This window comes from Amycolatopsis sp. NPDC102522, from assembly GCF_055584485.1.
Genome location: NZ_JBVJLY010000012.1, coordinates 112,897 through 169,637 on the forward strand (window position 1 = coordinate 112,897; position 56,741 = coordinate 169,637).

At 68.6% G+C, this 56,741-nt stretch carries 56 protein-coding genes and 1 tRNA gene (2 of these 57 only partly in view); 43 read left to right on the forward strand and 14 right to left on the reverse strand.

Translation table 11 applies throughout. The features are described from left to right. The 15 genes from ACZ6YV_RS26565 to ACZ6YV_RS26635 all read left to right on the forward strand — a co-directional run. Positions 1-988, forward strand: the 3' portion of a protein-coding gene (locus ACZ6YV_RS26565) for a hemolysin family protein (protein WP_465512189.1). It extends 365 nt beyond the left edge of the window; the window shows 988 of its 1,353 coding nt (coding positions 366-1,353); its start codon lies off the left edge, out of view; its stop codon occupies positions 986-988. Continuing rightward, positions 981-1,307 (forward strand): cytidine deaminase, encoded by a 327-nt coding sequence (locus ACZ6YV_RS26570; protein WP_465512190.1) that lies wholly within the window; start codon positions 981-983, stop codon positions 1,305-1,307. Before ACZ6YV_RS26565 ends, ACZ6YV_RS26570 begins: the two co-directional genes overlap by 8 nt. Then, on the forward strand, positions 1,307-2,206 hold the full coding sequence (gene era, locus ACZ6YV_RS26575; protein WP_378241868.1) for a GTPase Era: 900 nt from the start codon (positions 1,307-1,309) through the stop codon (positions 2,204-2,206). Before ACZ6YV_RS26570 ends, era begins: the two co-directional genes overlap by 1 nt. A 156-nt stretch (positions 2,207-2,362) precedes the next feature. After that, positions 2,363-2,704 (forward strand): CD225/dispanin family protein, encoded by a 342-nt coding sequence (locus ACZ6YV_RS26580; protein ID WP_465512191.1) that lies wholly within the window; start codon positions 2,363-2,365, stop codon positions 2,702-2,704. 25 nt (positions 2,705-2,729) lie between these two features. Further along, complete coding sequence (locus ACZ6YV_RS26585; protein ID WP_378241866.1) at positions 2,730-3,080, forward strand: CD225/dispanin family protein; 351 nt, start codon at positions 2,730-2,732, stop codon at positions 3,078-3,080. Continuing rightward, entirely contained in the window at positions 3,077-3,529 is a 453-nt protein-coding gene (locus tag ACZ6YV_RS26590) for a DUF2752 domain-containing protein (protein ID WP_465512192.1), read from the forward strand. Before ACZ6YV_RS26585 ends, ACZ6YV_RS26590 begins: the two co-directional genes overlap by 4 nt. Positions 3,530-3,677: 148 nt before the next feature. Continuing rightward, positions 3,678-5,042: an RDD family protein gene (locus ACZ6YV_RS26595; RefSeq protein WP_465512193.1), complete on the forward strand. Its 1,365-nt coding sequence runs from the start codon at positions 3,678-3,680 to the stop codon at positions 5,040-5,042. Positions 5,043-5,096: 54 nt separating this feature from the next. Next, positions 5,097-5,603, forward strand: coding sequence for a CD225/dispanin family protein (locus ACZ6YV_RS26600; protein ID WP_465512194.1), 507 nt, complete (start codon positions 5,097-5,099; stop codon positions 5,601-5,603). A gap of 33 nt (positions 5,604-5,636) precedes the next feature. Continuing rightward, entirely contained in the window at positions 5,637-6,071 is a 435-nt protein-coding gene (locus ACZ6YV_RS26605; RefSeq protein ID WP_465512195.1) for a CD225/dispanin family protein, read from the forward strand. Between the two features lie 49 nt (positions 6,072-6,120). Next, on the forward strand, positions 6,121-6,882 hold the full coding sequence (recO, locus tag ACZ6YV_RS26610) for a DNA repair protein RecO (RefSeq protein ID WP_378241861.1): 762 nt from the start codon (positions 6,121-6,123) through the stop codon (positions 6,880-6,882). 39 nt (positions 6,883-6,921) lie between these two features. After that, positions 6,922-7,743, forward strand: a complete 822-nt coding sequence (locus ACZ6YV_RS26615) for an isoprenyl transferase (RefSeq protein WP_465512196.1) — start codon at positions 6,922-6,924, stop codon at positions 7,741-7,743. After that, positions 7,740-8,162 carry a hypothetical protein gene (locus tag ACZ6YV_RS26620; RefSeq protein ID WP_378241859.1) on the forward strand — a complete coding sequence of 141 codons (423 nt, stop codon included), beginning with the start codon at positions 7,740-7,742 and terminating at the stop codon, positions 8,160-8,162. The genes ACZ6YV_RS26615 and ACZ6YV_RS26620 overlap by 4 nt, the downstream gene beginning before the upstream one ends. A gap of 37 nt (positions 8,163-8,199) precedes the next feature. Then, complete coding sequence (locus tag ACZ6YV_RS26625) at positions 8,200-9,216, forward strand: permease (RefSeq protein ID WP_465512197.1); 1,017 nt, start codon at positions 8,200-8,202, stop codon at positions 9,214-9,216. Beyond that, the gene (locus ACZ6YV_RS26630) at positions 9,213-9,932 is read left to right on the forward strand and encodes a TIGR03943 family putative permease subunit (protein ID WP_465512198.1); all 720 of its coding nucleotides are present in this window, start codon (positions 9,213-9,215) and stop codon (positions 9,930-9,932) included. Before ACZ6YV_RS26625 ends, ACZ6YV_RS26630 begins: the two co-directional genes overlap by 4 nt. Before the next feature lie 12 nt (positions 9,933-9,944). Beyond that, complete coding sequence (locus ACZ6YV_RS26635; RefSeq protein WP_465512199.1) at positions 9,945-10,475, forward strand: hypothetical protein; 531 nt, start codon at positions 9,945-9,947, stop codon at positions 10,473-10,475. A 67-nt stretch (positions 10,476-10,542) separates the two neighbouring features. On the opposite strand, the gene ACZ6YV_RS26640 is transcribed toward ACZ6YV_RS26635, so the two are convergent. Next, the gene (locus ACZ6YV_RS26640; RefSeq protein ID WP_465512271.1) at positions 10,543-10,956 is read right to left on the reverse strand and encodes a Fur family transcriptional regulator; all 414 of its coding nucleotides are present in this window, start codon (positions 10,954-10,956) and stop codon (positions 10,543-10,545) included. A gap of 2 nt (positions 10,957-10,958) precedes the next feature. After that, the gene (locus tag ACZ6YV_RS26645) at positions 10,959-11,342 is read right to left on the reverse strand and encodes an ArsR/SmtB family transcription factor (protein WP_465512272.1); all 384 of its coding nucleotides are present in this window, start codon (positions 11,340-11,342) and stop codon (positions 10,959-10,961) included. Between the two features lie 224 nt (positions 11,343-11,566). On the opposite strand from ACZ6YV_RS26645, the gene ACZ6YV_RS26650 reads away from it, so the two are divergent. The 13 genes from ACZ6YV_RS26650 (at position 11,567) to ACZ6YV_RS26710 (ending at position 24,949) form a co-directional block, all read left to right on the forward strand. Beyond that, positions 11,567-12,637 carry a hypothetical protein gene (locus ACZ6YV_RS26650; protein ID WP_465512200.1) on the forward strand — a complete coding sequence of 357 codons (1,071 nt, stop codon included), beginning with the start codon at positions 11,567-11,569 and terminating at the stop codon, positions 12,635-12,637. Positions 12,638-12,644: 7 nt separating this feature from the next. Next, on the forward strand, positions 12,645-13,277 hold the full coding sequence (locus ACZ6YV_RS26655; RefSeq protein ID WP_465512201.1) for a class F sortase: 633 nt from the start codon (positions 12,645-12,647) through the stop codon (positions 13,275-13,277). 108 nt (positions 13,278-13,385) lie between these two features. Beyond that, positions 13,386-14,060, forward strand: coding sequence for a class F sortase (locus tag ACZ6YV_RS26660; RefSeq protein WP_465512202.1), 675 nt, complete (start codon positions 13,386-13,388; stop codon positions 14,058-14,060). 92 nt (positions 14,061-14,152) lie between these two features. After that, positions 14,153-15,541 (forward strand): glycine--tRNA ligase, encoded by a 1,389-nt coding sequence (locus ACZ6YV_RS26665; RefSeq protein WP_378241852.1) that lies wholly within the window; start codon positions 14,153-14,155, stop codon positions 15,539-15,541. Positions 15,542-15,616: 75 nt separating this feature from the next. Next, a complete protein-coding gene (locus tag ACZ6YV_RS26670; protein ID WP_465512203.1) occupies positions 15,617-16,549 on the forward strand; it encodes an ABC transporter ATP-binding protein in 933 nt (310 codons plus the stop codon). Next, a complete protein-coding gene (locus ACZ6YV_RS26675; protein ID WP_465512204.1) occupies positions 16,546-17,274 on the forward strand; it encodes an ABC transporter permease in 729 nt (242 codons plus the stop codon). The genes ACZ6YV_RS26670 and ACZ6YV_RS26675 overlap by 4 nt, the downstream gene beginning before the upstream one ends. Positions 17,275-17,289: 15 nt before the next feature. Further along, positions 17,290-18,486, forward strand: coding sequence for a sensor histidine kinase (locus ACZ6YV_RS26680; protein ID WP_465512205.1), 1,197 nt, complete (start codon positions 17,290-17,292; stop codon positions 18,484-18,486). Continuing rightward, positions 18,483-19,088: a response regulator transcription factor gene (locus ACZ6YV_RS26685; RefSeq protein WP_378241848.1), complete on the forward strand. Its 606-nt coding sequence runs from the start codon at positions 18,483-18,485 to the stop codon at positions 19,086-19,088. Before ACZ6YV_RS26680 ends, ACZ6YV_RS26685 begins: the two co-directional genes overlap by 4 nt. A 32-nt stretch (positions 19,089-19,120) precedes the next feature. Then, positions 19,121-19,774 (forward strand): YdcF family protein, encoded by a 654-nt coding sequence (locus ACZ6YV_RS26690; RefSeq protein ID WP_465512206.1) that lies wholly within the window; start codon positions 19,121-19,123, stop codon positions 19,772-19,774. A 40-nt stretch (positions 19,775-19,814) separates the two neighbouring features. Continuing rightward, positions 19,815-21,083: a deoxyguanosinetriphosphate triphosphohydrolase gene (locus ACZ6YV_RS26695; protein ID WP_465512207.1), complete on the forward strand. Its 1,269-nt coding sequence runs from the start codon at positions 19,815-19,817 to the stop codon at positions 21,081-21,083. Positions 21,084-21,341: 258 nt separating this feature from the next. Continuing rightward, positions 21,342-22,418 (forward strand): serpin family protein, encoded by a 1,077-nt coding sequence (locus ACZ6YV_RS26700; protein WP_465512208.1) that lies wholly within the window; start codon positions 21,342-21,344, stop codon positions 22,416-22,418. Positions 22,419-22,427: 9 nt separating this feature from the next. Then, entirely contained in the window at positions 22,428-24,230 is a 1,803-nt protein-coding gene (locus tag ACZ6YV_RS26705; RefSeq protein ID WP_378241844.1) for a glycosyl transferase, read from the forward strand. A 152-nt stretch (positions 24,231-24,382) separates the two neighbouring features. After that, a complete protein-coding gene (locus ACZ6YV_RS26710; RefSeq protein WP_465512209.1) occupies positions 24,383-24,949 on the forward strand; it encodes a carboxymuconolactone decarboxylase family protein in 567 nt (188 codons plus the stop codon). 47 nt (positions 24,950-24,996) lie between these two features. On the opposite strand, the gene ACZ6YV_RS26715 is transcribed toward ACZ6YV_RS26710, so the two are convergent. Next, positions 24,997-25,935, reverse strand: coding sequence for a sigma-70 family RNA polymerase sigma factor (locus ACZ6YV_RS26715; RefSeq protein ID WP_465512210.1), 939 nt, complete (start codon positions 25,933-25,935; stop codon positions 24,997-24,999). 42 nt (positions 25,936-25,977) lie between these two features. Here ACZ6YV_RS26715 and dnaG point away from each other — a divergent pair, with 42 nt between their 5' ends. Genes dnaG through ACZ6YV_RS26730 form a run of 3 tightly spaced genes read left to right on the forward strand, consistent with a single transcriptional unit; the run spans position 25,978 to position 29,195 of the window. Beyond that, positions 25,978-27,882, forward strand: coding sequence for a DNA primase (gene dnaG / locus ACZ6YV_RS26720; RefSeq protein ID WP_465512211.1), 1,905 nt, complete (start codon positions 25,978-25,980; stop codon positions 27,880-27,882). A 2-nt stretch (positions 27,883-27,884) separates the two neighbouring features. Continuing rightward, a complete protein-coding gene (locus tag ACZ6YV_RS26725; protein WP_465512212.1) occupies positions 27,885-28,397 on the forward strand; it encodes a hypothetical protein in 513 nt (170 codons plus the stop codon). Positions 28,398-28,430: 33 nt separating this feature from the next. Next, a complete protein-coding gene (locus ACZ6YV_RS26730; protein ID WP_465512213.1) occupies positions 28,431-29,195 on the forward strand; it encodes a trans-aconitate 2-methyltransferase in 765 nt (254 codons plus the stop codon). Between the two features lie 89 nt (positions 29,196-29,284). Here ACZ6YV_RS26730 and ACZ6YV_RS26735 read toward each other — a convergent pair whose 3' ends face one another. Continuing rightward, positions 29,285-29,467: a hypothetical protein gene (locus ACZ6YV_RS26735; RefSeq protein ID WP_465512214.1), complete on the reverse strand. Its 183-nt coding sequence runs from the start codon at positions 29,465-29,467 to the stop codon at positions 29,285-29,287. A 163-nt stretch (positions 29,468-29,630) separates the two neighbouring features. Between ACZ6YV_RS26735 and ACZ6YV_RS26740 the strand changes: the two genes are divergently transcribed. From ACZ6YV_RS26740 to ACZ6YV_RS26770, 7 genes are all read left to right on the forward strand, one after another. Beyond that, a tRNA-Asn gene (locus ACZ6YV_RS26740) sits at positions 29,631-29,703 on the forward strand. Between the two features lie 304 nt (positions 29,704-30,007). Further along, positions 30,008-30,235 carry a DNA/RNA helicase domain-containing protein gene (locus ACZ6YV_RS26745; RefSeq protein ID WP_465512273.1) on the forward strand — a complete coding sequence of 76 codons (228 nt, stop codon included), beginning with the start codon at positions 30,008-30,010 and terminating at the stop codon, positions 30,233-30,235. Positions 30,236-30,517: 282 nt separating this feature from the next. Further along, positions 30,518-30,961 (forward strand): hypothetical protein, encoded by a 444-nt coding sequence (locus ACZ6YV_RS26750; protein WP_465512215.1) that lies wholly within the window; start codon positions 30,518-30,520, stop codon positions 30,959-30,961. 231 nt (positions 30,962-31,192) lie between these two features. After that, a complete protein-coding gene (locus tag ACZ6YV_RS26755; protein WP_465512216.1) occupies positions 31,193-31,345 on the forward strand; it encodes a hypothetical protein in 153 nt (50 codons plus the stop codon). Between the two features lie 44 nt (positions 31,346-31,389). Beyond that, positions 31,390-31,938 carry a DUF3558 domain-containing protein gene (locus tag ACZ6YV_RS26760; protein ID WP_465512217.1) on the forward strand — a complete coding sequence of 183 codons (549 nt, stop codon included), beginning with the start codon at positions 31,390-31,392 and terminating at the stop codon, positions 31,936-31,938. Between the two features lie 593 nt (positions 31,939-32,531). Continuing rightward, on the forward strand, positions 32,532-33,143 hold the full coding sequence (locus tag ACZ6YV_RS26765; RefSeq protein WP_465512218.1) for a PIN domain-containing protein: 612 nt from the start codon (positions 32,532-32,534) through the stop codon (positions 33,141-33,143). A 347-nt stretch (positions 33,144-33,490) separates the two neighbouring features. After that, positions 33,491-33,814, forward strand: coding sequence for a hypothetical protein (locus tag ACZ6YV_RS26770; RefSeq protein ID WP_465512219.1), 324 nt, complete (start codon positions 33,491-33,493; stop codon positions 33,812-33,814). 82 nt (positions 33,815-33,896) lie between these two features. On the opposite strand, the gene ACZ6YV_RS26775 is transcribed toward ACZ6YV_RS26770, so the two are convergent. The 3 genes from ACZ6YV_RS26775 to ACZ6YV_RS26785 form a co-directional block, all read right to left on the reverse strand. Then, positions 33,897-35,363: an MFS transporter gene (locus ACZ6YV_RS26775; RefSeq protein WP_465512220.1), complete on the reverse strand. Its 1,467-nt coding sequence runs from the start codon at positions 35,361-35,363 to the stop codon at positions 33,897-33,899. Positions 35,364-35,544: 181 nt separating this feature from the next. Then, positions 35,545-37,317: a S9 family peptidase gene (locus tag ACZ6YV_RS26780; protein ID WP_465512221.1), complete on the reverse strand. Its 1,773-nt coding sequence runs from the start codon at positions 37,315-37,317 to the stop codon at positions 35,545-35,547. Continuing rightward, positions 37,314-38,639 carry a M20/M25/M40 family metallo-hydrolase gene (locus ACZ6YV_RS26785; protein WP_465512222.1) on the reverse strand — a complete coding sequence of 442 codons (1,326 nt, stop codon included), beginning with the start codon at positions 38,637-38,639 and terminating at the stop codon, positions 37,314-37,316. The genes ACZ6YV_RS26780 and ACZ6YV_RS26785 overlap by 4 nt, the downstream gene beginning before the upstream one ends. Before the next feature lie 83 nt (positions 38,640-38,722). On the opposite strand from ACZ6YV_RS26785, the gene ACZ6YV_RS26790 reads away from it, so the two are divergent. The 5 genes from ACZ6YV_RS26790 (at position 38,723) to ACZ6YV_RS26810 (ending at position 44,069) form a co-directional block, all read left to right on the forward strand. After that, entirely contained in the window at positions 38,723-39,283 is a 561-nt protein-coding gene (locus ACZ6YV_RS26790) for an ArsR/SmtB family transcription factor (RefSeq protein WP_465512223.1), read from the forward strand. Between the two features lie 204 nt (positions 39,284-39,487). Beyond that, positions 39,488-40,159, forward strand: a complete 672-nt coding sequence (locus tag ACZ6YV_RS26795; RefSeq protein ID WP_465512224.1) for an NAD(P)H-binding protein — start codon at positions 39,488-39,490, stop codon at positions 40,157-40,159. Positions 40,160-40,961: 802 nt separating this feature from the next. Then, positions 40,962-42,587 (forward strand): helix-turn-helix domain-containing protein, encoded by a 1,626-nt coding sequence (locus ACZ6YV_RS26800; RefSeq protein WP_465512225.1) that lies wholly within the window; start codon positions 40,962-40,964, stop codon positions 42,585-42,587. Continuing rightward, positions 42,584-43,399, forward strand: coding sequence for a class I SAM-dependent methyltransferase (locus ACZ6YV_RS26805; RefSeq protein WP_378240964.1), 816 nt, complete (start codon positions 42,584-42,586; stop codon positions 43,397-43,399). Before ACZ6YV_RS26800 ends, ACZ6YV_RS26805 begins: the two co-directional genes overlap by 4 nt. Before the next feature lie 7 nt (positions 43,400-43,406). Further along, positions 43,407-44,069, forward strand: coding sequence for an O-methyltransferase (locus tag ACZ6YV_RS26810; protein WP_465512226.1), 663 nt, complete (start codon positions 43,407-43,409; stop codon positions 44,067-44,069). A 4-nt stretch (positions 44,070-44,073) separates the two neighbouring features. On the opposite strand, the gene ACZ6YV_RS26815 is transcribed toward ACZ6YV_RS26810, so the two are convergent. The 7 genes in view from ACZ6YV_RS26815 to ACZ6YV_RS26845 are tightly spaced (at most 11 nt apart) and all read right to left on the reverse strand, a layout consistent with a single transcriptional unit that may run on beyond the window. Next, a complete protein-coding gene (locus ACZ6YV_RS26815; protein WP_465512227.1) occupies positions 44,074-45,150 on the reverse strand; it encodes an HAD-IIIC family phosphatase in 1,077 nt (358 codons plus the stop codon). Continuing rightward, a complete protein-coding gene (locus ACZ6YV_RS26820; RefSeq protein WP_465512228.1) occupies positions 45,147-46,283 on the reverse strand; it encodes an acyl-CoA dehydrogenase family protein in 1,137 nt (378 codons plus the stop codon). The genes ACZ6YV_RS26815 and ACZ6YV_RS26820 overlap by 4 nt, the downstream gene beginning before the upstream one ends. Next, on the reverse strand, positions 46,276-46,572 hold the full coding sequence (locus ACZ6YV_RS26825; RefSeq protein ID WP_378240960.1) for an acyl carrier protein: 297 nt from the start codon (positions 46,570-46,572) through the stop codon (positions 46,276-46,278). The genes ACZ6YV_RS26820 and ACZ6YV_RS26825 overlap by 8 nt, the downstream gene beginning before the upstream one ends. 9 nt (positions 46,573-46,581) lie before the next feature. Next, on the reverse strand, positions 46,582-47,385 hold the full coding sequence (locus tag ACZ6YV_RS26830; protein ID WP_465512229.1) for a 3-hydroxyacyl-CoA dehydrogenase family protein: 804 nt from the start codon (positions 47,383-47,385) through the stop codon (positions 46,582-46,584). 11 nt (positions 47,386-47,396) lie between these two features. Beyond that, positions 47,397-49,919 (reverse strand): type I polyketide synthase, encoded by a 2,523-nt coding sequence (locus ACZ6YV_RS26835; RefSeq protein WP_465512230.1) that lies wholly within the window; start codon positions 49,917-49,919, stop codon positions 47,397-47,399. Further along, positions 49,916-54,343, reverse strand: coding sequence for a MupA/Atu3671 family FMN-dependent luciferase-like monooxygenase (locus tag ACZ6YV_RS26840; RefSeq protein WP_465512231.1), 4,428 nt, complete (start codon positions 54,341-54,343; stop codon positions 49,916-49,918). The genes ACZ6YV_RS26835 and ACZ6YV_RS26840 overlap by 4 nt, the downstream gene beginning before the upstream one ends. Beyond that, on the reverse strand, positions 54,340-56,741 hold the end of the coding sequence (locus ACZ6YV_RS26845) for an amino acid adenylation domain-containing protein (RefSeq protein WP_465512232.1). It continues 2,650 nt past the right edge of the window; 2,402 of the gene's 5,052 nt are visible here — the last part of the coding sequence; its start codon lies off the right edge, out of view; its stop codon occupies positions 54,340-54,342. Before ACZ6YV_RS26845 ends, ACZ6YV_RS26840 begins: the two co-directional genes overlap by 4 nt.

A 56,741-nucleotide genomic window follows, 5' to 3' on the forward strand; every position in this document is an offset into this window, starting at 1 on the left:
CCGGATCGGCCTCGTCGTCGCGGGCCCTGTCCGCGTCCTCGGGTCCATCCTCGGCCCGCTCAGCAGGCTGCTGATCGTCCTCGGTAACGCCATCACCCCCGGCCGAGGCTTCCGCGAAGGCCCGTTCACCTCCGAAGTCGAGCTGCGTGAACTGGTCGACCTCGCCCAGGAACGCGGCGTCGTCGAGGAATCCGAACGCGAGATGATCCACTCGGTGTTCGAACTCGGCGACACCGTCGCGCGCGAGGTCATGGTGCCGCGCACGGAGATCGTCTGGATCGAGCACGACAAGACCGTGCGCCAGGCGCTCGCGCTGGCCCTGCGCACCGGGTTCACCCGGCTGCCGGTGATCGGCGACTCCGTCGACGACGTCGTGGGCGTCGTCAACATCAAGGACCTCATGCCCGCCTATATGGCCGAGGGCGGTTCGCAGCGGCTGGTCGAGGAGCTGATGAACCCGGCGAGCTTCGTGCCGGACTCGAAGCGGCTCGACGACCTGCTCAAGGAGATGCAGGTCTCGCACAACCACATGGCCATCGCCGTCGACGAGTACGGCGGCACCGCGGGCCTGCTCACCATCGAGGACATCCTCGAGGAGATCGTCGGCGAGATCACCGACGAATCCGACACCGACGAGCGCCCCGAGGTCGAGGAACTCGAGAACGGCGCGGTCCGCGTCTCGTCCCGGCTCTCGATCGACGACCTGGGCGAACTGTTCGGGATCGACCTCGAAGACCACGACGTGGAGACCGTGGGCGGGCTGCTCGCCGAGCGACTGGGTAGGGTCCCGCTGCCGGGGGCCGAAGCCGAGGTCGCCGGACTTCGGCTGTTCGCCGAAGGCGGTAAGGACCGGCGCGGGCGGATGCGGATCACCACGGTGGTCGTCCACCCCGCCGACGCGGACGCGGTGACCGACGCAGCCCAGGGCAGGCGCCGCACCCGGGTCCCGCAGCCCGATGAAAGTGACAGGAGTGTCGAACATGCCTGAGCTGGACGCCGAGGACGAGAAGCTGGTGACCCTGGCCAGGTCCGCGCGAGCCCGCACCCAGGCCGAGGAAGGCGCCGCGCTCCGCGACACCGACGGCCGCACCTACGCGGCGAGCACGGTCGACCAGCCGTCGTTCAAACTCACCGCGCTGCAGGCCGCCGTCGCCGCCGCCGTTTCGAGCGGAGCCGAAGGAATCGAAGCCGCCGTCGTGGTCAGCGCCGAAGGCCTGCTCAAGGAGGCGTCCGTGCACGCGGTGCGCGACATCGCCGAAGAGGCGCCCATTTATCTCGCCGACCCCAGTGGCAAGGTGCTGAACTGATGACCGAGCCGCACCGTTCCGGTTTCGCCTGCTTCGTCGGGCGGCCCAACGCGGGCAAATCGACGCTGACCAACGCGCTCGTCGGCAGCAAGGTGGCGATCACCTCCAGCAAACCGCAGACCACCCGGCACGCCATCCGCGGCATCGTCCACCGCGACGACGCCCAGCTGGTGATCATCGACACACCGGGCCTGCACCGGCCGAGGACACTGCTCGGCGAGCGGCTCAACGACATCGTCCACTCGACATGGTCCGAAGTGGACGTTGTCGGGCTTTGCGTGCCCGCCAACGAAAAGGTCGGTCCCGGTGACCGGTTCATCGCCGCCGAACTCAAGAAGATCGCCAAGCGAACCCCGGTGATCGGCATCGTCACCAAGACGGATCTCGTGAAACCCGAACAGGTCGCCGAGCAGCTGCTCGCCCTGCAGGAGGTCATGGAGTTCGCCGAGCTCATCCCGGTGTCCGCTGTGGACGGTTTCCAGGTCGGCGCGCTCGCGGACCTGCTGGTGCGACACCTTCCCGAAGGCCCCCAGCTGTATCCGGGCGGTGAACTCACCGACGAGCCCGAGCAGACGCTGGTCGCCGAGCTGATCCGCGAGGCCGCCCTGGAAGGTGTCCGGGACGAACTCCCGCACTCGATCGCCGTCACCGTCGAGGAAATGCTGCCCCACGAGGGCAGGGACGACATGATCGACGTGCACGCGTTCCTTTATGTGGAAAGACCGAGTCAGAAGGGCATCATCCTCGGGCACAAGGGTGAGCGCTTGAAGGACGTCGGCGCCCGCGCCCGGCAGCAGATCGAGGGCCTTCTCGGCACGAAGGTCTACCTCGACCTCCACATCAAGGTAGCCAAAGAGTGGCAGCGCGACCCCCGTCAGTTGCGACGGCTGGGCTTCTGACTTAACGGAATGTCTCGATTCGGTCGCGGAGACCGGTTGATGGTGTGGAACCGGACGGGTGACCTTAGAGTCTCATTCCTCGACTCCGGTGATCGCTGATCGGGCGGCGGCGCGCGGGGCGATTTCCACATCTCATTCGTGAAGGGAAAGCGGTAAATGACCGACAACCAGGGCCTGCCCAACTACTCCGGCGACCCTCAGGGCGGTGGCGGCTTCAACAACCCCGGCCCGCCGCCCAACAACAACCTGGTGTGGGCGATCCTCACCACGATCCTGTGCTGCCTGCCCTTCGGCATCGTCGCGATCGTCAAGTCGAACCAGGTGAACACCCTCTGGGCACAGGGCCAGCCCGCGGCCGCGCAGGAAGCGGCCGACGCCGCCAAGAAGTGGTCGATCATCGCGGCCATCGTCGGTGGCATCCTCATCGTTCTGTACGTTGTCCTGGTCGTCTTCCTCGGCGTCTTCGCGGCTTCGGTGGACGTGAACAACTACCGCTGACAGCGGTGATCGAGGGGGAGACCTCATGACCGACCAGTACCCGAACTACCCGCCTCCGGGCGGGCCACCGCCGCAGCAGCCGTACTACGGCGGCATGCCGAACTACGGTCCGCCGCCGGACAACAACCTGGTGTGGGCCATTCTCTGCACGGTGTTGTGCTGCTTGCCGCTGGGTATCGTGGCGATCGTGAAGTCGAGCCAGGTGCAGACGTTGTGGGCGCAGGGTTTCCACGCCGAAGCGCAGAAGGCCGCCGACGACGCGAAGAAGTGGTCCATGTGGGGAGCGATCGCCACCGGCGGTCTTTTCCTGCTGTACATCATCTTCATCGTCGTGATGGTCATCATCGGCGCGTCGGCGGGAAGCTTCACGCCGTGACGACGTCCGTCTACACGGGATTCCCGGCGCGCGGGTTCAAAGCACGGACCCGCGCGCTGGGACCACCCCTGGCCATCGCCGCCGGCGCCGCGGCGGGCTGCGTCGTCCTCTGGCTGGGCGATCCCACCACCCCGGGCGGGCCGCTTCCGGTCTGTCCCACCAAAGCCCTGCTGGGCATCGCGTGCCCCGGCTGCGGTGGCATGCGCATGGTCTACAGCGCGCTGCACGGCGATATCCCCGCCGCGCTGCACTACAACGCGGTGTCCTTTGTGGTCCTTCTGCTGCTCGTCTGGAGCACCGTCGCCTGGGCTGTCGGCAGGCTCCGCGGCCGTTCGGTGGACAGCTGGCTGCACTGGCGCTGGACGCCGCTCGCGTTCGGCGTCGTGTTCGTCGTCTGGTTCGTCATCCGTAACCTGCCCTTCGCCCCGTTCACCTCGCTGTACGTCTGAGTGCCGGGCCGAGCCCCGGATCGTCGGTGGCACCGAGTACGCTCCCGCGCACCGGTCTGCTCGGCGTGCACCCATGCCGTACATTCAGCCCGGTTCGCCGCACGAGGCCCCGTGCGCCAGGGGCAGAGGAACCAGCGAGGGGATTTCGATGACCACTCCCTACGGCCAGCAGCCGCCGGGACAGCAGCCGCCACCCGGATCCGGGCCCCCGCCGGGGGACGGGCAGCAGCAGTCACCGCAGCCGCAGCAGCCGTTCGGACAGCCGCCATCGGGAGAGCAGCCCTCGCCGTTCGGGCAGCAGCCTGAGCAGCCTTCGCCCTTCGGCCAGCAGCACTCGCAGCCTCAGGGTGATCAGTCTTCGCCGTTCGGGCAGCAGCCTTCACAGGGTGAGCAGCCTTCGCCCTTCGGTCAACCGGCCTCCGGCGAGCAGCCGTCGTCGCCGTTCGGCCAGCAGCCGCAGCAGCAGTCGCCCTTCGGCCAGCAACCCCAGCAGCCGTTCGGCGCGCAGCAACAGCAGCAGTCGCCGTTCGGGCAGCAACCCCAGCAGGCGTCGCCGTTCGGCCAGCAGCCGGGCCAGCCTTCGCCGTTCGGGCAGCCGGGCCAGCAGGCGCCGTTCGGCCAGGCCGCCCAGTTCGGCCCGCAGACCGACTACGCCCACTGGGGCCTGCGCGCGGCCGGGACCCTGATCGACTTCGGTCCGATCGTCGTGCTCCCGATCATCGGCTCCATCATCTCCGCGACGGGGTCCTACACGTTCGGCATGATCATCGCCGGTCTCGGGTACCTCGCAGGACTCGGCTGGACCATCTACAACCGGTGGATCCAGATGGGCACCACCGGCCAGTCGCTCGGCAAGAAGATCATGAAGATCAAGCTCGTCCGCGAGAGCGACGGCCGGCCGATCGGCCCGCTGATGGCCTTCGTCCGGGACCTGTGCCACAACCTGGACGGCTGGGTCTGCGGTCTCGGTTACCTCTGGCCGCTGTGGGACCCGAAGAAGCAGACTTTCGCCGACAAGATCCTCAGCACCGTCGTCGTCCCGGGCGAAGCCGACGCCGCGCTCGCTTCGGCGCCGTTCGGCCAGTCCCCGGGATTCCCGGCGCCGTCGTCGTCTTCGCCGTCGTTCCCCGCGCAGCCCTCACCGTTCGGCCAGCAGCAGCCGCAGCAGCCGTTCGGCGCGCAGCAGCCCCAGCAGCAGCCGGGCCAGTTCGGTCAGCAGCCCCAGCAGCCCTCACCGTTCGGTCAGCCGTCGCAGCCGTTCGGGCAACAGCCGTCGCAGCCGTTCGGTCAGCCGTCGCCGGGAACCGCGGCGCCGTCCCCGGAGTCCCAGCCCGGACCGGCCTTCGGCGAGCCGGAGCCGACCCAGGTGCTCCGCCCTGGTCAGCCGCCTCAGCAGGCACCGTCCGGGTTCGACGAAGCCGAGCCGACGCAGAAGATCACGCCGGAGCAGCTGAGGCAGCGGTTGCCCGGTGGTGCGGACGGGCCGAACGGGCCTGGAACGCCGCAGCAGTAAGGAAAGACCGGCGGGATCCACCCGCCGGGAAACGCGACGACAGTGGGGAACCCGATGACGAACCCGTACGGCCAGCAGCCCGGCTACGGCCAGCAGCCGCCCTATGGCCAGCAGCCTCAGCCCGGATACGGACCTCCGTCCGGTGCGACGCCCTCGCCGTACGGTCAGCCCTCCGGTGCGACGCCCGCACCGTACGGTCAGCCTTCGGGTGCGACCCCCATGCCGTACGGTCAGCCGGCGCCTTACGGCCAGCCTTCCCCGTACGGTCAGCCCGCGCCCTACGGCGCTCCGGGTGGTATGCCCGGTGGCGGCGACATCAACTCGATCCCCGACTACAAGGGCTGGGCGATCGGCTGCATCTTCCTCTGCTGGATCATCGCGATCTTCGCGATCATGAAGTCCAACGAGGTCAACACCTACAAGATGCAGGGCAACTACGCCGCCGCCATGGACGCGTCGAAGTCGACGAAGACCATGTGCATGATCGCCTCGATCATCGGCGGCGTCGGCTGCCTGTTCTCCATTCTCTGGATCATCCTGGCCGCCGCGACGGCGTTCTAGCTCTCACCGAAAGAACAACGAGGACCATTCACCATGACCAACCCCTATGGCCAGCAGCAGCCCTACGGACAGCAGCAGCCCGGCTACGGGCCGCCTTCCGGTGGCATGCCCGCTCCCTATGGCCAGCCGGCTCCCTACGGCGCGCCGTCCCCCTATGGTGCGCCGGGCGGCATGCCCGGTGGTGGCGGCGACATCAACTCCATCAAGGACTACAAGGGCTGGGCGATCGGCTGCATCTTCCTCTGCTGGATCATCGCGATCTTCGCGATCATGAAGTCCAACGAGGTCAACACCTACAAGATGCAGGGCAACTACGCCGCCGCCGCGGACGCGTCGAGGTCGACGAGGACCATGTGCATGATCGCTTCGATCATCGGTGGCCTCGGCTGTCTCTTCGCCATCGTGATGATCGTGATCTCGATCGTCGCGGCCGCGTCCGTGCCCAGCTGCTACGGCCGCTACTGCTGATTCCGGGGCGCGCCACCCCGATGTCGGTCCCTGGTGGGACGATGTCGGGGTGGTGAACCTCTATCGCGACACCGGAGTGGTGTTGCGGACGCACAAGCTGGGTGAAGCCGATCGGATCATCACCCTGCTCACGCGGCGGCACGGCAAGGTCCGTGCGGTCGCGAAAGGCGTGCGTCGGACGTCATCGCGCTTCGGCGCGCGGTTGGAGCCGTTCGGCCACGTCGACGTCCAGTTCTACACCGGCCGCTCCCTCGACGTGATCACCCAGGTCGAGACGGTCGATGCCTTCGCGTTGCCGCTGGTGGCCGATTACCAGCGCTACACCGCCGCCAGCGCCATCGCCGAGACGGCGGACAGGCTGTCCGCCGAAGAGGGCGAGCCGGTGCTCAAGCTCTACATGCTCGTCGTCGGAGCCCTTCGGGCGCTCGCGGGCGGCGAACGGGACAGCTCCCTCATCCTCGACGCCTTCTTCCTGCGGGCCATGGCCTACGCGGGGTGGGCGCCCGCGATCACCGAATGCGCCCGCTGCGGCCTGCCGGGACCGCACAAGGCGTTCAGCGTGTCCGCCGGCGGCTCGATGTGCCCGGATTGCCGGGTTCCCGGCTGCGTCCATCCCTCGCATGAGGTCCTGACCCTGCTCGCGGCGCTCCTGCACGGCGAGTGGCCGGTGGCCGAAGCGTCGCTGCCGGTGCCGCGGCGGGACGCGTCCGGCCTGGTCGCGGCGCATCTGCAGTGGCATCTGGAGCGCCAGTTGCGCTCGCTGCCGCTGGTGGAGAGGCGTGCGCGGGAGAGCGCCACCGGAGCGCAGTAGGGTCGCAGGCACAGGTTCACTCGATCAGGAGGCTCGAAGGTGCTGCGCAGGGGACGCGAGAACAAGGCGTCACAATTCGAACTTCGCGCGCCGGAGCCGCATCCGTCCGGTGCCCGGCCGCCGGAGATCCCCAAGGAACTCCTCCCGAAGCATGTCGCGCTGGTCATGGACGGCAACGGCCGCTGGGCCAACCAGCGAGGACTGCCGCGGATCGAAGGCCACAAACGCGGTGAAGCGGTGATGATCGACGTCGCCAGCGGTGCCGTGGAGCTGGGCGTCAAATGGCTGTCGGTGTACGCGTTCTCCACCGAGAACTGGAAGCGGAGCCCGGAAGAGGTCCGCTTCCTGATGGGCTTCAACCGCGACACCATCCGCCGCCAGGTCGACTACCTCGGCTCGATCGGCGTTCGCATCCGCTGGGCGGGCCGTCGCCCGAAGCTGTGGGCGAGCGTCATCAAGGAACTGCAGGTCGCCGAGGAAAAGACCAAGGACAACACGGCGCTGAACATGACCATGTGCGTCAACTACGGCGGCCGTGCCGAATTGGCCGACGCGATGAGCAGGATCGCCAAGGACGTCGCCGACGGGAAGCTGAACCCGGACAAGGTCACCGAGAAGACCATCGGGAAGTACCTGTACCAGCCCGACATGCCCGACGTGGACCTGTTCCTGCGGCCGTCGGGGGAGCAGCGGACGTCGAACTTCCTGCTCTGGCAGTCGGCCTACGCCGAGATGGTCTACCAGGACACGCTCTTCCCGGACTTCGACCGCACCCACCTGTGGCGGGCGTGCCTCGAGTTCGCGAAACGGGACCGCCGGTTCGGCGGGGCCATCGACCAGGCTTCGGAAGGAACCTCATGACGACCGAAGCGGCGGACACGGCGGCTTTGCTCACCGCGGCGCGAGAAGCCCTCGAGCGCTATCTCGAAGTCCATGTTGACGACGACGGCGCGCTGACCTTCTCGCACGCGGACGTCCCGTGCGTCATCCAGGCGACCCGGCTGGCCGAAGGGCTGACCGTGCTGAGCCTGACCTGCGTCGTCGCCTGGGATCTGCCGGACGACCCGGCGATCGCGGCCTCGGCGGCGGAACGCGCCGGGCAGGGCCTGTTCGGCACGCTCGGTGTCGTGCGTTCGGAGAAGGGGATCGACATCACGCTGAGGTACGCCTTCCCGGCCGAGGGCATGGACGCCTCGCCGCTCGGGACGCTGCTCATGCTGGTCGTGTCGACCGCTTCGCAGCTGCGCTCCGACTTGCTGGGCAGCGCCACCGGGGACTGACCGCCGGGACTCTGGGTCACCTGGCATCATTTCGCGCATGGAAACCATTTCCAAGAGCGCCCCGGAGCAGAAGCCGGTCCGGCGGTTCAAGATCACCTCGATCGAGGTGCTCTGCGCGATCCTGCTGATCGCGATCCTCGGGCAGAGCTGGCTCCAGCAGGTGTTCGACGTGCCCGCGCTGCGGACCGGCTCGACGGTGTTCGTCGCCGTCTGCGTGCAGGCGCTGCCGTTCCTGGTGCTCGGGGTACTGATCAGCGGCGCGATCGCGGCGTTCGTGCCCGCGCGGGTGCTGGAGAAGGTGCTTCCCCGCCGGGCCGGCGCGGCGGTCGGTGTCGCGGGGCTGGCAGGGGTCGCCCTGCCGGGATGTGAATGCGCTTCGGTGCCTGTCGCGCGGCGGCTGATCGGCCAGGGTGTCGCGCCCGCGGCCGCGCTGACGTTCCTGCTGGCCGCGCCCGCGGTGAACCCGGTGGTGCTGGTCGCGACGGCGGTGGCGTTCCCCGGGAACCCGGAGATGGTGTTCGCCCGGTTCGCCGGTTCGCTCGTCACGGCGATGGTGATGGGCTGGCTGTGGGCGAAGTGGGGCAAGCTCGACTGGATCGCGGAGCGGGCGCTGCGGCGCATGCCGGACGTCCAGCATGGTTCGCGGTGGAAGACCTTCGCCGAGACCGCGCGGGCGGATCTGGTCGAGGCGGGCGGGTTCCTCGTGCTCGGCGCGATGATCGCGGCCGCGATGAACGTGCTGGTGCCCGCCAAGTGGTTCGGCGTGCTGGGGGAGCAGATCGTGCTCGGGGTGCTGGTGATGGCCGTGCTCGCCGTCGTGCTGGCCCTGTGCAGTGAGGCCGACGCCTTCGTCGCCGCGTCGCTGACCGCGATGCCGCTGCTGCCGAAACTGGTGTTCCTCGTGGTCGGGCCCGCGATCGACGTGAAGCTGTTCGCCCTGCAGACCGGCACCTTCGGCAAGTCGTTCGCGCTGCGGTTCGCGCCGGTGACGTTCGTCGTCGCGCTGTCCTGCGCCGTCGTGTCGGGCGTGCTCATCCTGGGAGGTGGCGCGTGAAACGCGAGACCCAGAACATCCTGCTGATCCTGCTCGGCGGGGCGCTGCTCAAGATCACGATCAACGGCGACTACCTGCGCTACGTCAAACCCGCGCAGCAGCCGTGGATCATCGCCGGTGGCACGATCATGGTCGCGCTGGGCGCGGTCGCGATCATCCGCGACCTGCTGGCAGCGCGGGCCGCCGCCGCTTTGGAGGTTCACGCGCACGACCACAACACCCGTTCGGCCTGGCTGCTGATGGTGCCGGTGCTGGCCGTCTTCCTGGTCGCGCCGCCCGCGCTGGGTGCCGACTCGGTGAACCGGACCGAGGCAAGAGCGCCGCAAAGCGCCTCGGCGAGCAACGCGGCCGCCTTCCCGCCGCTGCCCGCCGGTGACGTGGTGCCGCTGGAGGTCAACGACTTCGTCAGCCGGGCGGGCTGGGACAAGAGCGGGACCCTGAACGGGCGCGTGGTGCGGCTGTCCGGATTCGTCGTGCACAACGAGGGCAACACGATGCTGGCCAGGATGGTGATCGGCTGCTGCGCGGCCGACGCCTACCCGATCACCGTGCGGCTGGTGGGCGACGGCGTGTCGGGCTTCGGCGACGACACGTGGCTTGAGGTGACCGGGACGGTCGTGCCGGGCACGGCGGTGCGGGCGAACAGCTACATGCCGGACTTGACGCTCACTTCGGTGCGGCAGGTGCCTGCGCCGAAGGACCCTTACGAGTACTGAGGCCTGGATGTCATGACCTACGACCTGGAGTGGGTGGACCTACCGGAGCCGGCCGCGGCCGCCCGCGACCGTTACGAGGCTTGTCTCTTCGGCTGCGAGCACGTTCCCCGCTGCTCGGGCTTGTACTTCGAACTGGCCGAGCCTTTCCAGTTCCACCTCAACATCATGGGGATGGCGGTGTGCCGGGCGGGTATGCGGCGCACGGCGATGACCTATGAAGCGGAATACCGTCCGTTTCCCGCGTGGCCATTCACCGACACCGAGGACTGGCTGTCGGCGGGCCAGGACCGCCGCGACGAGTACCTCCGTGCCGAGCGCGCCGCCTCGGCGCAGACGGTCGCGGGAATGGCCGGGATCCCGGAGTTCAAGCTAATGAGCAACGGGCCGTGGATCGTCGGCGCCCGAGAGATCAAGCAAGCGCTCGAACGCTACGAAACGGCTTCCGCGGCCCTGCGCTCGGAGCTGGAGGCCGACGAACTCTGGCGGAAGTGGCTCGCCTGGCTGCGCGAGACCGCGGGCCACGGCGGGTTCATCGTGGACTGACCGGATGTTATGAATGGGACTTTCATCGCAAAATTTGCGATGAAAGTCCCATTCATAACACGGGGCGTCAGTGGTTCGAGCAGGTCCCGACGATCTCCACGGTGTGGCTGATGTCGGAGAACCCGTGCTCCGAAGCGATCTTCTCGGCCCAGCGCTCGACGGCGGGCCCTTCCACCTCGACGGTGCTCCCGCAGACGCGGCACACCAGGTGATGGTGGTGGTGCGACGAGCAGCGCCGGTAGATGGCCTCGCCGGTGTCGGTGCGCAGGACGTCGATCTCGCCGGCCTCCGAGAGCGACTGCAGCGTCCGGTACACCGTGGTGAGCCCGATGCCGTCGCCGCGTTTGCGCAGCTCGTCGTGCAGTTCCTGGGCGGAACGGAAGTCGTCGATCGCCTTGAGCAGCTCGACCACGGCGGCCCGCTGTTTCGTCGACCGGCGTCCCGGCACCGGCGCGGAACTGTTGGCCGTCGTCGGACTCATGCTCACTTCCCCTCCTGAACGTGGGCTACGGCGTCCACCACGATATGCGCAAGGTGATCGTCGACCAGCCGGTACACCACCTCGCGGCCGCGTCGCTCACCCTGTACGACACCCGCCGTCTTGAGCACCCGCAGGTGCTGGCTGATCAGCGGCTGCGCGACATCGAGTGTGTCCACCAATTCGTGTACGCACCTGTCCGCGTTACGCAGCTGCAGGACGATGGCGATGCGTACGGGCGCGGCGAGGGCCCTGAGCAGGTCGCCGGCGTCCGCGAGGGCGGCGGCCGAGGCCGACGTGGCGGGTTCGGCGAGGGGGCGGGCCGCCGAATGCGGTCCGGGGTCTTCCGTGACGCCAGGGGCGGCCGAATCCGGGGTCACCGTAGCCATCGCCGCCTCCATGTCCATCATGATTTCCGAAGTCATTGCCAGTAACAGTCCAGCCCATCTTAGTGTTCCCGCCCGTGAGGGTCTGTTCGCCGACCGGGCGACCACTTGGCGGCTACGTTACTGCTCCATTCGGGTGACTTAGCGAAGAAATGACCATTCCACTTCGCATGTGGTCGCCAACGGTGCAAGGTTGTCGCGAGGGCTGGAGAGGGCAGTGGGGAGACATGACTCGTTTCGTGACGAAGCTTGCCGCCGCGACGGCGGCCTTCGCTTTGGCGTCGGTCCCGGGGCTCGCCTCGGCGCAGACGACGCAGGCCGTCGATGAGAAGACCGGCCCCGTGTCGTTCGCGAACGTGGCATCGGTGCGCATCGGGAACCCGGGATCGCTGATCACCGAGACCCAGCGTTCACCGCTGACGCCCGGCCAATCGAAACTCTCCCCGGATCGCACCGTCGTGCCCCGTGACGACGGCGAGCGGAACACCTTCGGCAAGAAATGGGACATCAACCTGGGCCGCTACGGCGCGGACAGCCCGTACCCGGCCGGGATCGCCAGCCGCGACCACAACGTGCTCGCCGCGCTGCAGCAGACCACCGTCCCGACTGCGGTCGCGGAGAGCAACTACGCCCTGATCGACAACGGGCGCGGCGGCGCGAAGCCCGCCGATAACACCGTGCTGGTACTCGAAGGTGCGAAGAGCGCCGTCGACTGCAGTTCGCCGAGCAAGGCGACGTCGTCGACGAGCGTGGGCAAGATCTGGGTGCGGGACGAGAACGGCGCGCTGAAGCCGTCCGGCGCTTCGGGCGTCGACGTCAAGGGCCTCAAGCTCGGCCCGCCGTCGCTCGTCGCCAACGAGAGCCCCAGCAAGGACAAGACCACCTCCGACCTGACCGTCTCCCGGGTGACCGCCTTCGACCAGCTCATCCGGCAGAGCGGCTGGCGCGACGGCGACGTGACCGCGGTGGCGGGCTGGAAGCTGGACATCGTCACGCACGTCCGCGACGAGGCCGGCAAGGATCTGCGCGAGGCCCGCACGACGATCGTGCTCGGCGGCGTGAGCTGCGCGATCCCGAAGAACTTCGTGGCGAAGCCCGCCGGTGGCACCGGACCGGGCGCGGCACCCGAGCAGCCCGCGGTGCCCGGAACGGTCCCCGCGGGCGGTATCCCGCCGCAGGCCGACGACTCGACGCGGACCGTGGTCGGGCTCGGACTGCTGGGCGGCGGCATCGTGATCGGCGCCGCGGCCATGCTGCTGTTCCGTCGTCGCAAGCCCGTTCCGGTGCGGGAGAAGTAGCGGCCTCGTGCGGACCTGGCTGGCGGGACTCTCCGCCGTCGTCTCCGCGCTCGCCATCTCCGCGGGCGTGATCGTGCTGACCTGGATCCCGCCGGAACCGGCTGGGGTCTCGCTGGCTGAACCCGCGGTCATGCCGGGCGACGAAGGCGCGCCCCTGGCGTTGCCCGCAGACAATTCCAAGCGCGGACAGCGGCCCGGCACCATCCGCCTGCCCGAAGGCGGATCGGCGAAGCTCGTCCGCTCCGAGGTCAACTCCGACGGCACCCTCCCGATCCCGCGCGGGCTCGGCGACGCGGCCTGGTGGGGCGCGCGGCTCGGTGCCGAAGCGGGTACGGCGCTGATCTCCGGGCACGTCAACTGGGGCGGCGTCAAAGGCCCGTTCGACGAGCTGTGGCGGATGCGGGAAGGCCAAGAGGTGGGCGTCAGCGACGCGGCGGGCGGGATCTGGGTCTACCGGGTGCGCGAGGTCGTCACCGTGCACAAGAACGATCTGCCCGCGCAGGCGGCGAAGCTGTTCGCGCAGAGCGGGCCGCACCGGCTGGTGCTCGTCACCTGCGGCGGCGACTACCTCGGCGGGACCGACGGCTACCGGGACAACCGCGTCATCGTCGCGACTCCCGTCTCCGGCCCGCCCGCCTGACTGCCCGCCCGAAACGCGAGAAGTCGGTGCAACCCACTTCGGCTCGCGTCGCGTGTCTAGCGACACCGGCCGCTCCGGCGGCTTGACGCGAGCAAGGAGTAATACCCGATGGTGGGACAGTTTGACGTGGACGACACCGCCGCGGCGGGCGAGGAGCAGCCGAAGAGGCGCTCCAAGCTGGGGTGGATCCTCGCCTCCGCCGCGATCTTCGTGGTGGCGGCCGTGGTCGCCGTCCTGGTTTTCACCGGAAAGAGTGATCCGGTCGTCGAGGCCGCTCAGGGCCAGGCGAACACGTCCGCGGGGCAGACGTCCGCGGAAGCCCCACCCGAGACGGGCCAGGCCCCCGGCACGGTCAAACTTCCCGGTGGTGGCACGGCGAAACTGATCCGCAAGGAACTGACCGCAGACGGAACCCTCCCCATCCCCGAGGGCCTCGACGAAGCCACCTGGTGGGGCGCGAAACTGGGCGCCGACCAGGGCGCGTCCCTGCTTTCCGGGCATGTGAACTGGAAGGGGAAGAAGGGCCCGTTCGACGAACTGTGGCGGCTCAAGACCGGCCAGGAGGTCGCTCTCGTCGACACCGACGGCGGCAAGTGGGTCTACAAGATCAGCGAGATCGTCACCGTGCACAAGACGAAGCTGGCCGAGCAGTCGGAAAAGCTGTTCGGGCCGGACGGGCCGCACCGGCTCGTGCTGGTCACCTGCGGTGGCGAGTACGTCGGCGGGACCGACGGCTACGAAGACAACCGCATCGTCACCGCCTCGTTGGTCAACCGGCCCTGAGCCGTCCGACCTCGCCGGAGGTCGTGTGGGGACGGGCGGTTAGGCTTGTCGTTCTAGTCCGATACCCGTCCCCGCATGCTTCGGAGCGTGGAGTGCCCGCCAACACCATTGAGACCGTCGTCAGCCTGTGCAAGCGTCGAGGCTTCGTTTTCCCGTGTGGAGAGATCTACGGCGGTACCAAGTCGGCGTGGGACTACGGGCCCCTCGGTGTCGAACTCAAGGACAACATCAAGCGCCAGTGGTGGAAGACCGTGGTGCAGAGCCGGGACGACGTCGTCGGCCTCGACTCTTCGGTCATCCTGCCGCGCCAGGTCTGGAACGCGTCGGGTCACCTCGACGTCTTCACCGACCCGCTGATCGAATGCCTCTCCTGCCACAAGCGGTTCCGCGCCGACCAGTTGGCCGAGGACTTCTCCGCCCGCTCGGGCAAGGAGGTGTCCGAGGACGACCTGTCCGAGGTCCCGTGCCCGAACTGCGGCAACCGCGGGCAGTACACCGCGCCGCGTGACTTCAACATGATGCTGAAGACCTACCTCGGCCCGGTCGAGTCCGAGGAAGGCGTGCACTACCTCCGCCCGGAGACCGCGCAGGGCATCTTCATCAACTTCCTCAACGTGCAGACCGCGGCACGCAAGAAGCCGCCGTTCGGCATCGGCCAGATCGGCAAGTCGTTCCGGAACGAGATCACGCCGGGCAACTTCATCTTCCGCACGCGCGAGTTCGAGCAGATGGAGATGGAGTTCTTCGTCGAGCCGGGCGAGGACGAGACCTGGCACCAGTACTGGATCGACGCGCGTACCGAGTGGTACAAGGACCTCGGCATCAAGGCGGACAACCTCCGCCTTTACGAGCACCCGAAGGAAAAGCTCTCCCACTACTCGAAGCGCACCGTCGACATCGAGTACCGCTTCGCGTTCAACGCGGGCCAGGAGTGGGGCGAGCTCGAAGGCATCGCGAACCGCACCGACTACGACCTCACGACGCACTCGAACCACTCCGGCGTCGACCTGTCGTTCTTCGACCAGGCCACGAAGCAGCGGTTCCGCCCGTTCGTCATCGAGCCCGCGGCCGGGGTCGGCCGGTCTATGATGGCGTTCCTGGTCGACGCCTACCACGAGGAAGAGGTGCCGAACGCCAAGGGCAGCACCGACACCCGCGCGGTGCTCAAGCTGGACTACCGGCTCGCGCCGTTCAAGGTCGCCGTCCTCCCGCTGTCCCGCAACGCCGACCTCACGCCGAAGGCGCGCGACGTCGCGGCGACGCTGCGCAAGCACTGGAACGTCGACTTCGACGATGCCGGCGCGATCGGCCGCCGCTACCGGCGCCAGGACGAGATCGGGACGCCGTACTGCGTCACCGTCGACTTCGACTCCCTCAACGACCACGCGGTGACCGTGCGGGAGCGCGACTCCATGGCGCAGGAGCGGGTCGCGATCGACAAGCTGGAGTCCTACCTGGCGGGCCGCCTGATCGGCGCCTGACCCCTGACAACTGTCACCCTCAGGTCGTGACGCGCGGCCCAAGGCCGGAACGCCCCGGCGCGACATGCTTTGGGCATGCGAGAACAAGACATCACCGCGGGGGCAGCGGTACGACTTTCCGGCCTGCGTAAGCATTACGGTGAGGTCCACGCCGTCGACGGCGTGGACCTCACGATCGCGCCGGGCGAGGTGGTCGCCCTCCTCGGCCCCAACGGCGCGGGCAAATCCACCACGGTCGACATGATCCTGGGCCTGACCGTGCCCGACAGCGGCACCGTGGCCGTCTTCGGCCGGAAGCCGTCCGACGCCGTCGGCGACGGGATGATCGGCGCGATGCTGCAGGGCGGCGCGCTCGTCGAGGATCTCACGGTCGCCGAGACCGTCGGCATGGTCGCCGCGCTGCACCGCAAGCCGATGCCCGTCCGTGAGGCGCTGCGCCGCGCCGGGATCGAGGACATCGCGAACCGGCGCTCCACCAGGCTTTCCGGCGGGCAGAAGCAGCGTGTGCGGTTCGCGGTCGCGCTGGTGAGCGACCCCGATCTGCTGATCCTCGACGAGCCGACCGCCGCGATGGACGTCGGCACGCGCCGCGAGTTCTGGAAGTCGATGTACGAGTACACGAACTCCGGTCGCACGGTCCTGTTCGCGACCCACTATCTCGAAGAGGCCGAAGAGTTCGCCGACCGTGTCGTGCTGATGCGGTCGGGGCGGATCGTCGCGGACGGTTCGGTCGCGCAGGTGCGTGCGCTGGCAGGGGGACGCACGATCCGCGCGGCGGTGCCCGCGGCGGCGGAACCGGTGATCGCGGGGCTGCCCGCGATCACCGGTTTCGAACTCCGCGGCGGCCGCGTCGCGATCTCCAGTTCCGATTCCGACACCACGCTGCGGGCTCTGATGACCGAAGTCCCCGAAGCGCACGACATCGAGATCAGCGCCGTCGGCCTCGAAGGCGCGTTCCTGTCCCTGACCACTGACAGCACCGAAGACACCGAGGAAGCCGTCCGATGAACCCGACCTATCTCAAGACCGAGATCGTCCGCACCTTCCGTTCGACGCGGTTCGTGCTCTTCGCCGTCGCCTTCCCGGTACTGATGTTCCTGTTGCAGAGCAACGTTTTCAGCTCGGCAAGCATGAACATCTCCGGGGTGATCATGGTCAACATGATGGCCTTCGGCACTTTCTCCGCCGCGATGACGAGCGGCGCGAAACTGGCCATCGAGCGGTCCACGGGCTGGCAGCGCCAGCTGCGGCTGACCCCGTTGACCGGCTCCGGTTACCTCGGCGGCAAGGCGCTCTCGGCGATGCTCGTCGCCCTCCCGTCGCTCCTGCTCGTGCCGCTCATCGGCGTCCTCTTCCAAGACGTCCACCTCGACGCCTCGGGCTGGCTGCGGCTGGTGTTCGGCATCTGGCTCGGCGCGATCCCGCTGGTGCTACTCGGCCTGCTGCTGGGCCAGTTCGGCACGCCGGAGTCGATGCAGCCGATGAACATGATCGTCACGATGGGCATGGGCTTCCTCGGCGGCCTGTGGATCCCGATCGACGGGATGCCGTCGTGGATGGCCGACATCGCCCAGGTGACGCCCACGTACTGGCTGATCCAGCTGGTCCGCCCGGTCGTCACCGACCATCTGACGGTGAGCCTCCCGGCCGCGCTCGGTGTGCTGGCGGCGTGGACCGTGGTCCTCGGGGCGCTGGTGGTCAGGCGTTACCGTAAAGACAGTGCGCGGGTCTGAGAAAAGGGTGAACCGGTGAGCGACTACCCGGGCAGGGTGAAGACGGGCTTGAACAGCCGGGAGAACTGGTGGTCGGACATGCCGCCGCGGACCGGCCGGGGACCCCGGCCGGGGCGGTGGGCGATCCTCGGGATCGCCTTCGTCCTGCCGACCTTCATCCCTGCGGCGGTCGACTTGGTCACCGACGGGGCGACCGGGAAAGAGCTGGTGATCGCCGCTCTCCTGATCGTCTACGGCTCCTGCTACGTGCTGTTCCCGCTCAGCTTCCGGCCGTCCCGGCGGAAGACGACCTACGTCTTCTCGGTGCTGATGCTGCTCGTCGGCCTGGCCCTGGTCTTCCTGCACGACAACAACCCGTACATCCTGATCTACGCCACGGCGGTGCTCTCGTTCACCTTGCCGCCGGCGTGGGCGGTGATCCTGGACGGCGGGGCCCTGCTGCTGGTGCTGGCCGTCCACCTGGTCATCGGGAAGGACGACTTCGGTGACCTGGTGGCGGCCACTTCGATCACGGCGGCGATGTTCTTCATGGCGAACCTGGTCCGCGCGGTACGGAGACTGGAAGCGGCGAACCAGGAGATCGCGACGCTCGCGGTGGCGGGTGAACGCGAGCGGCTGGCGCGGGACCTGCACGACATCCTCGGCCACAGCCTCACCACCATCACGGTCAAGGCCGGGCTCGCCCGCCGGATCCTGGAGAGCGGCAAGGACGATCCCCGCGCGCTGCAGGAGATCAGCGACGTCGAGAGCCTGACCCGCAGCGCGCTCTCGGACATCCGCGCCACGGTCTCCGAGTATCGCGAGGTGTCGCTTTCGGCGGAGGTCGCCGGGGCGCGGGCGGCGCTGCGGGCGGCCGAGATCGACGCGGACCTGCCGCACGCGGTGGACAACGTCGAACCCGCCCTGCAGCGGACCTTCGGTTACGTGCTGCGGGAGGCGGTCACCAACGTGCTCCGGCATTCCGGGGCCAAGCTGGTCAGGGTCCGGCTCGGCAAGACCTGGCTGGAGATCGAGGACGACGGCGAAGGCGGCGAGGTCGCGGCGGGGAACGGCCTGCGCGGGCTCACCGAACGGCTGGCCGCGGTCGGCGGGACCTTGACCGCCACCGCGCCTCCTGGGGGAGGATGGCTCGTCCGCGCGGAGGTACCGGAGTCCGCCGTGCGGAGCGGCGCGCGTGCGCCGCTCACCGAACCCGCTGGAGGCTGCGCGTGATCCGGGTCCTGCTCGCCGACGACCAGGCCATGGTGCGTGGGGCGCTGGCCACCGTGCTCGGCCTCGAAACCGACATCGAGGTGGTCGCCCAGGTCGGCTCGGGCGACGAAGTGCTCCAACGGGCGAAGGAAACCGCCCCGGACGTCGCGCTGCTCGACGTCCAGATGCCGGGCAAGGACGGCCTCGAAGCCGCCGCCGAACTGCACGGCGCGCTGCCGTCGTGCCGGATCATCATCTGCACCACCTTCGGCAGACCCGGCTACCTCTCGCGGGCGATGGCGGCGGGCGCGGCGGGGTTCGTGGTCAAGGACGCCCCGCCGGAGCAGCTCGTCGACGCCGTCCGCAGGGTCCACAGTGGACTCCGGGTGGTCGATCCGGCGCTCGCCGCCGAATCGCTCGCCACCGGCGCGAGCCCGCTCACCGGACGCGAGCACGACGTCCTCAAGGCGGCCAAGGACGGCAGCACGGTGGCCGGTATCGCCGCTGCGCTGCACCTTTCCGAAGGCACCGTGCGCAACCATCTTTCGGCCGCGATCGGCAAGACCGGGGCGAGGACCCGGGCCGAGGCGGTACGGCTCGCGGAAGAGCACGGCTGGCTCTGAGATCGTCTCGCCGCTCTGCGAGAATCACCCCCGTGAGTACCGCCGAACGGACCAAGCCCACCCGCGCGAATCGGGTGCGCCGGATCCTCGCGGGGTTCCTGCTGATCGTCGTCGCGGTGATCGGCGGGACGGCGTTCCGGGTCTGGCAGGTCGCGCGGGAAGACGTGCGCGATCGGGCCGACGTGATCGTGGTGCTCGGCGCGGCCCAGTACAACGGCAGGCCGTCGGAGATCTTCCAGTCGCGGCTGGCCAAGGCGAAGACGCTGTACGACCAGGGCGTCGCGAAGGTCATCGTCACCGCGGGCGGCAAACGGGCCGACGACAACTACACCGAGGCGCAGGCCGGGGCGCAGTGGCTGCGCAAACGCGGCGTGCCCGAGTCGGCGACACTGCCGGTCGGCGAGGGGAGCGACACCCTGCGCAGCCTGCGCGCCGTCGCCGAACAGGTGCAGAAGCGAGGCTGGAAGACCGCGGTGCTGGTCAGCGACCCGTGGCATTCGTTCCGCGCGCGGGTGATGGCCGACGACCTCGGGCTGGAGGCCTGGACGTCGCCCACCCATCGCGGCCCGATCGTGCAGACCCGCGAGACGCAGGCGCGCTACATCGTCCGCGAGACCGGCGCGCTGCTGTACTACCGCCTCACGAAGTCCCCGGCGGACACGCTGTTCGGCACCGGCGAGGTCTGACGTCGCGGTAAGTGTCGGTGATCGCGTTTAAGCTGGTCGCGTGGACACCTACACCGAGGCCGACAGGGCGCGTCTGCTGCCCGAGCGGCCCAAGGGCGCGGCGCTGGAAGGCGCCAAGGACGGGCGGAGCGCCTTCGCCCGTGATCGCGCGCGGGTGCTGCACTCGGCGGCCCTGCGGCGGCTGGCGGGCAAGACCCAGGTGGTCGGCCCCGGTGAAGGCGCCGAGGTCAGCGGTGTGCCGCGCACCCGGCTGACCCATTCGCTGGAGGTCGCGCAGATCGGCCGCGGCATCGCGGACGAACTGGGCGCGGACCCGGATCTGGTGGACACCGCCGGGCTCGCGCACGACATCGGGCATCCGCCGTTCGGGCACAACGGCGAGCGCGCGCTGAACGAGGTCTCGCAGCCGTGCGGTGGTTTCGAGGGCAACGCGCAGACACTGCGGATCCTGACCAGGCTGGAGCCCAAGGTCCTGCTCGAAGGCGGGGCCGCCGGCGGGCTGAACCTCACCCGCGCCTGCCTCGACGCCTCCACGAAGTACCCGTGGCCACGTGAAGAGGGCAATCCGAAGTACGGCGTGTACGCCGACGACACCGAGGTGTTCGCGTGGGTCCGTGAAGGTGCGCCGGACCGCCGCACCTGTCTGGAAGCGCAGATCATGGACTGGTCCGACGACGTCGCGTACTCCGTGCACGACGTCGAGGACGGAGTGCTGGCCGGCCGGATCTCGTTGCGGGTACTGGCAGACGCCGAGGAACGCGCGGCGGTGGCCGAGGCTGCGCGGAGGTTCTCGGACCAGTCGCAGTCCACTTTGGAGGGTGCGGCGAAGGAACTGCTCGACCTGCCCGTGGTCGCGGAACTCACCGAGCCGGGACTCGACGGATCGCTCAAGGCACAGGTCGCGCTGAAGCGGCTGACGAGTGAACTGGTCGGCCGGTTCGCGACGGCGGTCGTCGGCGCGACGAGGGAGGTGTACGGCGAAGGGCCACTGAGCCGCTACGCCGCGCGGCTGGTCATCCCGGAGCAGGTCGCGGCCGAGGTCGCGTTGTTCAAGGCGCTCGCGCTGCGGTACGTGATGAGCGACAGGCGGCGCCTCGCGATGCAGGACGGCCAGCGGCAGACGGTCGCCGAACTGGTCGAGGCGCTGTGCCGCCGCGCGCCGGACGCGCTGGACGGCCTGTTCCTGCCCGCGTGGGAGGCAGCCCCGGACGACGCGGCCCGCCTGCGCGTGGTCGTCGACCAGGTGGCGTCGCTCACCGACGCGCAGGCGCACGCGTGGCATGCCTGGCACACCGGCCGCCACGGCTGAGTCGTGAGTGGTAAGTGGGGTTAGAACGACACTTGCCACTCACGACCACCCCGACCGCCTCGGTACCGGCGCCCTCGCCCGCCTGAGGTACGTGAAGGACCCCTTCATTGCGCTAGGCGCAATGAAGGGGTCCTTCACGTACTTGCGAGAGAAGCGCGGCGGCAGCTTCGCGACACGCCACCTCGCGTCACCCCTGGAACAAAGAGGGGAACTTTCGGACAGGAGACGGACGGGCCCGTGCACGGTACGGTCTGCGGCATGGGAGCTGTCGAAAGCCACCTCCGGTTTGGTCTGGACCTCTATCGGGTGCTGGCGAGCCGCGCGGAGAACGCGTGCTTCTCGCCGTACTCGATCGCGAGCGCGCTCGGCCTGGTGACGCAGGCCGCCAAGGGCAAGACCAGAGACGAACTGATCGCGCTGCTCGGCGATCCGGACGAGCTCGCCGACCTGCTGGGCAAGGCCTCGTCGCTGCTCGACGACGGCCCCGAACTCGCGGTCGCGAACACGCTCTGGGCCTGGGACGGGCTCACGCTCGAGAAGTCCTTCCGCGAGGAGCTCGCCACGTGGCCGGGCGGCAAGGTCGAGAGCGCCCCGTTCGGCGAAGATCCGGAGGCCGCGCGGCGGCTGATCAACGCCGATGTGGCGGAGGCCACCCGCGAACTTATCCCCGAACTGCTCAAGCCGGGAACGGTCGCGCGGGACACCGTCGCCGCGATCGTCAACGCGCTGTATCTCAAAACCGCGTGGACCAATCCGTTCTCGCGTGACAACACCGCGCCCGCGGACTTCCACGCGCCGTCCGGTACCCGTACGGTGCCGACGATGTGGCTCGAAAAACAGCTCGACCACACCCACGAGGACGGCTGGCAGGTCGTCCGCCTCGGCGCCGAGGGCGGGGTGGAGGCGATCATCCTGCTGCCGGACGGCGACCTCGACGACGCCGAGCTCGACGCGGGCAAGCTGGCGGGACTGCTGGAGAACACGCGGTCCAAGACGCTCGCCCTGTCACTGCCGAAACTCGACTTGGACGTCGACAGCCCGTTGACGGCGAAACTGCAGGAACTCGGTGTGCGGACGATGTTCACCGCCGCCGCCGATCTCACCGGGCTCGCCGACGACGACCGGATCGAAGTGTCCGAGGTCGTCCACCAGTCCGTGCTCCGCATCGACGAACAGGGCCTCGAAGGCGCCGCAGCGACGGCGGTGCTGATGCGGCTGACGTCGATCATGGTCGAGGAACCGCTGGAAGTCGCCGTCGATCGTCCCTTCCTTCTGCTCGTGAGGCATGCCTCGACGGGTGTGATCTACTTTCTCGCCCGCGTTGTCGAGCCGTGAGGATGGTCAGTGAGTCTTTTCCAGGCTGAGGCGGCTGCCGTGGAGGCTGACGAGACTCCCACGAGACCCCGCCGGTTCGCCGCCGCCGACGCCGCCATCATGGGCGGCTTCCTGTTGTTCGCCTTCCTGCTCTACAACGGGCTCTGGCTCGATCTCGAAGAGGGCTACCTCTGGAACAGCGCGTCGGACCAGAACCTGTGGGAGTGGTTCTTCTCCGTCACCGCGGACAACGTGCTGCATCTGAGGAACCCGCTCAGCTCGCACTTCCAGAACCATCCGCTCGGCGTGAACCTGATGGCCAACACGGCCATGCTCGGCATCGGCATCCCGCTTTCGCCGATCACACTCGTCTTCGGCCCGACGCTCACCTGGGCCATCGCGCTCACCGGCGGTCTCGCCGGCACGGCGGCGGCCTGGTACTGGGTCTTCTCGCGGCATCTGGTCACCCACCGGGTCGGCGCGGCCATCGGCGGCGCGTTCGTCGGGTTCGCCCCGCCGATGATCTCGCACGGCAACGCGCACCCGAACTTCGTCGCGTGGTTCGTCCTGCCGTTCATCGCGCTGCTGGTCTTCAAGATCGCGCGCGGCGAGCGCCCGGTCCGCAACGGGATCTTCCTCGGTCTGCTGGCGGCGTACCAGGTCTTCCTCGGTGAAGAGCCGCTGCTGATCTTCGCGATGGCGTTCGCGATCTTCGCCATCGGCTACTTCGCGACGAACTACCGCGAGTTCCCGCCCATGGCGAAACCGCTGGGGATCGGTGTCGGCATCGGTGTCCTCGTGGCGCTCGTGCTGTGCGCTTTCCCGCTGTGGTGGCAGTTCTTCGGCCCGCAGAGCTATCAGGCGATCGAACACGGCCCCGTCGGGAACGACACGGCCGCCTTCACCCGGTTCGCGACGCAGTCCGTCGCCGGGCAGGCGCAGGCCGCCGCGGACGTGTCGATGAACCGCACCGAGGAGAACGCCTTCTTCGGCTGGCCGCTGATCGTGCTGATGGTGGTCATCACCGTCTGGCTGTGGCGCGAGGTGTTCGCGCGGGCGCTGGCGATCTCGATGTTCGTGATGGCCTGGCTCTCGCTCGGCGTGCAACTCGTCGTGGTGCACGAGGAAACCGGGATCCCGGGACCGTGGAAAATCCTTTCGGAGCTACCGCTTTTCGAATCCCTGCTGGAATCACGGCTCGCGATGGGCTGCATACCGCTCATCGGCGCTCTGCTGGCCTTGGCGACCGAACGCGTCCACACGGTCGCGTCGAAGCTGCCCGAAGTGCCGGGGGAGCGGCGATTCCCGTTGCGGCTGGTGTGGATCGGCGTCGTCATCGCGGTCCTGCTGCCGATCGCGCCGACACAGCTGATCGTGAAGGAACGGCCGCCGACACCGAAGTTCCTCGCCGACGGCACCTGGCGGTCCTATGTCGCGCCCGGCGGGACAGTGGTGCCCGTGCCGTTGCCGAGTTCCGGCGAATCCGAGCCGCTGCACTGGCAGATCGACGCGGGGCTCGGCTATTCGATGCCGGAGGGCTACTTCGTCGGCCCGAGCGGCCCGGAGGACAAACGCGGCCGCTACGGCGCCATCCAGCGGCCGACGTCGATCATCTTCGACCAGATCAAGCAGACCGGGGTGCCGGCGACGATCACCGAGTCGCAGCGGGTGCAGGCGCTGGAGGATCTGCGGTACTGGAACGCCGACGTCCTCGTGCTGATCCCGCGCGAACACCAGGACGCTTTCCGGGCCACCGTGGATCTGCTGCTGCGGAAGCCCGCCGAGTTCGTCGACGGCGTCTGGGTCTGGGACGTCCGGACGATCACCCCCTGACAGCCCCTGCGTTTTGTCCTCTGAATCCGGAGATGCCGGAGAACGGACCGTGATCGAAAAGGTGGCGTGGCGCACGTCACCGGGGAGCGCCTGTCACGTCCGCGCGGGCCGTCTCGTCCACCTGGTGTTCGCAACCGCACGAGGAGGACACCATGCCGCGTATTCCCGTCGTCAAGACCGCCGATGCCGGTTTCCTGCTGAAGCTGATCTACAAGTTCGCCGGGAAGCGCTTCGGTGCCGTGCCCGAGCCGATGGCCGTCTACGCGCACCATCCGGCGCTGCTCCGGGCGAACGGCGTGCACGAGATGCTGGCGGAGAAGGCCAGCAAGACACTGTCGCCGAACGTGCGCGAACTGGCCGTGTACCGCGTCGCGACCCGGCTCGGCTGCTCGTGGTGCATCGATTTCGGGACCATGCTGCAGTTGCACGAAGGGCTCGACATCGAACGGCTGAAGAACATCGACGACTACGCGAAGTCGCCCGCCTTCACCGCGCAGGAACGGCTCGCGCTCGCGTACGCCGACGCGATGACCGCGAGCCCGGTGACCGTCACCGACGAGCAGGTCGCCGAACTGGAAGGCGAGTTCGGCCGCAAGGGCGTCATCGAATTGACCTACCAGATCGGCCTGGAGAACATGCGTGCCCGGATGAACAGCGCGCTCGACATCACCGCGCAGGGCTTCACCTCGGGCGACGCCTGCCGGATCCCGCTTCCCTGACCTCCCGCGTTTAGTCGTCTGAATGCGTCGTGGGCGCATTCAGAGGACTAGGAACCGGCACGGGTCCGCGCGGTGGTGAGCTTGTCCGGGTTCGCCATGTCGTAGATCGCCACGATCTTCCCGTCGCGGATGACGAAGGCGTCGACATGCTCGTCGAGCGCCCGGTACTGCTCCGATGCGGACTGCGGCGGGATGTAGAGCCCGAGGTCGCCGTTGACCAGCGCGAGCCGCGCCTGCTCGATCCCGGCCGGGTCGTACATCCGCATGAGCCCCTGGAACAGCCGGGTGACCTTGTCGAACCCGGTGACCGTGTGCACCGCCGTGCGCGCCTTGCCTCCGCCGTCGCCGACGAGGATGACGTCCGGGTGCAGCACCTCGGCCACCGCCTGGATGTCGCCGGTGAGCATCGCTGCCATGAACTTCTCGATGATCTGCTGCTGCTCGGCGAGCGCCGTCCGGGGCGGCGGGTCGGCGTCGGCGACCGCGCGGCGGCCGCGGGAACCGTGCTGGCGCGCGGCCTCCACCGTGCAGCCCAGGATCTCGGCGATCTCGCCGAACGGCACCGAAAACGCGTCGTGCAGGACGAACGCGACGCGCTGCTCGGCGGTCAGCCGGTCGAGGACCACCATCGCCGCCATCCGCATCCCGTCGTCGCGGACGGCGACAGTCAGCGGGTCCTCCGACGCCGGCGTGCCCAGCGGGCCGAGCACCGGCTCGGGCAGCCACTCGCCGACGTACCGCTCGCGGCGCACCACCGCCGAGCGCAGCCTGTCGAGGCAGATCCGGCTGACGACGGTGGTCAGCCAGCCCTGGTGATCTTCGATGGCCGAGCGGCGGCGTTCGTCGAGGCCGCTCAGCCGCAGCCACGACTCCTGGACCGCGTCCTCGGCGTCGGACAGCGCGCCGGTGAGCCGGTAGGCGACCGACACCAGATGGGGACGCAGAGTGGCGAAGTTCCCGGCGAGTTCGTCCAGGGCGGTGCTCATTCCCCGAGTGTGCCGCACAGTGCTCCGCGAGCACGGCCTAGAGTGGTGAACGTGGCAGGACGGATTCGGGAGAGCGACATCGCGGAGGTGCGCGAGCGCAACCGGATCGACGAGGTCATCGGTGATTACGTGGCGCTGCGCAGCGCCGGCGGCGGCAGCCTCAAGGGGCTTTGCCCGTTCCACAACGAGAAGACCCCGTCGTTCAACGTGCGCCCGACTCACGGCACCTTCCACTGCTTCGGCTGTGGCGAAGGCGGCGACGTGATCAAGTTCGTCCAGAAGATGGACCTGATCTCGTTCGTCGAGGCCGTCGAGCGGCTCGCGGATCGCGCGGGCTTCCGGCTGACCTACGAAGGCGGCGGCGGAAGCGTCCAGCGCGATCGCGGCACCCGCGCCCGGCTGATCGAAGCGCACCGCGCGGCCCAGGAGTTCTACGCCGAGCAGCTGCTCACCCCGGACGCGCGCGCGGCGCGGGACTTCCTGTCCGAACGGGGTTTCGACGCGGCCGCCGCGCAGACGTTCGGCTGCGGGTACGCCCCGGCCGGCTGGGACAAGCTCACCAAACATCTGCTCAACCGCGGGTTCGAGGTCAAGGAGCTGCTCACGTCCGGGCTGGCCAAGGAAGGGCAGCGCGGGCCGATGGACCGGTTCAACCGGCGGCTGCTCTGGCCCATCCGCGACGTCGGCAACGAGGTCGTCGGGTTCGGCGCGCGGCGCCTGTACGACGACGACCGCGTCTCGGCGAAGTACCTGAACACCGCGGAATCGCCGATCTACAAGAAGTCGCAGGTGATGTTCGGCCTCGACCTGGCCAAACGCGAGATCGCGAAGCGGCACCAGGTCGTCGTGGTCGAGGGCTACACCGACGTGATGGCGATGCACGCCGCCGGGGTCCCGACGGCCGTCGCGTCGTCGGGGACGGCGTTCGGCGAAGACCACATGAAGGTCCTCCGGCGGCTGATGATGGACGACGACGCCTTCCGCGGCGAAGTGATCTTCACCTTCGACGGTGACGAAGCCGGTCAGAAGGCGGCGTTGAAGGCCTTCGAAGGCGACCAGACCTTCGCCGGGCAGACCTACATCGCGGTCGCCCCGGACGGCATGGACCCTTGCGAACTGCGGCTCGCCAAGGGCGACACCGCGGTGCGCGACCTGGTCGCGCGGCGGATCCCGCTGTTCGAGTTCGCGATCAAGAGCATGCTCAAGGCCTTCGACCTCGACTCCGTCGACGGTCAGGTCGCGGCGCTGCAGAAGACCGTCCCGATGGTCGCCGGGATCAAGGACCGCGCCAGCCGCGACGGCTACGCGTCGAAACTCGCCTGGTGGGTCGGCTGGCAGGACGCGGCGCAGGTGGTGAACCGGGTCCGCGGCAGCGCGGGGGCCTCGGCGAAACGCTCCACCGTCGAGGTCCGGCGGCCCGCTCAGGCGGCCACGGCCACCGCCGAGGAGGACCTGCCGAGGCCCGCGCCCGGCGATCCGCGGTTCACCGCGCAGCGTGAGGCGCTCAAGGCGGCGCTGCAGCAGCCGATGCTCGCCGGGGCGGAGTACGACGCGCTCCCCGAGGACGCGTTCACCCACCCGGTCTACATCGCCATCCACAAGGCGTTGCTGGCCGCCGGGGGAGCGGGTTCCGGGCTGACCGGGCCCGCCCTGCTCGACGCGGCGGCCCCGCACTGTCCGCAGGGGACGGTGCGGCGAGTGCTCAGCGAGCTTTCGGTCGAACTGCTGGGCACCAAGGGCGCTGTCGACTCGCGCTACATCTCCGCGCAGCTCGCGGCGGTGCAGGAAAGCCTGGTCGGCCGCCAGATCAACGACATCAAGTCGAAGCTGCAGCGGCTTTCCCCGGTCGAGGCGCCGGACGACTACCGCGCGTTGTTCGGCGACCTCGTCGCGCTCGAGCAGTACCGGCGAGCGCTGAAGGACCAGGCCATCGGCGGATTGGACTGAGCATGGGCTGGCTGCGTCACCTGATGGGTGACCGTGTCCCGGCGGATTTCGGCGGCTCGCTGGCGGACGGCGAACACATCGTCGGGAGCGCGGCGGTCGAGGGCGGCGGATATCTGCTGGTCACGCCGCTGGGGCTGTGGATCCCGGGACCGCGCAGGGTCGGCTGGCATCTCGTCGGCAAGGCCGCGTGGTCCGACGGGGTGTTCACGCTGACCGAGTCCGAGGAGGTCGGGACCTCGGGGAAGGCCGTGCTGCTGGCCGACAAGGCCCCGGTCCGGTTCCGGCTCGCCCAGCCGGGCAAGGTCCCGATCCTGGTGAGGCAGCGTGTCGACGGCTCGGTCCGGGGGCGGCACCGCAAGGACCTCGAAACCGGGGGCGCGTGGTTCGTCGAACGCAAGGTCCCCGGCCAGGACGGCACGGTGCTGCAGGTGCGGCCCGATCCGGGCACGGACGTCGATGTGGTCAAGGCGATCGCCGAGGAAGCGGCGGAGAAACTGGCCAACCCACGCGGCTAGCAGTACGCTCGTACTGTATCGCTGGGAGGCGCCATGTGGGATCCGGTCAAATACCTCGACTACGCCGACCTGCGGGCCCGGCCGTTCTATGACCTCATCGGCCGGATATCGGCCGAGAAGCCCCGCCGGGTCACCGACCTCGGCTGCGGCCCCGGGAACCTGACGGCTGACCTGGCGGAACGCTGGCCGGACGCGATCATCGAGGCCAGTGACAGTTCACCCGAAATGGTCGAGGCCGCCCGCTCGCGGGGCGTCGAAGCGCGGGTGCTGGACGTCAACGACTGGGCGCCCGAACCGGACACCGACGTCGTCATCTCGAACGCCGTGCTCCAGTGGGTGCCGGAACACCGGGTCCTGCTCCGTCGCTGGGTGGATCTCCTGCCGTCCGGGGCGACGCTCGCGTTCCAGGTCCCCGGCAACTTCGACGCCCCGTCGCACGCCCTGGTCCGTGACCTCGCGCGCACCGAAGAGTGGGCGCCGCGCCTGGCCGACGTCGTCCTGCGGGAGAACGAGGCCGTCGACAGCCCGCTCGGCTACGGCGCCCTGCTCGCCGACGCGGGATGCGCCGTCGACGCCTGGGAAACGACGTATCTGCAGCGGCTGGCCGGGGAGGACGCCGTGCTCGAATGGATCACCGGCACCTCGCTGCGGCCGGTCAAGGAGGCTCTCCCCGGCGCCGACTGGGACCACTTCCGCGCGCAGATCGCCCGCAAACTGGACGAGGCCTACCCGCCGCGTCCCGACGGGACCACCTGGTTCGAGTTCCGGCGCGTCTTCGTGGTCGCCGTCGTGAGCTGAAGGGAACTTTCCCCTCGTCAGACGCGGCGAAAGGGCCCTTCGCCGCGTCGCATGCGGTGAAGGGCCCCCTCAGCTCGTCCAGGGCAGGGTCAGCGCTGTGCGGACCGCCCGAACCTCTCACCGACCTTGGCGCGAGCGACCCCGGCGGCGCCCTGCACCATGGGGTGGTCAGCGATCTTGCGGTACGTCCGCACGATCTGCTCGTACCGTCCCCGGCCGGCCTTCGCGCCCAATACGTAGCCCGCGGCCGCACCCAGCAGGAACATCTTCATCCGAGTCCACGCCTCCGTTCGATCTTGCTCCGGCTGCCATTGTCCCTCAAAACGCGAGCTTGACGAGGTGACGCCGAAAGTGGGGGGTGGGTGCGCGGCCACCGGGGGTCATGGGCTAAAGTTCTCTCATCGGTCGGAGCGATCCGGCTGGTACGGAGCACAATCCCCTGTAGCTCAACTGGCAGAGCATTCGGCTGTTAACCGGAGGGTTCTTGGTTCGAGTCCAAGCGGGGGAGCTCAAGCCCAGGTCTGATGACCTGGGCTTCTTCGTTTCTGGGGTACTGCGGGCGGCTTGATGTCGATTTTGACGCTTGTCCAACGGCAACCGTGTGGCCGTTGAAGCCGCGGTGTTGGGGCCGTTGGTGGGCTTGTGAAGCACTTCGAAGTCTCTACGCGTCGCTTTCGTGGGTGGTGTCACTGTCGGTGGCACCTCGCGCTGAGCGCTCCGGTTCGGTGATTACGCCGCCCGGTACGGCGCTGTCCTGCACCGGCTGACCGAGGCCACCGTGGAGTGTGAAGGGCCAGCGCACGGTCAACGGCATGCCCCCTCGCCGCTGTGGGCGAGCGATCCCGCGGGCGCCGGCCAAATCGGCTGCGTCTACAGCGCGCAGGGCTTCGAGTACGAGCACGACGACGCCCTCCACGGCGCGACAGCTATGGGTGCGCAGCGCCTACCGCGTGCTGCTCACCCGGGCCAGGGCGGGCACCGTCCTCTACGCCACCGACACAGAAATCCGCGCTCTGCCGCACGACCTGATCGAGGCATAGCCGAACGCCCCGCCGTCGTTCGCGGACTTGGGCAGGAGACGGCCCAGTGTCAGTAGAAAGGGCCGACGAACGGGCACGATGTTTGGTGGACAGACTCGCGGGTTGAGGCGTGTTCCTGCACGGAACACGATCGAGTCTTTGTGTTCGCGTGAAACCAGTCCGCGAGCGGCAACCTGGTCTTCGCCGATCTGTGTCAGATGACGCAGACCCGCAGGACTGGGAAGCGGCATCCTTCACGGGCCCGGAATTCCCGGGTGTCGGATTGACAAAAGGGGGATTTTCTTGTTCTCCATGCTGAGGTCCAAACCATATTCCGCGCGGACGAGCGCGAGCCGCACGCGGCTCCGCAGCACGGCCGCGGCGGCCGGCATAGCCGCTGTCGGGCTTGTTCTCGCAAGCGCGCCCGCCGCCACGGCTGCGCCGGCTTCCGTCGTTCGGACCTTCTACGTCGACTACGGAGCCAGCTACGCCTCAGGAACCGCCACCTTCACCAACCGGACGGTGCTCCTCGAAGGAACCCTGCACGCCGTCGGGTGTGGCCGATCTGTCTATGGCTATTCCTACGCGGGATCCAACTATCTCGACACCGCGAGTTCGACTCCGCGCTGTAGCGGAGACTGGCCGATCGATGTCCCGGTCCCCGCGAACAAGCCGGGCGGTGCCGACAGCGTTTTGATCCAGTTGGACGCCCCGGACGGCGCCGACTCCGTGTGGGTCTATCGCTGATCGGATTGTTCGGCAGTAGTTCAGCGCGATCGTGTGGGGAAAAACCCGGCTCGACCGGTCTTCCCGCGCGATCGCGCTTCCTGCGGTACCCACAAGGTCACCTATTTCCCGAGTTGCGACGGTAGCCGAGTCGCGCCGAACGCGGCCTGGTGTCGAGGAGGTCGAGGAGTCGAGGAAGAGAGTTTCGATCAGCTAGACTTCCCGGACTCTGACTCGGAGGACGAGGCCGGCATGATCACCGAAATCGGGGCACTGGTCGGGAGCAGCCTTGAGTTCACGGTCATCGAGACCAACTTCCCCAAGATCCCGGATGTCGGCACGAGTGTCGAAGTGGTCGGGGAACCCCGCCGCTGGCGGATCAAACCAGGAGCGGATCCCTCGTGAACCGACTTCTAGTTCGAGGGCTCGCCATACTGATGGTCGGTGGGATGGTGGTGCTGACTGGTTGCGTAACGAGTCCGCCGCCTCGGCCGCCGGGGCCGTCGGTGTCAGTTCCGCCCATCCCCGCGCCCTTGAACGGCGACAAGTTCATCGCCGATCCGTGTGCGGCGATCACGGTGGATCAGTTGCAGAGCATCGGCTTCGGTGACGGCAGGATTGAGCAGACCCGGGAAGGCCAGTGTCTGATCGTGTTCGGTCCGTCGGTCGACGTGACCACATCATGGTTCCCGCCGCTGCGGGAGAGCATCACCACGCTGTACAGGGACCGTGCACTAGGCCGCGATACCGGCAACCACTGGGAAGAAGTCACGATCAACGGCTACCCGGCCGTGATCGTGGATGTCGAAGAGAACATCCCAGGCCGACGAGACAAGGGCCCGAAGGCCTGCAGACTGGTGCTCGGCGTCGATGACAACACGTTGGTACACATTAAAACCAACACGAGGGAAAAGCCCGAGGCCGGTCCCTGGCAAGCTGATCCCTGCGGCGCTGTCAAGAAGATCGCTGAGTTCGTCATCGACAACCTCCGAGGTTAGGGGCTCCGTGCCCCGTCGGGATCTCGAATCCGGCGCCGGTAAGAGCCTTCGACCGCGGCGATCCAGGGGAGTGGCACGTCGGCGCGAGATGATCCTGTACGGGCCGCATCGTGGGATGGGTTCGCTCGGGCCGGAAGCAAGATTGGTTCGGGCGCAGAACACGTCCGGGCCGTCGGGCCAGGACGCTGGGACAAGATCATGTTCGCCGATGGCGGATCGGCCTTCCAATCGCCGATCCTCGCCACGATCGGAATCCGCGTGCGGACTCAGTGGTGATCTCCCGGACGTGGCAGAATCGGTTCATGCTTGTTACGCCCAAACCAGGAGTTACTCTCAAGCAGATCGACGAGACGTTGCTCAGGTTGAGCGGCCGCATTGGTAGCTCCGGCTCAGTCACATCGTCGGGTCCAGGCTCTTCCGCGGCGAGGCTGTGGAGCTACTTGAGCTGGGTTAGTTTGGCTACCCGCGAGTTGTCTTCACAGATTTCGAGAGACGATGTCGAGGAACTTCTCGACCTTCAGGGTTATCGCGGATTGATGACCATGGGGCCAGCATGGGCGGCGTCTGTGGGTGGGAACGAGCAGGAGCGAATCTTGAACGGGCTGGTCTCGGACGAGATCCATAAGCGAACTGGCGCTCTGAGCGCCACGCGTGCGGGAATTGCTGAACAGGTACTCCTGTGGTCTGGCGGTTTTGCCGAAACTATTGTATTCGACACGAGTGTGTATCTCTCTTATCCAGAAAAGATAGACAGTATCGACTGGTCGAAGTTTCGCCAACTGGGAGCAGTGGGTTTCAGGCTGGTCGTGCCGACCATGGTGATCGACGAGCTGGATTCGACGAAGAGTGATGATATGCGAGGGCGTGCAAGCTTTTCCCTTGCCGTACTCGACGGAATTCTTCGTGGCGATGGTCGGCTGGTAAGTGACCCTGTGGAAGTGAAGGTTCAACTGCTTGGAGATCCGATCGGGCATCGGCGACTGCCGATCAACGACCAAGAGATTGTTGCCCGTACCTTGGCTTTGCAATCGCTTGTTCAGGCCAAAGTGACTCTCTTGACTTGTGATACGGGTATGGCGTTCCGTGCACGAGAGGCTGGTCTTCGTGAGATCAAGCTCGAACGACGCGATCCGCGAGGCGACAAAGCGAAGGCCAGGCAGGCTAATGCTCAGAAGAAGGTCGAGAGTCCAGAACTGGAAGTCTAGTTGACCGCTCCAAATTCAGGGCGAGCGCGGTTAGACGTCTGCACAGCGGATCAGGGTCGGCGCAGGTCATCACGGTGAGCGCTATGCTCGGCGTGTCCTCGGTGAGCGGGCGGAACCGCACCGCGGGGCACGATATAGGCCTCGGCGATGTGGCCTGCCAACGTGCGGAGCACGGGCTCGCCGGCGATGACCGCTTGCAACTCATATCCCATGTCCTCATTCTCGTCTTGTAGCTGGGGCCGACGAGGTGTCGGGGTAGGGACGCGTACGTCGCCGAGCGGCGGCCAGTGCCACGGGCCCGGTTAAATGGTGATGCCGTTACGACAGCCAGTGGTTACCGTCGCACTGTGAACGAGCAAGGGCAGTACGTCAGGTATCGGGCAGACTCGAAGGTGCTGGCATCGATCGGGGCGTGCGTCGACGCCCAGATCGCCCCGCTCACGGTGCGCCTGCCCAAGGCTCTGGCCCAGGCAGCGGTGGCCGCGTGGGAGCGTGACGAGCTGGACGACCTCGGCGAGGAGACTCACGAGCAGTACGCCTTGAGGGACAAAGCAGGGGAGCTGGCCCTGATCGGCCTGGTGATCTCGGAACGCGGCCGCTGGGAGAACGACGAGGTGGTCGTGGACCTCGATGTGGCCGCTGTCGGCGCCGCCGTGCGAGCGTCGCAGTAGCCGTCGACCCCTCTAAGCAAAAAAGGTGGTCCCGCCCCGTGTGTACTGAACACGGGGCGAGGCCACCTTCTATTCGCTCAGATCAGGCGGCGGACGTCACGTCGGCCGCCTTCGCCGACTCGACGTCCGGAGCCGCCGAGGCCCGCCTGAAGTTCAGCGCGATCAGCACGACCAGCACCATGCCTGCCACGGTGGCCCACATGGTGGTGCGAAGACCGTCGGCGGTGGCGACGCGCAGCGCCTCACCGGTCAGTCCTTCGTTGCCGGAGTTGGCGACAGCCACCAGGACGGCGAGACCGACCGCGAGACCGACCTGCTGTCCGGTCGACGCGATACCCGAGGCGATGCCCTGATCCTCTTCCGCGGTCCCGGTGGTCACCGCCGCGTACATCGCGGTGAACACGGTGCCCTGGCCGAGGCTGAGGACGAGAACCCCCGGCACCAGCGCCAGGAACGAACCGGTCGGCGAGATGGAGAACGCGAAGGCCACGGTACCGGCGGCACCGATGAGGAGCGCGACGATCAGCGTGGTGCGCGCGCCGAAGCGGGTGACCAGCTTCCCGCCGGACAGGTTGCCGATGAGCACCCCGACACACGGCAGGAGGAAGGCGAAACCGCTCTGGATCGCCGAGTAGCCGAGCACGTTCTGGAAATAGACGGTGAAGAAGTAGGGCAGCGCACCGAAAGTCCCCATGAACACGAAGACGACGAGGGTGCCGGTACTCAGGTTTCGGTTACGGAACAAGCGAAGCGGCAGCAGCGGGTCGCGGCCGCGGCCCTCGATGGCGATGAACCCGGCCAGCACGGCTATGGCGATGGCCGCGGTGATCAGGATCGTCGGCGAGGTCCAGCCCGACACCGGCCCCTGGACGAGGGTGAACACCAGCAGCGTCGCACCGACCGTCGCGGTCAGCGCACCGGGCAGGTCGAACTTGCGTCCGTCGGCCCCCTGGTCGGTGTCCTTCGGGATGACGAAGAACGCGAGCAGCATGGCGCCACCGGCGAGCGGGACGTTGGCGAAGAAGATCGATTCCCAGCCGAGAGCGCCCGTCAGCACACCACCGAGCAGCGAGCCGAAGACCATGCCGCTACCGCCGGCGCCGCTCCAGATCGACAGCGCGCGGTTGCGGTCAGGACCTTCGGCGAAGGTCGTGGTGATCAGCGAAAGCGTTGAGGGGGCGAGGAAGGCGCCACCGAGGCCCTGCACCGCACGCGCGATGATCAGGGTCGTCGGGTCACCGGCGAGCCCTCCGACAAGCGAGGAAACCGCGTACAGGAAAAGGCCGAAGACGAACATCCGGCGGCGTCCGAACAGGTCTGCCGCGCGACCGCCGAGCAGCAGGAAACCGCCGAAGGCGACGACATAGGCGCTGACGACCCACTGGAGGGTGTGCGCGGAGAAGCCGACTCCGGCACCGATGTCGGGCAGCGCCACGAAAACGATGCTGTAGTCCATGGCGTAGATGAACATGGCGAAAGCCAGCAACGCCAGGATCAAACCGAGGCGTCTGCGGGACGGCGTCTCGGCGCCGGCGACTGCAGGAGGCATTTTCTGTGCCTGTCCTTTCGGGGGTGAGTTTTACGAGTGCTGGTCGATAACGCAGGAAGCAGGACAAGCCGCGCGGCGCCGAATTCCGGCGCCGAGCTTGGTGTGTTCGCGGGATTTGGTGCCGTGTTCGTCATGCCGTCGTCGGCGCAGACGACGGCCATTGTCATGAATGAGTGACCCCTCAGTCGTTTTGAGCCGGTTCCTTCTCAAGCGAGCGCGGCTCGAAGTATTCGCGGAACCAGTTCACGACGGCGGTGTCGAGTTGGTCCCGTTCGTCTCGGTCTTCCGGGAGATGACCGCCGGAAAGGCGGATGAACCGCACGGTCTTTCCCAATTCGGTCAGCGTCTTGTACAGCTGTTCGGTGCCGTTGATGACGACGGTGGTGTCGTTTTCCGCGTGCGCCAGCAGAAGTGGCGCCTGGATATCCGCCGCATAGGCCAGCGGACTCGCTGCCTTCAGTCTCGCCAGATCCGCTGGATCGTCGACGTCGCCGATCCACTCTACGACCCGCCGGCTCCATGTCGGCGGCAGGGCCCGGATGTCCATTTCGAGATCCGCCGGCCCGCAGATCGCGACCCCGGCCCGCCAATAGTCCGGCAACCTCGTCAGGCAACTGAGTGCCGCGAAACCACCGTAGGACACCCCGTGGACACCGAGCCGGTCGCCGTCCACCCAGTCCAGGCTTCGCAGAAACAGTGCGGCGGCTTCGAAATCGGCGAGGTCGCCGGTTCCCCAGTCGCGATAGATCAGCCGCTGGTACTCCAGCCCTCGTCCGGTCGACCCGCGCACATTCGGTGCCAGTACGGCGATCCCGGCTCGCACCGCCCGCTGGATCAGCGGGTCGTGCACCGGCAGCGCGGCCCACTCCGGACCGCCGTGGATGGTCAGCACCGCCGGAACGGGGCCGGTCACCGAACGCGGGCGGTACAGCAGCCCGGATATCTCCAGGCCGTCCGCTCCGGTGAACCAGACCGTTTCCGGCACGACGAGGTCGTCCGGCATTCCGTCGCCGAAGTTGCTGAGCTGCTGCGACTCGCCGGAGGCCAAGTCCACCAGGAAAAACTCGGTCGCCCTGTCGCCGGCGCCGACCTGCGCGAGCAGGCGGTCTTCGGCGAAGCGCGGCACGAAGCCGTCGTAGCCGAAAGGCTGGGAGGCGAATCCGGGCAGTTCGACCGCGATCTCTTGCGTGCACAGGATCGTGCACTGATCCTGCGGCAAGGCCCAGACGACCTGCGGGCCCACGATCACGTTCTCCACATCGGCGTCCGGTGTGGCGATCCACTTCAGCGGGCGGCCGGGGACGAGCAGGGCGACACCGAGGAAGTCACGGCCCTCGGTGGTGCACAGGTAGATCCCGTCCTCGTTCCACCCGCCCGGCTGGTATTTCGCCGGACCCTGGTGCGGGGTGAGATGTTCGGTCCGGCCGGTTTCGAGATCGCAGGCGAACAGATCCTGATCGGCGTTCTGATGAAACTTCAGGACGAGCAGGTACCGGGAGTCCGGCGAGAAACAGACGGGCACATACCGGTCGTCACCCTCCAGGACCATCCTGGACTCGCCGGTCGTCAGGTCCCGCACGTAGACGTCCAAACAGGTGATGTCGCGCGCGCTGGTCGCGTAGGCGAGCAGGCGGCCATCCGGGCTGTACGGCTGGCTTCCGCTCGAATACGGCACGCCGATCTCGCGTCTGACACCGGGTTCGGTCGCTATCCACTCCACCTCGCCGGTGACGGGATCGAGTTCGGCCAGCCGGTAGTCCTGGCCGCCGGTCACGTCCGCCACGACCAGGAGGCGTGTCTCGTCGGGCCGCCACGCCAGCCGGGTGACCGCGCCGTCGATCGGGAACATCCGCCGTTCCCCGGCCCAGGTTTGGAACCATGGCTGCGGCCTGCCGGAATCGTCGCAGACGTACGCGAAGCCTTCTTTCGACGGCCAAGCACCCCAGACGGTCATGAGTGCGCCGCCAAGGCGAGCTGGATCGACGCCGCGGCGACGATCCCACGGTGGAACCAGTCGAGGTCGAGGTTCTCGTCGGGTGCGTGGTTGGCCTCGTCGACGTTGGCCAGCGGCACGCCGTAGCAAGGACAGGAGAGCTCATCGCTGAGCACGGCGATCGGCAGGCTTCCGCCCATCGAAGGAACCAACAGCGGCCGTTGCCCGATCCCGTCCTCGATGGCCTGAAGAATCGTTGCCGTGTAAGGGGTTTCGGGTAGGGTGGTAGAAGGCGACATCGCCGCGTCCCGCACGAATTCGACGTCGGGTGCGTACTTCGCCACGTGCCGCCGGATGGCGTCGGCGACCTGGTCCGGTGTCTGGCCGCCGACCAGCCTGGCCTCGCAGCGGGCGATGGCGACGTCGGGGATCACCGCCCGGTGGTCGCCGGAATCCGCGCAGCTCAACGAGTTCACGGTCAGCGTGGGGACGGCCAGTCGTTCGTGGAAGCCCAGGTCGGCCGGTGGCTCCATGACGGCCACCCCGATCGCTTCGAGCGTTCCGGCCACGTCCACCGGAAGATCCGCGAGCGCCGCACGCTGCCCGTCGGTCAACGGTGCGACGTCGTCGGCGAACCCGGGCACGGTCACGGTTCCGTCCGGCGACCGCATGGTGGCCAGCAGCTGTACCAGCGCCCACGCCGGATTCGGGGCGACCCCGCCCCAGTTCCCGGAATGCAACGGCCGGTTCGCGCCCCGCGTCCGCAGTTCGAACATCAGGATTCCGCGCATGCCGAGGACCACGCACGCCCGGCCCGAGTCGTGCACCGGCCCGTCGCTCCAGATCGCCAGGTCGGGTTGCCCGATCTGGCGGACGGCCTTGGCGAGGTTGGGGCTGCCGATCTCCTCCTCGCCGTCGAGCAACACCGTGACACGGCAAGGGAAACCGCCGGTCAGGTCCCGCAGGGCGCGCAGCCCCAGCAGTTGCGCGAGATGCTGCCCCTTGTTGTCGCCCGTGCCGCGGCCGTACATCCGGCCGTCACGGATCGACGGCACGAACGGCGGCGTCGTCCACAGTTCGAGCGGTCCCGGGGGCTGCACGTCGTAGTGCCCGTAGATCAGCACGTGCGGCCCGGGTCCGTCCGCCGTCCCCACGAGCGCGGGCCAGCCGCCGGTCTCGACCTCGCGAGCCTCCAGGCCCGACGCGCGCAAGAGTCCGAGGCCGTGGGCGGCGGCCTCGGTCATGCCCTCGCCTGTGCGGCTCACGCTCGGCAAGGAGATCCAGTCCGCCAGCTCACCGGCCAGGTCACGGCCACTCACCCAACCCTGGAGCTGCTCGATCACAGATCCTCCAAGCGATTGCACAGAATGACATCGATATGTAGTCAAGCAAACCGATGACGGCTTGGCAAGGTACAGTGCCGGTTGTGGAAGCGACGATCGAAGAACTCAAGGCACTCGGGCACCCGGTCCGCTGGCGCATCCTGCGGCTCTGCCTGGACCGTGCGTTGACCAACAAGGAGCTGTCGGTCGAGCTCGACCTCGCTCCCGCGACCACCTTGCGTCACGTCCGTGCTCTGGTGAAGACGAACTTCCTGGTCGCCGAACCGGTCAACACCGGTGAACACGGCGCCCTGCAACGGCCCTATCGCGCGACCGCGCGCACCTGGGGCATGACTATCCTGCCCGACGACTCCGGCCTGGCCCAGCGGGTCGACCTCGCCGTACTCGGCGCGCACCGGGCCGAACTGATCGCCGCGGGCAAGGATTCCGGTCGTGGCGCGAAGCGGGGAGTACTGCGGTTGCGTCCCGAGTCCGTGGAATCACTCCACCGCCGGATCCGGGAACTGATCGGCGAGTACACCGACGAACCCGATGGCGAGCCGCTGAGTTATCTGTGGTCGCTCGCCGCCCAGGCTCAATCCGACTCCGACCCACGGGAGAATGGTGTCCATTCCGATCGATTGATCGAGGCCAACGATGGTTGATGGGTTCAATCCGCCGGCGGCCGAAGATCGCCTTCGCTAGTGTCGGTATCGCACGTCCGCCCGGCAGGCTGACCGGTGGCGGTGTTCCGTGCCGGATTCACGAATACGTTTCCTTGTCCGAAGATCAATGGCAGCAGGAGAATTGCCGGAAGGTCTTCAGGGGGAGCGGTTGTCTTGTTGATCATCCGTGGGAAAGGGTAGTTAATGAAGATCGTAATCGCCGGCGGCCACGGCAAGATCGCCTTGCGATTGACTCGGCTCCTCGCCAAGCGGGGTGACTCCGTCGTGGGCATCGTGCGCAATCCGCGCCACGTCGACGACATCAGACGGGCGGGTGGGGAAGCCGTCGTGCTCGATCTCGAGCACGCCACAGTGGACGAAGTGGCCGCGACTCTCGCCGGCGCGGACGCCGCTGTCTTCTCGGCGGGTTCCGGCAACAGCGCCACCTCCGCGCGCCGGGACAAAATGGACCGCGCCGCTGTCGTGCTGGTCATGGACGCGGCGGAACAGGCCGGGGTGCGACGGTTCCTGCACGTCAGCTCCATCAACGTGGGCTGCGCCGACGACCGCGGCATCGGCGAGGGGTATGCCACCTACTTGCGGGCCAAACGCGCCGCCGAAGAGCACATCTTCAGCCGTGACAAGCTCGACTGGACGGTACTCCGGCCCGGCGTGCTCACCGACGGGGATGGCGACGGCACCGTCGAACTCACCGCGGGGAACAAGGTCGGGCCCACGGGTGCCAGGTTCGACCAGGTCGCCAGGGAAGACGTCGCCGCCGTGCTCGTGGCGCTCCTCGACCGGCCCGACACCGCCGGCCGTATCTACGTGGTGCTCGGTGGCGAAACCCCCATCGAAAAGGCGATCGACGGCTAGCCCGGTGTCCTGACCTTCGGGTCCATCCTCGACTGAAGCCCTTGGGCGATCCTTCTTCTGGTGACAGAGGAACGATCGGCCAAGGGCTTCAGTCCGTCAATGGCCATGACACAGGCGCACATCCCAGGAATCGAAGAACGCCATTGCGAATTGCACTCTGATGCCTTGTCGCGGGGGCTGACGTCCAGGTGTACTTGATTGTGCCGGATGGACGAGTCATCGCCGGGAAGCGGCGAAATCCAGTGCGCACTCCGTCTTCCGTTACGAATTACCGACGGAACATCGTTTCAAACGGATGCGGCCGAATGGTGGCGGTAAAAGTCTCATGGTGGACGGCCGCGTATCGCGGCCGCAATCGCCCGCTACGACAACGACCGAAATGTCTATTTACGGCTACGGATATCGGCCGAAGTGGGCCGAGATTGGTTGCAGCGCACACTATTGCTGTCTATGATGAAGTCCAGCTACTAGCTGATAGAACCTTGGGGGGTTCGTTGATCGAGTCCGAGATCGACTCGGGAGAGATTGACGAATAGTCAGGCCACTTCGTTTCGCCCGAACAACGGGCGGGCGGGCGAGGCTTAATCCGCTCTTGCACGGTCCGATATGGACAGTGGGCTCAGCGCGAAGGTTCCTCATCTTACAACACCGGGGGTTTCTTTGTTGTGCAGTCAATCGCCAAGACCAAGTCGGCGGCTCGAGCCGGCGTCGTGATCGCCGGCAAGGGTTCGCCGATGTCCATTGTGGACGTGTCTATTGTGGACGATGCGGCGACCGCGTCCTCGTCGGCCGGACGGGCCTCATGATCGCGCGTACGGAGTCCGGGGATGTCTTGTCTCCCTGTATAGCCGCGCTCCCGCAGGTCGATCCGGTCGACACGGTCGATCCGGTCGCCATGGTGCCGTGGCAGGGCCGCCTGCTCCCCGAGACCCAGCGCGTACTGGTCAAGGTGGACCTCGACATGGCCAAGGCGGTGGTGACGTCGGCACGGCACCTCCACGGTGGCCGCAACCCCGCCGACCAGTTCGCGGCCGAAGTGCTGGTGCAGCGGGGCCTCTACAAGTACGCGGGAGAGGTCCTGCCCCATCCGCCGGCGAGCACCGCCCCGCTGGCGCGCCGGACCCGCTGGGCGGTGACCGCGGCGGCCATCCAGTACTGGGGTGCGGGTGATGCCGAGGCCGCGCACCGGGTGCTCGGTGACGTCGGCAGTCCGGTGGCCGAGGCGCACCGGGCCGGTTTGCTGCTGCTGGAAGGCCGGACCCGCGCGGCACTGAGCGCAGGCGAGAAAGTGTTGCGGGACAGGCAACTGCCCGACGAGGCGATCAAGCCGGCGGTGACCACTGTCGTCGTCGCGGCCAGTCTGGCGGGCCGGTTCGACCGGGCGCTGGCGGCGGTGGACCGGCCCGGTCCCGGCCGGCCCTGGTTCGCCGAGATCGGCTACGCGCACTGCTTCGCGTTGCTTATGGCCGGCAGGGTGCGGCACGCGCGCCGGATAGCCGAGGACGGGTACCAGGACGCGGTGACAGCCGGGAACATCGCGGTGGCCGCGGGCTGGCTGGCGCTGCGTGGCCAGGTGGCCAAGGCACGGGGCGACCTGATCACCGCCATCACCGATCTGGAGACCGCTTCGCGCCTGTTCGACGGTGGCAACTCGTGTTTCATGCTGGCGCCGTGCCTGGCCGAGCTCGCCGCGGCCCGCGCCATGTTCGGCGATCAGGCCGGTGCGGAACAGACCCGGCGGCTCCTCACCGACAGGGCACCCGAGAGCCGCCTGTTCGCCCCGTGGCTGACCCTGAGCCAGGCTTGGACCACGGCGGCCGGTGGGGACACCGCTCTCGCCGCCCGGCAGGCGCGCTCCGCGGCCGAGCTCGCCATGACGCTGGGGCAGTACGCCTTCGAAGCCACGGCGCGCTACGACGTGGCCCGGCTCGGCAATCCCAACACCGTGAGGCATCGCCTCGCCGCGCTCGCCGCCGTGGTGCAAGGGCCGGTCGTGCCCGCGATGGCCGGGGCCGCGGACGCGCTGGCCCGGTCCGATCCCGGGGCCTTGGACGTCGCCACGGCGAAGTTCACCGAACTCGGGATGGACCTGCTCGCCGCGGAGACCGCCACCGCCGCGGCCGCGCTGCGGCACACCGCCACCCCTCCCGGCGGGATGGCGTGTCCCGACGCGACAACCCCGCTGTTGCGGCTCACCGCTCCGCTGATCGAGCTCACCAGACGCGAGCGGGACGTCGCGCTGCTGGCCGCCGTCGGCTTCACCAGCCCCGCCATCGGGCACCGGCTGGGACTGTCCGCCCGCACCGTCGACAACTACCTGAGCCGCGCCTACCAGAAGCTCGGGGTGACCAGCCGCCGCGATCTGGCTCCACTGGTCGCCGCAGACCGTCCACAACCACCGACCCACGGCGAAAGGGAATACCGATGACGTCCATGAGCGACCTCGAGAAGATCTCGGCGAACCAAGAGGGCTTCAACCTGCGGGCACGGGCGCATCTGCAGTCCTCGTACTACGACGTGGAAAGGTTCAAACAGGGGCACAACATGCTGCGCAAGCTGGAACAGGAGGAGCTGGGCGACGTCCGCGGCCGGTCCCTGCTGGAACTGCAGTGCCACATCGGCGTCAACTCGCTCTCGCTCGCCCGCATGGGCGCGCAGGTGACCGGCACCGACATCTCGGACGAGGCGATCGACATCGCCACCGGACTCGCCGGTGAGCTCGGCCTCGACGCGAAGTTCGTCCAGGCGAACCTCTACGACCTGCCCAAGGTGCTCGACGGCGAGTTCGACATGGTGTTCACCGGCTACGGCACCCTTTCGTTCCTGCCCGACATCCACGGCTGGGCCCAGGTGGCGGCGGGATACGTCAAACCGGGCGGCACCCTCACGATCGTGGAGATCCACCCGATCCTCACCCTCTTCGACTCGGTCGACGGGGAACTGCGGGTGGCCCGCTCGCTGTTCGAGTCCCGCGACGTGCACCACGAGATGTCCAAGAGCTACGCCGACCGCATCGAGGACGAGGTGCCGGTCGAGACGCACAGCATCTACGGCTGGCGCTGGACCGTGGAAGAGGTCGTGAACGCGCTCGTCGACGCCGGTCTGACCATCGAGCACCTCCGCGAAGTTCCTTACGACGCACGGCAGCGGCTCCCGCTGATGGTGCCCGACGGGGACCACAACTGGCGTATCCCCGGCGACCCGATCCCGCTGTCGTTCGCCTGCGTCGCCCGGCGGTGACGGCGGCATGGCTGAGCAGATAGTCGCTACGGAGGAAGTCCGCGAGTACGTCCGCGCGGTGTCCTTGAGAGAGGACCCGATCCTGGCCGCGCTCAGGGAAGAGACCGCGGGGCTTCCGGGCGGTTCGGCCTTGCAGGTCATGGCGGAGGAGGGCCAGCTGCTGGCCCTCCTCGTCGGCCTGGCCGGTGCCGAGTCGGTGCTGGAGATCGGTACTTTCACCGGCTACAGCACGTTGTGCATGGCGCGGGCGTTGCCGCCGGGCGGCACGGTCGTCACCCTGGACGTGAACGCGAAGTGGCCGGCGATCGGCGCCGGCTACTGGGAGCGCGCGGGAGTCGCCGAACGCATCCAGGTGCGTGTCGGTGACGCGACGAAAACTCTCGCCGCCCTCGTGGACGAGCGGGGCGGCGAGAGTTTCGACTTCGTGTTCATCGACGCGGACAAGGCCAACTACGGGGCGTACTACGAGGCCGCGCTCGCCCTCACCCGGCCGGCGGGGCTGATCGTCATAGACAACACGCTCTACTTCGGACGGGTGCTCGACCCGGCGAGCGAGGATCCCGACACCGTCGCGATCCGGGCGCTCAACGCGTCGCTGCGCGACGATCCGCGAGTGGACGTCTCGATGCTCACGATGGCCGACGGAATCACCCTCGTCCGGAAGAAATGACGGATCAGGCCGCGGCCAGTCGGACGGCGGTGAGGCGCATGGTGCCGGGAGCCGGTCTCGTGACCGGTGTGATGTGCAGGCGCTGCGTCTCACCACCGTCCGATGACGGCAGTTCGGCAAGACAAGCACACGGCTCGTCGGCGAACCCGGTGAACCGGTATGCGACTTCCATGATCCGGTTCCGCGAGGTCGGCCGGAAGTCCGCGGCCAGATGGGCACCGGCCGCCGCCGCTTCGGTGATCAGCCAGTTCAGCACGGTGGCACCGGCGCCGAACGAAACGACCCGGCACGAGGTGGCCAGGAGCTTCAGATGCCACACCGCCGGACCGGTCTCCAGGAGCACGACACCGACAGCGCCGTGCGACCCGAAGCGGTCGTTCATCGTCACCGCGAGGACCTGGTGGCGCGGGTCGTCCAGGAGCGCGCGCAGGTCGGCGTCGGAGTAGTGGACACCGGTCGCGTTCATCTGGCTCGTCCGCAGGGTCAGTTCCTCCATCCGGGACAGGTCGTCGGGGGTGGCTCGCTGGATCTCCATCACGAGATCCAGCGAGCGCAGGAACTCCTCCGACGGCCCCTCGAACGACTCCTGCTCGGCCTGGCGCCGCGCGTTCGCCTGGTACATCTGGCGACGGCGGCGCGAATCGACGGTCACCGTCGCCGGGCTGCATTCGGGCAGCGTCAGCAACTCGGGAATCGCCTCGGCCGGATAGCAGCGCACCTCCGGCAGGTGGAACGCCACCTCCGCGCGTTCCGCCGGCTGGTCGTCGACGAAGGCGATCGTGTGCCGGGCGAACTTCAGTTCGTCGGCGATCTGCTGGATCGACGACGACTTCGGGCCCCACCCGATCTTGGCGTTCACGAAGTACTCGGCGACGCCGAGGGCTTCGAGGCGTTCCCAGGCGGGGCCGTGGTCGTTCTTGCTGGCGACGGCCTGCAGGATGCCGCGGGCATCGAGACCCACGATGGTTTCGTGGACGTGGTCGGCGATGACCACGTCGTCCCCTTCGAGCAGGGTGCCTTTCCACAGCGTGTTGTCCAGGTCCCAGACGACACATTTGACGGTGGTGATCGGTTCGCTCACTGCTGCGCCTCCTGCCGGCCTGTGCCGTTCCCGCTCGCCAGGGCGTGTCTGGCGAGTTCGAGCTGGCATATCTCGCTGCTGCCTTCGATGATTTCCATCAACTTCGCGTCCCGGTAGGCGCGGGCGACCACGTGGCCGTCCGACGCGCCCGCCGAGGCCATGATCTGCATGGCCGACGCGGTCCCGCGCACGGCCTCGGTCGCGCTGACGTGTTTCGCGAGCACAGTGGCGATCACGACGTCCGGCGAACCCGACTCCCAGCCTTCGCTGGCCTGACGGCACACCGCCGTGGTGATCTGCTCCGCGGCGTAGAGGTCGGCGACCATCCGGGAAACCAGCTGGTGCTCCGCGATCGGTTTGCCGAACTGCCGCCGCGATCTCGCGTGCTCGGTCACCGCGCCGAGGCAGCCGCGCAGGATGCCGACGCAGCCCCAGGCCACCGACATCCGGCCGTAGGCCAGGGCAGTCGTCACCAGCATCGGCAACGACTGCCCGATACCGCCGAGGACGTTCGCGGCGGGCAGGCGCACGCCGTCCAGCCGCACCTCGGCGTGTCCCGCCGCACGGCAGCCGATGGGGTGCGGGATCTTCTCGATCCGGACCCCGTCGGCGTCCGCCGGTACGACGACCGCCGCCGCGTTGTCGCCGAGTTTCCCGATGACGACGACGAAGTCGGCGTAGGCCGCCGCGGTGATCCACGTCTTGCCGCCGTCGACGAGCACCGTGTCGCCGTCGAACCGCAGCTCGGTGGTCATCGCGCCGAGGTCGCTCCCGGCGTCCGGCTCGCTGAACGCGACGGCCGCGAGCCTGCCGCCGGTCAGCCGCGGCAGGAAGGCGGCCCGCTGTTCGCGGGTGCCGAGGCGTTGGATCGTCCACGCCGCCATGCCCTGCGAGGTCATCACACTGCGCAGAGAACTGCACAGGCTCCCGGCGTGAGCGGTGAGTTGCCCGCTCTCCAGGCTGCCCAAGCCGAGCCCGCCGTGGCGTTTCGGCACTTCGGCGCAGAGCACCCCGGCGGCGCCGAGTTCACTCAGGACGGTTCGCGGGATCTCGCCGTCGATGTCCCAGCCACCGGCGTTGTCCCCGACGAGACGCCAGATATCCTCGTGGCGCAAGGAGAGTCCGTCAGACATCGCTGTCTGCGGCCTCCTCCGCCTGGAGCCTGCCGACGAGCGTCGCCATGCTCTTGACCGTGCTGAAGTTGGACAGCTGCAGGTCCGGCCCGGCGACCGTCACGAAGTAGGCCTGCTCCAGGAACATGACCAGCTGCATGGCGAACATGGAGTTGGCGACCCCGGTGGCGAAGAGGTCCTGATCCACTTCGGGGCTGGTCCGGGTCTGCTCGGCCACGAACCTGGTGATCTCGTCGACGACGGCGTCCATGTCGAAGGGCGCCTTTTCGATCTGCTGTTCCGCGGTCATGACCATCCCTCACTTGTAGACGTAGAAGCCACGGCCGCTCTTTCGGCCGAGCTCGCCTCGTCGGACCTTTTCGAGAAGAAGCTCACCGGGACGGCACCGCTCGTCTCCGGTCCGGGCGTACAACGCCTCCAGGGCGTCGACGAGGTTGTCGATGCCGATCAGGTCCGCGGTGCGCAGCGGGCCCGTCGGATGACCGAGGCAGCCCTGCATCAGGGTGTCCACCTCTTCGACGGTGGCGGTGCCGGCGCTGACCACCTGCGCGGCGTCGTTGATCATCGGATGCAGGAGACGGCTCGTCACGAAACCGGGCGCGTCACGCACCACCACCGCGCGCCTGCCGATCCGGGTCAGCAGCGACAGCACCGACTCGACGGTCTTGTCCGCGGTCCGCGGGCCGCGGATCACCTCGACCATCGAGATCAGGTACGCGGGGTTCATGAAGTGCGTTCCGATGAGGTCTTCCGGACGTTGCACCCACGACGCCATTTCGTCGATGGGGATGCCGGAAGTGTTGGAGATCAAAGGGGTTCCGGGCTTGACCGACGCCGAGACGCCGGAGAGCACTTCCGCCTTCTTCTCGGGCAGCTCGGTGACCGCCTCGATGACCACCGTCGCGTCCGCGACGTCGCTCAGCGAAAGGGTCGTGCGCAGCTTCGCCGGGGTGCGCCCGGGCGGGAGCGCACCCGTCAGCTGCGCGTGCCGCAGCCCGGTGGCGGCCGCCGCGGCGGCGCGGTCCAGCACGCCCTCGTCGACGTCCACCAGCACGACAGGCAACCCGTGCCCGACGACGAGCGTCGAGATCCCGGTGCCCATGACACCCGCTCCTACGATGGCAACGAGCGGCTCGTCCATGACGCCTCCTCCAGACCCAGTGGTTCATAGCTGCCGGAGTCGGGCCCGATCCAGTACCGGCGCCGCTGGAACGAGTAGCCCGGCAGGGACACCCGCCGGGGTCGCGACGTGCCGCGGAAGGCGTCCCAGTCGATGTCCACAGTGGACTGCCACAGCCTGCCGACGGCGTCGAGCAGGACGGCGTGGCCGGATCGGTTCCCGTCTCCGGGTGGTAGCGACGGCAAGGCCACCAGTTTCTTCGTCGTTTCCTGCCGCGCGACGATTTCGGTCAGCGTGCTGCCCGGTCCCACTTCCAGCAGGAGCCGTCCGGGCTCGGCGGCCAGCTCCCGCAGGCCGTCGGTGAACAGGGCGGGCTCACGGAGGTGGCGAGCCCAGTGCGCGGGCTCCACGGCGTCCTCCGGGCCGATCCAGGTCCCGGTCGCGCCGGAGATGTACGGCACCTGCGGCGGTTTGCGCTCGTAGCGCGTCACCCTGGCGGTGAACTCGGCCACGTGCGCGTCGAGCATCCCGTCGGTCCCGGCGCGGGAGCGGATCCCGGCGGCGGCGATCGTGATGTCGAGGGCGTCCGCCAGGTCGAGCACGCCCGCCAGGCAGGCCGCCACGTACTCGCCGTCGCCCTCGCCGATCATCGCGTCGGGGCGGACTCCCCACGACTGCCACAGCCGGGCGAGGGACCACTGCAGGCTGAAGGCCGCGGCCGCCACGCCACGCGGGTCGTCCTGCCCCGCCGCCGGACCGTCCTCGGTGGACGGAAGGAGCAGGCCGCGCAGGTCGTAGCCGAGCAGCGGCCGTGCCAATGCGGCACAACGGTCGACTTCCTCGGCGAAAACCGGCTCGCCGCGGTAGATCGCCGAGGCGGCGTCCGGCCGGTACGAGGCGCTGCCCGGGAACATGAAGACCACCTGGCGGGCGTTCACGTCGTCGACGGCGTCCGCGGCCCCGTGCTCGGCCAGCGCCCGGAGCGCGGCGATCGCTTCGTCCCGGTCGCGGACCACCAGATGACGGCGGCGCCGGAACTCGCGCCTGCCGACCTGCAGGGTGTAGGCGACGTCTGCGAGGTCGAGGTCGTCCTGCCGCTCCAAGCGGCCGGCGAGGGCGCTCGCCACGTCCGACAGGGCTTGCCCGGTCCGCGCGGACAGTACGAGCAACCGCTCGTCGCGGGTGTCCGGCGTGGCGGCTCGCGGTGCCGGAGCCTCCTGGAGCACCACGTGCGCGTTGGTGCCGCCGACGCCGAAAGCGCTGACACCGGCCCGTCGCGGCGTCGCGCCACGGGGCCAGGGACGGGCGGTGGTCGGCACGTAGAACGGGGTGCGTTCCAGCAGCAGCGCCGGGTTGGGCGCGTCGTAGTTGATGCTCGGCGGGATCTCTTCGTGTTCGAGCGCCAGCACCGCCCTGGCGAAACCCGCCGCACCCGCGGCGGCGTCCAGGTGACCGATGTTGGCCTTCGCCGAACCGATCGCGCAGTACCCGCGCTCACGGGTGTTGAAGGCCTTGGTGAGCCCGGCGACTTCGAGCGGGTCTCCGAGCGGGGTGCCCGTGCCATGCGCTTCGAGGTAGCCGATGGTCTCCGACGGCACCCCGGCCACCGCCTGCGCGGTGGCGATCACCTCGGCCTGTGCCTGCGAACTCGGCGCGCTGAACCCGAACTTCGCCGAACCGTCGTTGTTCACCGCGGTACCGACGATCAGCGCGCGGATGTGGTCGGAGTCCGCGAGCGCGTCGCTCAACCTGCGCAGCGCCACGACCGTGACGCCGTAGCCGGGCACCGTCCCGCTCGAAGCGGCGTCGAACGGACGGCAATGGCCGTCCCGCGCGAAGATGCCGCCCGCCACCACCGGATAGCCGCCGATCAACGGGATGGGTAGCGCCACCCCGCCCGCCAGTGCCATGTCGCATTCGTGACCCAGCAACGCCTGGCAGGCGAGGTGGACGGCGACGAGCGAGGTGGAACACGCCGACTGGACGGTCATCGCGGGACCACGGAGGTCGCACAGGTAGGCCGCCCTGGTCGCGAGGAAGTCCTTGTCGTTGTACGGACGCGCGGAGAAGGCCGCCATCGACCCCCGGAACCGCGCGTTCGCCAAGAGGTTCAGCGGCAGGTACTTGTTGGCGAAGCAGCCGGCGTAGACACCCACGGCGCCGTCGAACCGAGACGGGTCGTGCCCGGTGTCTTCCAGCGCGTGCCAGGCGCATTCGGCGAGGAGCCGCTGCTGCGGGTCGCTGATCTCCGCCTGTTCCGCGCTGTACCCGAAGAACTCCGCGTCGAAGTGATCGGCGTTCTCGATGACCGCGGCGGCGGGCACGTAGTCGGGGTGCGCCACCATTTCCGCCGGCCACCCGGCTTCGGTCAGCTGCTCGGTGGTGAACCTGCTGACCGACTCGACGCCGTCCCGCTGGTTGCGCCAGAACTCCTCGATGGTGGCCGCTCCCGGCAGCCGCCCCGCGAGTCCGACGACCGCGATCGGCTCCGTCCCGTCTTCCAATTCGGTACTCACACCCCCGCCTTTCCTGTACGCCGCCTGGCGGCCTGTCCGGCGACGCGACGGGCGGATCCCCGTGCGGCACCCGCGCCGACGGCCTCGTCGGGCCCGTCTGACGGCTTGCGATCGATCGCCTCCGCGAGTGCCCGTGCGGACGGATACCGGAACATGTCCACCAGCGAGAGCCCGTTGTCCCGGTGTTCGAGCAGCCGGGCCCTGGCCACCACCACGAGCAGCGAGTTCCCGCCGAGTTCGAAGAAACTGTCGTCCACGCCCACCCGGTCGACGCCGAGCACGTCCCGCCACACGTCGGTGACCAGCCGTTCGGTCTCGTTCGTCGGCGGCGCGTACTCCGTCGTGGCCTCGGGCCGCACGTCCGACAGGTCGGGCAGCGCCCGGCGGTCGACCTTCTTGTTCGGGGTCAACGGCACCGTGTCGATCGCGTGGAACGCGCTGGGCACCATGTAGCCGGGCAACCGCGTGGCGAGGAAGGCACGCAGTTCGACGGTGTTCGTCGGCCTGCCCGCCGCCGGCACGTAGTAGCCGATGATCCGTTGTTCCGCGCCGGTGCCCCGGATGACGGCGACCGCCGACCGGACCCCCGCGTGTTCGGCGAGCGCGGTCTCGATCTCGCCGAGTTCGATCCGATGACCGTGCAGCTTCACCTGATCGTCGATCCGGCCGAGGAACTCGAGTCCGCCGTCCGGCCGCCAGCGGGCCAGATCGCCCGTCCGGTAGACCCGCGCGCCCGGTCCGCCGTCGAACGGATCGGGCTGGAAGCGTTCGGCGGTCACCTCGGTGCGGTCGAGGTAACCCCGGACCACACCGTCCCCGCCGAGCAGCAGCTCTCCGGGGACGCCCGTCGGGCACAGGCGCGTGTCGCGGTCGACCACGTAGGCCCGGACGTTCGCCAAGGGCCGCCCGATGGACACCGGGCCACCGCCGGCCGGGATCTGGGACGTCGTCGCCCAGACCGCGGCCTCGGTCGGCCCGTACATGTTGTGGACCGTGCCTCCGACAGCGTCGGCGAGGTCGCGGGCCAGGTCGGCGGGAAGGGCCTCGCCGCCCACCAGCAACCGGCTGAGCCGGGGGAGTTCGGCACGCGCGTCCTGATCCGCCAGCAGGGCGCGGGCCAGGGACGGCGTGCACTGCAGATGCGTCACCGCGTGCTCGCGCAGCTGTTCGGCGATCGGCTCCTCGGCCTTCGCCAGCGCGGCGTCACGGCGTTCGTCGCTGATCTCCCGGACGGTCGTCAGATGGGTCAGGGCGTCGAGTGCCGCGTTCTCGTCGACGCCGAAGTCGATCAGGCAGGCGACCTCGTCGACGCCGGCGGCCTTCATCCGGTCCACCATGTCGGCGCAGACCTGTGGGGTGCCGAGCAGGCTGGCGGTGGCGAAGAACCGGTCGAAAGCCCTGTCGACCAGCTCGCGCAATTCCTTGGGGGACAACGCCTTGAAGTCCGCGGCGCTGCCGGTGGTGGCGCCGAGCGACGCGATCAGGTCGAAGGAGGTCTCCAAGTACCGGCTCATCGGCTCCCGGACCAGCTCCCGCACCTCGTCGAGGTCCTGCCCGACGAACGTGTGGACCATGACCGCCACATGGCCGTCCCCGGGTCCGTGCCCGGCCTCGCGCCAGCTCTTGCGGTACAGCGCGATCTTCTCGGCCAGCTCCTCCAGGTTGTGCCCGAGGAGATGGGTGAGCACCCCGGTGCCCGCCTCGCCCGCCATCCGGAAGGTCTCCGGGTGCTTGGCGCTGGTCAGCCACACGGGCAACTCGGGCTGGACGGGCCGGGGGAACACCCCGACCTCGACCTCGGCACCGACACCGTTGAGCCGCGTCACCTTCTCGCCGCTCCACAGCTGCCGGACCTCCGCGAGCCCGTCCATCATCAGCTGTTTGCGTTTCTCGAACCGGTCCGGCGCGAGCGCGAAGTCGTTGGCGTGCCAGCCGGACGCGAGGGAGATGCCTGCCCGGCCCGCCGAGAGGTTGTCCACGACGGACCATTCCTCGGCCACCCGCAACGGGTCGTGCAGCGGCAGCACCACGCTGCCCGCGCGCACCTGGACCCGCTCGGTGATCGCGGCGACGGCTGCCGCCATCACCGACGGGTTCGGGTACAGCCCGCCGAACTGGTGGAAGTGGCGTTCGGGTGTCCACACGGCGGTGAAACCGTTGCGGTCGGCGAACTTCGCGCCTTCGAGCAGCAGCCGGTAGCGGTCTTCGGAGCTGGCTTCCGAGTCGCTGCCGAAGTAGAGCAGGCTGAAATCGATGTCGCGGGAGCGAGCCTCGGCGACTTCGGCCGATTCCGCGGCGGCCGCGGCCGACGGTAGGGGAGGCTCACCTCGCAGCACGATCCGGTGGCCGTGCGTCAGTGCCCACAGCAACTCGACCACGGAGATGTCGAAGGACACGCTCGTCACCGCGAGCCAGGTACCGGTCTCGTCGGCACCGAAGACGTCGTCCATCCCGGCGAAGAGGTTGACCACGTTCCGATGGGTGACCATGACCCCCTTCGGCCGCCCGGTGGACCCGGACGTGTAGATCACGTACGCCAGGTTGTCGGGGGTGGCCGCCGGTGCCGAGGTGTCAAGCAGGTCTTCCGGCGCCTCGGTCAGGTCGGGAACCACGACCTGGGCGGCGCCGAGCCGCCCGGCGGCCGCGGCCGACCGGGAGTCCGCCACGATCAGCCGCACGCCGGCGTCGCCGACCATGAACGCCAGCCGATCGCGCGGATAGCCGGGATCCAGCGGGAGATACGCCGCGCCCGCCTTGAGGATCCCCAGCAGGGTGACCATCAGCAGCGAGGTGCGGCCGAGGTGGACGCCGACCGGTTCGTCCGGTGCCACGCCGAGTCGGCGCAGCCGCCGGGCGAACCGGTCGGCGAGCCGGTCGAGCTCGCGATAGGTCAGGGTGGCGTCGGAGGCGACGACGGCGACCGCGTCGGGTGTCGCGGCCACGCGTTCCGCCAGCAGCTGGTGCACCAGGAGGTCGGGGATTCCTGCCTGGGCACCGGCCTGCCAGCCTGACAGGGTGGCGAGCTCGGCCGACGGCAGCACCGTCAACTCGTCGACGGGCCGGTCCGGGGTGTTCGCGGCGGCTGTCACGACTTCGACGTAGCGCTCGGCGATGCGCTCGGCGGTCGTGGCCTCGAACAGGTCCGTGCTGTACTCCAGCCTGCCGGTCACGCCGGCCGGGGTCCGCGCGAGACTCAGCGTGAGGTCGAAGCGAGCCGTGCCGGTGTCGCCCAGCACCGGACGCACCTGGCAGCCGTCCAGGCGCAGCCCCGCCCCTTCGTCCTCGTACCGGTAGCTGAACAGCACCTGGAACAACGGGTTCTGGGCGAGGTCACGGTCGGGGTGCAGCTCCTCGACGAGCTTCTCGAACGGCAGGTCCTGGTGGGCCAGCGCCCCCTTGACCTCCGTCCACAGCCGCTGGATCAGCTCACGGAACGTCGGACTGGAGCCGAGATCGCAGCGGAGCACCAGGGTGTTGGTGAAGAACCCGATGAGCCCGGCCAGTTCGGGCCGTTCCCGCCCGGACACCGGGGTGCCGACCACGACCTCGTCCTCGCCGACGTGCGCCCGCAGCAGGACCGAGAACGCGGCGAGCAGGATGCTGAAGAGCGTGACACCTTCCGTCCTGCCCAGCTCCTCGAGCCGCCGGACCGAGGCCGGTGGCAGCTCGAACGAGATCGCGTTGCCGCGGTAGCTCTGCACCGGCGGACGGGCGTGGTCGGTGGGCAGATGCCGCGTGGGCATGCCGTCCAGCCTGTCCGTCCAGTACGACAGCAACCTGTCGAGCTCGGGCCCGGCCAACGTGCTTTGCTGCCACTCGGCGAAGTCTGCGTACTGCATGGGCAGTTCGGGCTCTTGCCCCGTCCGGCCGTTCAGGGCGGCCCGGTACTGGACTTCGAGCTCCCTGCCGAGCATCCCGACCGACGCGGCGTCACAGGCGAGGTGGTGCACGGTGAGCAGCAGCCGGTGCTGCTGCTCACCCAGGCGCAGCAGGCGGGCCCGGATGGCCCGGCCCGCCACCAGATCGAACGGCGCGCCCGCTTCCTCGTCCGCGAGCCGCGCCACCTCACGTGCCGTCCGGCCGGGGGCGGTCAGGTCGACGACGGGGATGGACACGGTGGCGGGCGGCAGGACCACCTGGTGCGGTGTCCCGGCGGTCGAGCGGAAGGCTGTCCGCAGGATCTCGTGGCGCCGCACGACTTCGGTCAGCGCCTGTTCGAGTGCCGGGTGGTTCAGCCTGCCGGTGATGTCGTAGCCGAGCGGGACGTTGTAGACCGCGCTGCCCGGCTGCAGCTGATCGAGAAACCACAGCCGCCGTTGCGCGTACGACAGCGGAGCCGAACTGTCCTCTTCGGACTTCCGCCGCAGCAGTTCGGCCAGCAACGCCCGCCGGTCCTCTGCCTCCGATTCGCCGGCCCCGCTCACGGCTGCACCTCGGTTTCCCCCGCGTCGCGCAGGAGCGACTCGACTTTCTCGTCACTGAGCTGATCGAGCTCGGTCAGCAGCGCGGCCGTGCGGCGGGCCCGCGGCTTGATCGGACCCGCTCCCGGTCCCATCGCCGCGACGGTCACGGCGTCCGCCAGGCTCGCGACAGTGGGCCGCTGGAGGAAGATCGCCATCGGCACCGCGACACCGAAGGCCTCGTTCACCTGAGCCACCAGCCGGGCCGCGAGCAAGGAATGGCCACCGACACGGAAGAAGTCGTCCACACGCCCCACCGGGCGGTCGTGAAGCAACGCCGACGCGAGCCGTGCGACACGCTCTTCCGTCTCCGTCCGCGGCACCTGCTCCGCTTCGGGCACGACCGGGGAGCTCGGCGCCAGCGCGGCCAGCGCGTCCTGGTCCACCTTGCCGTGTTCGGTGAGCGGCAAGGAGGAAAGCACCACGACCTCGTCCGGCACCATGTACACGGGCAGCCGATCGCGCAGGAACGCCAGCAGCTTCTCGTCGGGGCCGGTTTCGCTCCAGCCGTCGCCACAGGCGTACGCCACGAGCGAGACCTCGGCCCCCGCCGCGGGCGCGCGGGCGATGACCACGGCCTCCCGCACGTCCGGATGCTCCCTGAGGGTGGCCGCGACCTCTCCGGGCTCGATCCGGAAGCCCCGGATCTTCACCTGCTCGTCCGCGCGGCCGAGGAACTCCAGCTGCCCGTCGGGACGCCAGCGGACCAGGTCACCGGTGCGGTACAGGCGGGCGCCGGGCTCGTTCGCGAACGGATCGACGGGGAAACTCTTCGCGGTGAGCTCCGAGCGGTTCACGTAACCACGGGCCACCGCCGTGCCGCCGAGGTACAGCTCGCCACGGACACCGGTGGGCACACGCTGCCCTTCGGCGTCCAGCACGTGGGTGTCGATCCCGCTGATCGGCCTGCCGATGGACGGGCGCCGCCCCGCCGGGTCCGGCGACACCAGGCCCGCCGTCGCCACGACCGTGTTCTCCGTCGGCCCGTAGTGGTTGAACAACCGGAACGGCAACCCCTCGGGAGGCGCCGACGGCAGCGCGTCGCCGCCGGTCAGCAGCGCCCGCAACGCGGTTTCGGCGGGCCACGGCTCGTCCAGGACGGCCGCGGCGATGGGGGTCGGCAGGAAGGCCGAGGTGATCCCTTCATCGCTGAGCCAGCGCACCAGTTCCGTTGGCGCGGAACGGAAATCCGGCGGGACGACACACAGGGTGGCGCCCGCCGCGAGGGTGGGCCAGATCTCCCACGTCGACGCGTCGAACCCGGGGCTCGCGAACAGTGTGGTCCGGTCCGCCGGGCTCAGCTCGTACTCGGCGATGTGCCAGGCGACCAGGTTCGCCAGTCCCCGGTGGGACAGGGCGACTCCCTTGGGCCTTCCTGTCGATCCCGACGTGTAGATGAGGTACGCCAGCCGTTCCGGGGTGACCGGGTCACCGGGGTCGACCTGCCCGTCCCGGAGGAGGGCGCCCAGATCGAACACGCGGAAGTCGCTGGTCGGTGCCGGCAGCCGGAGCCGCATCTCCGGCGTGGCAAGGACTTTCCGCACACCCGCGTCCTGCAGCATGAAGCTGATCCGGTCAGCCGGGTAGCCCGGGTCGACGGGCAGATAGCACCCGCCCGCCAAGAGCACCGCCAGCTCGCCGACGACCAGCTCGACGGAACGGTCGGCGCACACCGCCACCGGTTCCTCGGCGGTGATGCCCGCCTCCTGGAGCTTGTCGGCCAGCCCGCCGGCACGCCGCCACAGGTCGCCGTAGGTGAGCTGCCCGTTCGACCAGCTGACCGCGACTGCGTCCGGCCTCGTCCGTGCCTGCCGCTCGATCAGCTCCGTCACCGGCTCGGCGCCCGCCGTCGCGGGACCGTGGGCCCAGCGTTCGAGCTGGTCCGCCTCCTCGGGCGGGAGCAGGCGCAGCGCGCCCACCCGCGTGTCCGGGGCGGACACCGCGTCGGCGAGCAGGGTCAGGTAGTGCGTGATCATCCGCGTCATGGTGGCTTCGTCGAACAGGTCCGACGAGTGCTCCCAGATCATCGTGAGGTCGTCGTCCTCGGCACTGGACGCCCGGCCGATGCGCTGTTCGGCGCGCGGGATCACGATCACGTTGAGATCGGATTTGGCCGTGAGGTTCGAGCGTTCGGTGACCCGGCCGGTGAGGCCGCCGAAGTCGATGTCCGGCACCGCGGAGTCGTGGAAGCTGAACATGACCTGGAACAGCGGGGTGCGCGAGGTGTCGCGGACCGGGTCGATCGCGTCGATCACCGCGTCCACCGGGGTGTCCGACCAGGCCAGTGTCTCGGCGACGGTCTGCCGCACCTGTTCGAGCAGCTCGCTGAACCGCTGGTCGGCCGACACGTTCGTGCGCAGGA

What these genes read in the sequence shown, in the direction of transcription:
- ACZ6YV_RS26570 (WP_465512190.1), top strand. Translation starts at nt 981, where the DNA reads ATGCCTGAGCTGGACGCCGAGGACGAGAAGCTGGTGACCCTGGCCAGG.
- era (WP_378241868.1), top strand. Translation starts at nt 1,307, where the DNA reads ATGACCGAGCCGCACCGTTCCGGTTTCGCCTGCTTCGTCGGGCGGCCC.
- ACZ6YV_RS26580 (WP_465512191.1), top strand. Translation starts at nt 2,363, where the DNA reads ATGACCGACAACCAGGGCCTGCCCAACTACTCCGGCGACCCTCAGGGC.
- ACZ6YV_RS26585 (WP_378241866.1), top strand. Translation starts at nt 2,730, where the DNA reads ATGACCGACCAGTACCCGAACTACCCGCCTCCGGGCGGGCCACCGCCG.
- ACZ6YV_RS26595 (WP_465512193.1), top strand. Translation starts at nt 3,678, where the DNA reads ATGACCACTCCCTACGGCCAGCAGCCGCCGGGACAGCAGCCGCCACCC.
- ACZ6YV_RS26600 (WP_465512194.1), top strand. Translation starts at nt 5,097, where the DNA reads ATGACGAACCCGTACGGCCAGCAGCCCGGCTACGGCCAGCAGCCGCCC.
- ACZ6YV_RS26605 (WP_465512195.1), top strand. Translation starts at nt 5,637, where the DNA reads ATGACCAACCCCTATGGCCAGCAGCAGCCCTACGGACAGCAGCAGCCC.
- ACZ6YV_RS26620 (WP_378241859.1), top strand. Translation starts at nt 7,740, where the DNA reads ATGACGACCGAAGCGGCGGACACGGCGGCTTTGCTCACCGCGGCGCGA.
- ACZ6YV_RS26625 (WP_465512197.1), top strand. Translation starts at nt 8,200, where the DNA reads ATGGAAACCATTTCCAAGAGCGCCCCGGAGCAGAAGCCGGTCCGGCGG.
- ACZ6YV_RS26635 (WP_465512199.1), top strand. Translation starts at nt 9,945, where the DNA reads ATGACCTACGACCTGGAGTGGGTGGACCTACCGGAGCCGGCCGCGGCC.
- ACZ6YV_RS26640 (WP_465512271.1), bottom strand. Translation starts at nt 10,956, where the DNA reads ATGAGTCCGACGACGGCCAACAGTTCCGCGCCGGTGCCGGGACGCCGG.
- ACZ6YV_RS26645 (WP_465512272.1), bottom strand. Translation starts at nt 11,342, where the DNA reads ATGGCTACGGTGACCCCGGATTCGGCCGCCCCTGGCGTCACGGAAGAC.
- ACZ6YV_RS26650 (WP_465512200.1), top strand. Translation starts at nt 11,567, where the DNA reads ATGACTCGTTTCGTGACGAAGCTTGCCGCCGCGACGGCGGCCTTCGCT.
- ACZ6YV_RS26660 (WP_465512202.1), top strand. Translation starts at nt 13,386, where the DNA reads ATGGTGGGACAGTTTGACGTGGACGACACCGCCGCGGCGGGCGAGGAG.
- ACZ6YV_RS26670 (WP_465512203.1), top strand. Translation starts at nt 15,617, where the DNA reads ATGCGAGAACAAGACATCACCGCGGGGGCAGCGGTACGACTTTCCGGC.
- ACZ6YV_RS26675 (WP_465512204.1), top strand. Translation starts at nt 16,546, where the DNA reads ATGAACCCGACCTATCTCAAGACCGAGATCGTCCGCACCTTCCGTTCG.
- ACZ6YV_RS26700 (WP_465512208.1), top strand. Translation starts at nt 21,342, where the DNA reads ATGGGAGCTGTCGAAAGCCACCTCCGGTTTGGTCTGGACCTCTATCGG.
- ACZ6YV_RS26710 (WP_465512209.1), top strand. Translation starts at nt 24,383, where the DNA reads ATGCCGCGTATTCCCGTCGTCAAGACCGCCGATGCCGGTTTCCTGCTG.
- ACZ6YV_RS26715 (WP_465512210.1), bottom strand. Translation starts at nt 25,935, where the DNA reads ATGAGCACCGCCCTGGACGAACTCGCCGGGAACTTCGCCACTCTGCGT.
- ACZ6YV_RS26725 (WP_465512212.1), top strand. Translation starts at nt 27,885, where the DNA reads ATGGGCTGGCTGCGTCACCTGATGGGTGACCGTGTCCCGGCGGATTTC.
- ACZ6YV_RS26730 (WP_465512213.1), top strand. Translation starts at nt 28,431, where the DNA reads ATGTGGGATCCGGTCAAATACCTCGACTACGCCGACCTGCGGGCCCGG.
- ACZ6YV_RS26735 (WP_465512214.1), bottom strand. Translation starts at nt 29,467, where the DNA reads ATGAAGATGTTCCTGCTGGGTGCGGCCGCGGGCTACGTATTGGGCGCG.
- ACZ6YV_RS26745 (WP_465512273.1), top strand. Translation starts at nt 30,008, where the DNA reads ATGCCCCCTCGCCGCTGTGGGCGAGCGATCCCGCGGGCGCCGGCCAAA.
- ACZ6YV_RS26755 (WP_465512216.1), top strand. Translation starts at nt 31,193, where the DNA reads ATGATCACCGAAATCGGGGCACTGGTCGGGAGCAGCCTTGAGTTCACG.
- ACZ6YV_RS26760 (WP_465512217.1), top strand. Translation starts at nt 31,390, where the DNA reads ATGGTGGTGCTGACTGGTTGCGTAACGAGTCCGCCGCCTCGGCCGCCG.
- ACZ6YV_RS26775 (WP_465512220.1), bottom strand. Translation starts at nt 35,363, where the DNA reads ATGCCTCCTGCAGTCGCCGGCGCCGAGACGCCGTCCCGCAGACGCCTC.
- ACZ6YV_RS26780 (WP_465512221.1), bottom strand. Translation starts at nt 37,317, where the DNA reads ATGACCGTCTGGGGTGCTTGGCCGTCGAAAGAAGGCTTCGCGTACGTC.
- ACZ6YV_RS26795 (WP_465512224.1), top strand. Translation starts at nt 39,488, where the DNA reads ATGAAGATCGTAATCGCCGGCGGCCACGGCAAGATCGCCTTGCGATTG.
- ACZ6YV_RS26800 (WP_465512225.1), top strand. Translation starts at nt 40,962, where the DNA reads ATGATCGCGCGTACGGAGTCCGGGGATGTCTTGTCTCCCTGTATAGCC.
- ACZ6YV_RS26805 (WP_378240964.1), top strand. Translation starts at nt 42,584, where the DNA reads ATGACGTCCATGAGCGACCTCGAGAAGATCTCGGCGAACCAAGAGGGC.
- ACZ6YV_RS26810 (WP_465512226.1), top strand. Translation starts at nt 43,407, where the DNA reads ATGGCTGAGCAGATAGTCGCTACGGAGGAAGTCCGCGAGTACGTCCGC.
- ACZ6YV_RS26820 (WP_465512228.1), bottom strand. Translation starts at nt 46,283, where the DNA reads ATGTCTGACGGACTCTCCTTGCGCCACGAGGATATCTGGCGTCTCGTC.
- ACZ6YV_RS26825 (WP_378240960.1), bottom strand. Translation starts at nt 46,572, where the DNA reads ATGACCGCGGAACAGCAGATCGAAAAGGCGCCCTTCGACATGGACGCC.
- ACZ6YV_RS26830 (WP_465512229.1), bottom strand. Translation starts at nt 47,385, where the DNA reads ATGGGCACCGGGATCTCGACGCTCGTCGTCGGGCACGGGTTGCCTGTC.